We start from the raw sequence: 57,671 nt of genomic DNA on the forward strand, positions 1-57,671 counted from the left end.
GCTATCAGCAAGTAACTGATGGGCAGAGCCTTGTCAACAATACTAAACAATAGCATGGTGATTATAAAGCTCACAAACATGGCCACTCCTCCCAGGCGTGGTATGCCGTGATCATGTTGTTTACGAAAATGGCCCACATCATCATATAAATGACGTGCCCGTGCCACATGTAATATGGACGGAATAGTTAACCAGGTTATAAGAGCGGATATGACAAGTATTAAAACCTGATACCCAAAGTTGTAAGAATGCAAAAAATCAATCATGTAAATGCTTTTATAATGTTAGCGGGGGCTATCTTATAAAAACAGGTTATTAAGTATTACTCCTTATACGAGTGCAAAAAATTTAAGTTGAAGTTGAAATCAAAGAAATTGAAGAATTTTTCTGAGTGGTTTTAAAACCAGGGTAAGTATGGGGAAAGGAAGTTTATTTTGCCGCATAGCCAACAGATCATACTGCCATGCTTTCAGCCTGTTTTTCCAGTTTTTGCTGCTGATGCCCCCGGTGCGCATATTAACCATCACCTGCTTTAGATGATAGCTTCTGACCCCATGCCGGTACATCAGCCGGAGCATTAGTTCATAATCAGCTGCCGATCCGTGGTCAATACGGTAATAGCCAAACTGATCAAATAAGTTACGCCGGCAGTAAAAGGTAGGGTGTGGCGGCATAAACCCAAGTTTAAAGGCATTACGGTTATACTGTCCAGAACGCCATTTACGGATAACGCGCCGGTACTGATCCATAATATCCAGATCGCCGTATACTATTTCTGTATCCTGTTGCGTAAATACTCCGGCAACAGCCTGTAAAACATCATCACCGGCAAATTGATCGTCGGCGTTTAACATACCCACTACATCGCCGGTAGCCAGGCGGATGCCTTTGTTCATGGCATCATATATACCTTGATCTGGTTTCGAGATTAACACATGAATGTGTTCATGATATTCCTGGATGATAGCGAGCGTGTTGTCAGTCGAGCCACCGTCGATAATAATATATTCCAGATTGGGGTAGTTTTGGCTGATAACAGATTGGATACACTGCCTTATGGTATCCTGAGCATTGTAAACTACTGTAACCAGAGAGAGCTTCAAAACGTACAAGTTGGGGAAAGAATTACCAATATATATACCCGCAAATTATGTATTTTTGAATTCAATCCCTAATTATAGTTATTTAGTTTCTACTCGTCTGTATGCGCATTTGTACCCTTACTCTTTTATTTTTCGGGATAATTTTTGTTTTAACATCTTGTTCCAGCAAACAATACCAATTACTTTTTGAACAAAAAAACGCCGGCCCCGATAGCAGTTCGGCGCAAAAAATCACGGCAGCTGCCGCTGCTTATCGCATAAAACCACAGGATATTTTACAGATCAGGAATCTGCAAAACGTAAAATATATTGTTGATGAGGCGCCTATCAGCAATACGGCGTCAACCGGAAACACCACTACAAATACCGGGCAAACTTTCCAGGTTGATGATGATGGCACCGTGGCCCTGCCAGTTATTGGCCATGTAGCTGTGGCGGGCCTTACCCGGCCCGAGGCGGCAAAGCTTATTGAAAGCCTTTACCGCAAAAGCCTGCTCAAAGACCCCATCATCGAACTAAAAATTGTAAACCTTAAGGTTACTATGTTGGGCGAAATCAAAGGACAGGGAAATTATCCGCTAACAAAAGACCGTACCACCCTGGTAGAAATGATAGGTACAGCAGGCGGCCTTACAGAAAAAGCCAACGAAACCAACATTCAGATTATACGGGGCGATCAGGTAAACCCGCAGGTAACGGTGATCAACCTCCGAAACATCCAGGCCATTAATGACCCGCGCGCTATTCTTCAAAATGGAGATATTATTTATATTGCCCAAAACAAACGTGCGGTAAGGAACGAAAATCTGCAAAACATATCAGTGATCAGTCAGCCGGTATTGCTTTTGTTGAACACGGCCCTAATTATTTTCACGCTTTCCCATCGCTAATGGAAGAAACAGAAAAAATTCAGCGAAAACTGCCCGCCCAGGAGATCGACTATTTTAAGATAGGCAAGATATTGCTGAGCCGCTGGTATTGGATAGCCGCTTCTGTGGGCATAGTTGTATTGATATCCTATACCTATTTATGGTATACCCCAAAAACTTATTCATCATCGGGCACCTTAAAAATTGAAGAAAAAAAGTCAGAAATATCAGACCTGGTAACCGTGATGACCGTTCCAGAACGCGGGCCATCTAAAATCCAAAGCATTACCTCTGTAATACAAAGCCGCAACCTTATTCTCAGTGCTATAAAAACGCTCGATTATCGTGTCAGCTTTTATATCATGGGTCGGGTACGCACTTCCGAGATCTACCCCTCAAAACCATTGAACATTGAACTGATCAGGTTTGATAGTTTGAATTATTACCATGATCAGATAGGCTTTAAAGCACTGAACACGAAATCGTTTGAGTTGTCATACAAGATCGGGGGTAAAGAAATTCAGAGTACCTTTAACTATGATACGCCTGTAAACGTGGGGCCTACCAGTTTCACCATAAAATATCCGGGTACATTGAGCAAAAACACGGTTTACCTGTTTAAATTCAATATTCCGGAAGATTATGTTGATCGTGTCAGGGCCGGCTTATCAACTGGTGAAACCTCAAAAAACTCCAATATTATCGGCCTCCAGGAAACCGACTCCAACCCACAGTTTGCCGCCGATATTATCAATAGTATCATGAATCAGTACGTGTCTTTTGATCGTAATCAAAAAACCCAGTCTGCTTCGCAAATGATTGATTTTATTGACAGCCAGCTGGCCTTCCTGTCAACCGAAGTAAAGGGGTCCGAAAATTCCATTGAAAAGTATAAACAGCGGTCAAAGATCCTGGATGTAAGTTCGGCTTCAACAACAACAGCCTCCAAAGCAGCCGATCTGGAGTCGAACAAGTCATTATTAAAAATACAGCTATTGGCTATTGATCAGCTCAAAGATCAGATCACCCGGGAAAAGGATAACGTTAATTTAAACTTCACTACTACCGGGTCAGACAACCATTTACTACAGGCTATGGTCGAAAAACTGGATGGTCTGATACAGGAAAAGAACGCACTGTTAAAAACTTACAATACCGATTCGCAGCCCATTCGTGATATCAACCAGCAGATATTACAAATAAAACTGAACGCCCTCAATAATATCAGAACTTTACGTTCCGGCATCGAAAAGAACATCGCTTTTTTGGATAGCCAGCTTTCGCAGGTTAATCAAACCATCATGACCTTACCTGCCGCGCAGCGCGACCTGGTGAGCCTGCAACGTGATTTTGAGATCAACGATAAAGTATATTCCTTTTTATCAGAAAAAAAACTGGAGGCCCAGATAAGCAGGGCCGGTATATTACCGGGAGCAACCATTATTGAGCCAGCCCAGCCTAATTTTAACCCGGTATCGCCCGATGAGCATAATATCCACCGCTCGGCAATTATCTTCGGTTTAATTATAGGCCTGGGGCTTATTGTTGTTGTACGGATCATGAACCCGTATATTTACGATAAAGAAACCATCGAAAGTCTTACCTCTGTACCTATATTGGGTATCATCCGGAAGTTCCCGGAGCCGATTGACGAAGATAACGGGCAAATTTTAGCGCTTGTAAGGCCCAAATCCATATTCGCGGAGTCGGTGCGTTCGGTACGTACCAATTTGAGTTTCCTGGCATCTGATAAAAAAAGCAAGGTGATCTGTATCACCTCAGAAGTAGCCGGCGAAGGGAAATCATTTGTAGCGGTTAACCTGTCAAGCACGCTTTCACTGATTGATAAAAAAGTTATCCTTATCGGCGCCGATCTTCGCCGCTCAAGGGTTCACAAAATATTTAATGTATCTAATGACATTGGATTAAGCAATTACCTGGCCCACCAAAACGAGCTGGATGATATCATCTTTCATTCCGAACAGGAAAATCTTGATTTTATCATTTCCGGGCCCGTGCCACCCAACCCATCCGAACTGTTGCATAGCGAACGGATGAGCGCCTTAATTGCACAGTTAAAAACCAGGTATGATATTGTGATGATAGATACGGCGCCCATAGGCCTGGTGTCTGATGCTATCCCGCTGATCCGGATGAGCGACGTTAATGTTTTTGTGATCCGGTCCGGAAGATCGAAGTTTTACGCGGCCACCGTGCCACAGCGTGTTGCGCAGGAATATCAGTTGAATAATACCGTAATAGTGCTTAACGCCTATGAGGAAGAACCTTTACATTCCAGATACTACACTACCAAATTTACCGGTGATAATTCTGGAGTACACTATTATTATTATGCCGATTATAACGGCTACGAAGATTCCGGATATTATTTGGATGATAACAAGGCCAAATGGTGGGATGTGAGAAAATGGTTTAAATAAGCAAGCTTTTTAATACAATGAACCTGCTAACCAGTGAGGTAAAAAAGAAATGGTACCCTGTTTATACGCATGCCCGGGCCGAAAAAAAAGCATACGAAGCGCTGATCAGTAAAGGAATATCGGCTTATTTGCCCTTGCACCGGCAACTTAAACAATGGAGCGATCGTAAAAAGTGGGTCGAGGAGCCCTTTATCAAATCATACATATTTGTTAACATCGCCGAACAGGCACAGGCAGATGTATTAATGACAAAAGGAATATCCCGCTTTTTATATTTTTCGGGCAAACCAGCCACCATGCCCGACCGCCAGATTAACGAACTGAAGTTATTGATGACAAGTTCGCTCGACCTGGAAATTACAGAAGAAGATCTGCAGCCCGGGGAAAAAATTATTATAAAAGCGGGTCCTTTAAAAGGAATGACCGGAGAGGTGGTTATATACCGGTCGCAAAAGCAATTGATATTAAGATTGGAAAGCATAGGATGCTCCATTATTGTGCATGTTGCCGCCTCCTATATTGAGCGATTTTAATCGGAATTATTATTTTTAACAATAAAGAAAATACAACAAGTTAAGAGTCAAGAAATCAAGAGTCAGGAATCAAGAAAAATAGTGAAAAGCGGTACCTGATATTTCTTTTTGGGCCGGATATTATTTCATATTGAATTATTTTCCTGCTTCTTCACTCTTGATTTCTTGACCCTCATAAACAACTGTAAAATAATAAGTTACAAAATACAACTGTGACTTACGGGGCGAAGCTGTGAAGATATACCAACCATGTGCCGGATAGCAGGAATAATTAACAAAAGCCTGCACCCGGACGAGATCCATCAAAAAGTAAAGGCCATGTGCCAGATACTACAACATGGCGGCCCCGATAATGAGGGTTTATTTTTTGACGATCAGCATCATATCGGTTTAGGACATCGGCGGCTATCCATTATTGACCTGAGCAGCAACGGGCACCAGCCCATGTCAGATACCGGGCAAAAAGTATGGATAACCTTTAACGGCGAACTGTACAATTACCTGGAATTAAAAGTAGAGCTCGTAGCACTCGGCGCACAATTCAAATCGGCGACAGACACGGAGGTGATCATATTAGCGTATCTGCAATGGGGAACCGCCGCCTTCGCTAAATTCCGTGGGATGTTCGCTTTCGCTTTATATGATACCCATAACAAGCTCGTTTACCTGGTACGTGATAGCGCGGGTATCAAACCTATATATTATTACGCCCAACACGGGGCATTGAGCTTCGCATCAGAGATAAGGGCTTTTACCGCAGCAGATATCGCTATGGAAAAAGACCCCAACTGGACTGTAAGGTTTTTGGCCTTTGGTCATATTCCTGAACCATACACTACTTTAAAAAATGTCTTCAGCTTACCAAAGGGGCATTTTTTACGCTGGGATATTACTTCGTCGGCCTGTACCATCGCTCCATATCATGAAACACAGAAACAGGAACAGATCACCGATATCAATGAAGCCCGCATATTGATCAAAGACACGCTGATCAAAAGTGTAAACCGGCAGCTCATTGCCGATGCCACCATTGGTGTATTTTTAAGCGGAGGCATTGATTCCAGCTTGCTTACACTGTTAGCCAATCTTCAAAAAGACCAGCAGCTAAAAACGGTATCCATCTACTTTAATGAGCAGGATTACAACGAACAGCATTACCAACGGGTAATTTTAGATAAATTACAAGGCCAAAGCTTTTCGCACCTGGTACAGCAGCATGATTTTGATGCTTTTTTACCGAGGATAATTGCCGCTATGGATATGCCCACTACCGACGGCATCAACAGTTGGTTTATCAGTAAATATGCCCATGAGGACGGGCTGAAAGCGGTATTATCGGGTATTGGTGCTGATGAACTTTTTGGCGGATATCCCTCCTTCGGGCGGATAAAATATTTGAAATATCTCCGGAAAGCTAGTCCAGCATTATTTTCGACTGTCAGCGGCCTTTTACCCGATCAGTATAAAAAGCTCGCGTTTTTAGCCAATAACCATTATTTAGCTGATTATCTTTTACTGAGAGGCTTTTTCTCACCTACCGAGATTGCTAAATTTCTGGATACCGACAGTAAGCAGGTGAGGGGTATCCTTTTTGATACCCCCTCGGAATCCTGCCCAAACCATTATGATAAAGAACATGCCTCCTGGCTCGAAACCAATTTGTATATGCAAAACCAGTTATTGCGGGATACCGATGTGATGAGCATGAATCACGGACTGGAAGTGCGGGTGCCATTTTTAGATGAGGATTTTACCAGCGTCGTAAACCGCATTGATCCATCTATACGATTTGATAATGGCCAACCCAAAAAATTCCTGATCAATAGCTTTGATGATCTGTTGCCGCCAGAAATCTGGAACAGGCCAAAAATGGGATTTTCTTTTCCGCTGCAGCAGTGGATGGCAGCGCATCCCGAAATAAGCGATAGTGGGCATTACAAAGGGAAGGCAGCCCAAACAATGATTAAAAAATTTAAAAATAAAGGCATGCACTGGTCCAAAGCGTTTGCACTTTATCAGGTACAGGCTCATGTCTAAAAAGGTGCTATTGCTTACTTTACAAACGTTTAGTACCACCGGGGGCATCCAAAAAATGACCCGCACATTGGGTTATACTTTAAATCAGATAGCACAAAACAACAACTGGACTTTTGAATTATGGTCGGCTTATGATCACACCGCCGATCTGATGCCGGAGTATCTTCCCGCTATTAATTTTAAGGGATTTGGTATCAACAAACTGAGCTTTGCCTTAAAGCTGGCAAGTAAAAAATTCACCTCCCGGGATGTTATTATACTGAGCCATATTAACCTGGCTGCCATTGGTTTGATTATCAAGGCCCTGAACCCTAAATGCCAGGTTTGGTTAGTGGCTCATGGTATTGAGGTATGGCGACCGTTTTCATTCATCAAAAAACGGTTCATAAAAACCTGCGACAAAGTGATCTGTGTAAGCAACTATACCCGGCAGCAGATGCTCAGCCGTCACCATATTGATCAGGATATTTGTATGGTGCTGAATAATGCTATTGATCCTTTGATGCCATTACCGGCTACGTTTTCAAAGCCCCGCGGCTTGCTTAACCGCTATCAGCTTAACCATAGCCATCCGATTATATTTACCTTAACCCGCATGGCCTCCACAGAGAAATACAAAGGGCACGAATTGGTGATAGAGGCTATCGGAAAATTGAAAAATAAATACCCGGGTATTAAATATATCCTGGCTGGCAAATATGATGAGCTGGAAGATGTGCGGATCAATAAACTAATAACCGACCATGATGTGCGTGAGCATATCATTTTAACCGGCTTTATCGAAGAAGCCGAACTCACCGATCATTTTTTACTGGCCGATCTGTTTGTTTTACCCAGTAAAAAAGAAGGCTTTGGCATTGTGTTTATCGAAGCGATGGCTTGCGGCCTGCCCGTTATTTGCGGTAATGCCGATGGCAGCATCGATGCCATACGTAATGGCGAACTGGGCCGGTCTGTAAACACAGATAACACTGCCGAACTATATAACTGCATGAATGAATCACTGGCACAGCCATTAACAATAGCCAATCGTGAGCAATTACAAAAACGCAGTTTACAGCATTTTAATCAATCCGATTACGCCCGTAAACTACAGGAACTATTAACCGAATAAGCATGTTGGAAAACGAAGACTGGGACATCAAAATAACCGCGCAAAACAGCATTTTCGATTTAAAGCTCCGGGATGTATGGCACTACCGCGACCTGCTGTTGCTGCTGGTACGGCGCGATTTTGTTTCCTTTTACAAACAAACTATCCTTGGACCCATTTGGTTTTTTATACAGCCCGCTATTACTATTGTGCTTTATACCCTGGTGTTTGGCAACCTGGCAGGCATCCCCGTTGATGGCTTACCCAAGCCCTTGTTTTATCTGGCGGGGATCATCATATGGAATTATTTTTCGGAATGTTTAACCAAAACAGCCACCGTTTTCAGGGATAACTCAGCCCTGTTAGGGAAAGTTTATTTTCCACGGCTGATCATGCCCCTGAGCATTGTGTTATCCAATCTCATCAGGTTTGGAGTACAGTTTTTATTGTTCATGATCCTGTATGTGATTTACCTATTTAAAGGAACAACCATTGTCCCGAACGCTTTTCTGTTGCTATTACCCTTACTCCTCGTTATGATAGCGGCCTTGGGTTTGGGGCTCGGGATGATCATATCGGCAGTAACCACCAAATACCGCGACCTTGCTTTTATCGTGTCATTCGGTGTGCCTTTGCTCATGTACACTACAACTGTAATTTTCCCGCTTTCCGTAGCCGAAGCCAAATACCCGGCTTACAGCTGGCTGGTGAAATTCAACCCGATAACGGCCATTATCGAAACTTTCAGATACGGTTTTATGGGTCGCGGAAGTTTCAGCTGGGAGCTGATGGGGTACAGTCTGGCAAGCACCATCGTTATTCTGCTGCTGGGAACTATCATATTTAACCGGGTTGAAAAAACGTTTGTCGATACCGTATAATGAGCACCGTAATTAAAGTAGAAAACCTGTCAAAAGCCTACCAGCTGGGCGATTTTGGTACCGGCACCATATCCCGTGATATGGAACGCTATTGGGCCCGGCTACGAGGTAAAGAAGATCCCCTTTTAAAAGTAGGCGAAACCAATGACCGCACCACCAAAGGCCAAAGCGATGTGGTGTGGAGCTTACGCGATATTAATTTTGACGTTGAACAAGGTGATGCCATAGGTATTATAGGCCGCAACGGCGCGGGCAAAAGTACCTTGCTTAAAATATTAAGCCGGGTTACTTCGCCAACAACGGGCTCGGTAAAAGTAAAAGGTCGTATAGCCAGCTTACTGGAAGTAGGCACCGGTTTCCATCCGGAGCTAACCGGTCGTGAAAATATTTTTTTAAACGGTGCTATCCTCGGGATGCGCAAGGCCGAGATCAAGCGGAAGTTTGATGAGATCGTAGATTTTTCGGGAGTGGAGCGCTATATCGATACGCCGGTAAAAAGATATTCATCGGGCATGTATGTGCGCCTGGCCTTCGCGGTGGCGGCCCACCTCGAATCAGAGATTATGATTGTGGATGAAGTATTGGCTGTAGGCGATGCCGAATTCCAGAAAAAATGCCTGGGTAAAATGGGAGATGTAAGCCAGGGTGAAGGGCGAACCGTTTTATTCGTAAGCCACAATATGGGCGCAGTGCAGAAACTTTGCAATAAGGGAATCTTATTGAATAACGGGCAAATTGCATTTAACGGCTCCTGTAAAGACACGGTTTATCATTACGCTCAAAATGGCGTTAAAACAGACGCCGATTTCCTGAACAGGATCAGTTACTCTTCTGATAAAGTTAAAATAAACAATATTTTGTTTAACAATGGCCCAATCAACAGCCTTGTTCTGAATCCAGAAAATAATTTTTCGTTCGAAATAAAAATTGACCTGTCCTTAAAAACCGATACTCCGATAGATATAGAATGCCGCTTTTTAGACAGGGATTCCAACCCGGTTGCTTTTTTTAGTCCGGGGCACCATGATGGGGTCAAAATTCAAAACAAGGGCGAGGCGTCACTGACTTATAAAATAACTTTCCCCGGCAATTTGAACAAGGTAGATCTGGATATGAACCTGTATCTCACCTACCCGGGTGTTGAAATATACGCGTTCTGCGAGAAAGCTTTAACTATAGAATATACCGGGTACAGCATGACCAGCGGTCATGTTTTTGAATATGAAAAAGGGGCCGGACTAATTTTCCTTCCACCCAACTAATTACCTGCAGGTTGCCGAACTCGAAGACAAAATATATAGCATATTCCTTATGGGGCGATAATCCGCTGTATACAACCGGCATGATCAGGAATGTGGAACAAGCCGCCATATTATATCCCGAATGGCAAATCGTGGTATATTTTGATGATACTGTTCCGCCGGAGATCATCCATACCATCCAGGAAAAAGGAGCCATCACCATCAACAAAACCGGAGATATTTACGGGATGTTCTGGCGTTTTTACGCTGCCGATCTGGATGGCTGCACCCATGTCATTTTCAGGGATTCCGATTCGCGCTTAACCATGCGGGAAAAACTGGCGGTTGATGAATGGCTTAAAAATGATGATATGATCCATATCATGCGCGATCATCCGCATCACCATTCCACAGATGAAAGCCATGCTTTTTATATTCTGGGTGGCCTGTGGGGCATCAAGGGTGGTGCAGTGCCCATGCAATCCATGATCAGCAGCTTTGCCGAAAAAAACGACCTGGAATACGGCAGCGACCAGTTCTTTTTAAATGAAATTTATTCCAGGTTCAAAAGCTCCTGCACGGTACATGATGAGTTTTTTGATAAAAAACCCTTCCCCATCAAAAGAAAGGGTTTTGAGTTTATTGGGGAACGCATTGATATCAATGAGCAACCTTACAACGATGATCGGCAGGCCATAAAAGATTTTTATCGCCAAAAAGACCTGATCTTTAGGATCAAGAAAAGGCTCGCCTCCTTTTTCCGGTCACCTAATTCATAAAGCGTTTTGAACCTAAACACATTAAGATCCGTCAAACATTATCTAACCGCAAAAACAAGGGTTCTGATGTTAGGTATCGCCAAACTAACGCCACGAAGCCACAGATCAGGCTTCTGGTCGCGGGTAAGTTACAGCGCCTGGAAATTAACAGGGATCAAAGTTGATCATCCTGTTTTTATTGACAAGGGTTTTAAATGTATCAACCCCACCAATATTACTTTAGGCAATTATGTTTCTTTGGGCCACGATAACCACATCTGGGCCTTTGATGCCGTAAGCATTGGCGATTATACCCAAACGGCGAAAGATCTGCTCATCATATCCGGGTCGCATGAGGTAAACTCTTTGCGCCCCAAAAACAATCAACAGGTGGTAATCGACGCGGGTTGCTGGATCGGGGCCCGGGTAACTATCCTGGGCGGCGTGAGCATTGGCAAAGGCGTTGTTATAGGGGCATGCTCGGTGGTCAATAAAGACATTCCCGATTTTGCGGTTGTTGCCGGTAATCCAGCCAAAATATTACGGTACCGGGAGCCCGATGACGAACAATGGAATCCATTTATCAAGTATCAGATTTGACATATCATAAAATATCCGTAATCACACCCTCCTATAACCAGGGCAGGTTTATTGAACAAACTATCCTCTCGGTTATCGGTCAGCAATATCCCAATCTGGAATATATCATCATCGATGGCGGGAGTACCGACGAAACCCTGGATATTATCCGGAAATACGAAAAGCATATCACTTATTGGGTAAGCGAAACAGATAAAGGCCAGAGCAACGCCATCAATAAAGGTTTTGAACGGGCTACCGGCGATATTTTATGCTGGCTAAATTCCGATGATTATTATTTGCCCGGCACCTTGCTGGAAGTGAATCAAACATTATCAAATGAGCGACCGGAATTGTTGTTTGGCAATTGCATCCATTTAAATGAAGATGCCCATCTGGTATATGGCACCTCTTACGACCCTTTGAAAAACTGGGCTATTACTCACGGAGATTACATTGTACAACCCAGCAGCTTTTGGACCAGGCAGGCGTTTGAACAAACCGGGCAACTCCGGGAGGATCTGCACTTTGGTTTCGATTGGGAATGGTTTGCCCGTGCGCAGGCCAACGGCGTAAACTTTATTCCCTCAGAAAAATACTTTTCTGTTTACCGGCTGCATAACGATCAAAAATCAAACGAGAATAACGCCGACCGGTCCAAAGAATTGATATCGATCGAAAAGCAATTAAACCCCTCCCGGTTTGAGTATATCGATAATTACCTTGATAAACATCTCAACAACATAAACCGGATATATAGCCTCAGTTCAAAACGGCTGTTCAAACACTGGGAATACCGCCTGCTGAAAGCTTTTCATCCGGACTTAATAAAAATGATAGACAGGGTTAGCCTAAAAAAATACATTAAATACGGCTATCCACATCAAAAATAATACAGTAAATGTTGCTGCCTAACCTACTTCATTATCGTGCCAAATTAGAAAAAAACGGAGTTCCATTTCCTTTACATACGGTACCATTTACCAAACATGGATTACGAGAAACTTTGCCCCAACCCCAAAGTGATAAAACCGGCTGGCCCTGGACCGAGGAGACCTCGCCAAGCGTATACGATGAAAGGATCACCTGGCCAAAGCTTACTATTGTAACCCCATCCTATAACCAGGGGCATTTTCTGGAAGAAACCATTCGGTCCGTACTTTTACAAAACTACCCCAATCTGGAGTATATTGTAATTGATGGGGGCAGCACAGATGGCAGCCAGGAAATACTGGAAAAATATTCGCCCTGGATAAGTTACTGGCAAAGCAAAAAAGACGAGGGGCAATCAAACGCCATTAATTTAGGTTTCAGCCTGGCAAGCGGCAACTACTATGCCTGGATAAATAGTGATGATTATTATCTGAAAAATACATTCCACTTGGTTGCCGGTACCTTTTTAAAAAGCCAGACAGATTTTATTTATGGGTACACCTTTAATAAAAAGGATGACCAATTTGAACTGGTGACCGTTCCGCCTTTATATGATTACTTTTTAAAGATACCATCATTACCGCAGCCTGCCTGCTTTTGGAAAGCGAGCATCAATCAGCCGGTTTGGGAAGAAATGCAATGCGCACTTGATTATGAGCTGTGGTTACGACTGGTGAAAGGCCATAAACGCAAACGCATAAAACAGCCCCTGGCTGTTGCCAATATGCATGCTGATGCCAAAACCCATAACGATACCATGAAGATTAAATGGCACGAGGATCATCTAAAAATGTGGTCGGCAGATGGGCATGGGCCAGTACCGGAATGGAAACGCATCGTTTTCCTGAACCGCATCAGGCTAAAATTATACAGATTATTGAAGATAGTTTGATTTTGGTATCAAGTAGCTAGTATCAAGTATCACGATTTTGAATGCTTTTTCTTATTATCAAATAACAAGGGTGTCTTGATACTTGATACTAAAGCTTCCTCCCCCTAATGTTATTTAACTCCCTCCTGTTCCTGATCTTTTTCCTGGTAGTAACCAGCGCGTATTATCTGCTTACGCCAAAGCTACGCTGGGTATGGCTTTTACTGGCCAGTTGTTACTTCTACATGTATTTTAAACCGGTATATATTTTAATTATACTGTTCACCATTATAGTTGATTACATAGCAGGCTTGTTAATTGAAAAGGCAGAGGGCAGCAACAAAAAGTTTTTTTTACTGGCAAGTATCATAGCCAACGTTGGTGTACTGGCTGTATTTAAATATTTCGATTTTTTTGCTGATAATTTTAATTTTTTAAGCCATCATTTTAGCGGCCCGCAGATGCCTTTGCTGCACATTTTATTACCTATAGGGCTGTCGTTCCACACCTTTCAGGCCATGAGCTATACCATTGAGGTTTACCGCGGTAACCAAAAGGCCGAAAAACATTTTGGTATTTACGCCCTGTATGTTCTTTTTTATCCGCAGATGGTAGCCGGGCCAATTGAACGACCTCAGCATATTTTACCGCAACTGCACCGCGTAAACAAATTCAATACTACAGGTTTTATCACCGGTATATTTTTAATCATGATAGGCCTGTTTAAAAAAATGGTGATCGCCGATCGTTTGGGCCTGTTTGTTGATCCGGTGTTTAACAACCCCCATAGTCATTCTGCACTTGATCTGCTGGTGGCCGTCTATTTTTTCGCGTTCCAGATCTATTGCGATTTTAGCGGCTACTCAGACATAGCCGTTGGCGCTGCCCTAACCCTGGGTATCGAGCTGATGCGCAACTTTAACATGCCTTATCTCTCCAAAAACATTGCGGAGTTTTGGCAGCGCTGGCATATCTCCCTGTCTACCTGGTTTCGCGATTATGTTTATATCCCGCTTGGCGGCAGCCGGGTAACTTTCATGGTCACCTGCATCAATATACTTATTGTATTTATCATCAGCGGGCTATGGCATGGCGCCAACTGGAAATATCTGGTATGGGGTTTGGTGCATGGCCTGCTGTTGATCGGCTATCAATTATCAAAAAAACTCAAAATCAACATCAAAGGCTTTAGCTATCTCAAATGGATACTCACCTTTAATCTGGTTTGCCTGGCATGGATATTTTTCAGGGCCAATACCATTGCCGAAGGGTTTTTCATCCTGAATAAGATCTTCACCTTAACACCCTTGCATTATACCGCCGCCGCTATTATGCCCCGCAACGAGATCTTCTATTGTATATTCATTATACTGGCCCTCTTAGCGGGCGAATGGTATATGCAACGCAAGACCCAATGGTCAAAAAGAGGCATGTTATTAACAACGCTTATCTTATTTATTGCCTGTTACTTCCTGGGCATATTTAATGAGGCGCAGTTTATCTATTTTCAATTCTGATGAAGAAGGTCGCCGGTATATTGGTTTTAGTTTTTAGCACGCTGATACTGCTAACCGCTATGAACCAGTCGTTCATCAACCGTATTAAAAACGACCGGTATTTTGATCATTTGGATGACAACCATGGCCCCAGGTCATTGTATCAGCGCATTTTTGTACAGTCGGACCGCTGGGCTTATGGCGACCTTTACGGTCTATGCTATTTGCCTCAATACCGATTTAGGCTGGAGACATTTAAAAAATACCATTCCGTAAACAGGGCGAATCCTCAAAAACGGGTGCTCTATATTATCGGCGATAGTTTTTTGGCCGATAAAACCTTAACCAGCGCGTTTGATAGTTTTGATAATGTTATCTTCTTAGACAGAAGATTCCCATTCGGACCAATTCGGTTAGACAGCACCAAACAAAATTTTCTGATCATGGAGTTTGCCGAGCGTAACCTCAACGGCTACGACATCAACAAAACCGATGAAATACGATGGGCGAAAAATGACATCAAAGCCAAACACTATACACCTGTTGAACAAAAAGTAAATACGCCCGCCTCGCTTTCTGTTTTTAACAGGTTAGGAAAAATCATTTTCAACAAGGACCTGAGCCGGAACCTGGAGCTTGTACTATTTGATGACAGATTATTTACCCCGATAAAAGAATTAAAAGCTTCACTCAATTACCATTTATTTGGCCGGGTTGCCAAGGAGGTAGCGGTGAGTACCGACAAAAAAAGATTACTATTAAACATCACAGTGGATACCGGAGATATCCATTCGGCATTCCGGTATAAAAGCAACCGGCAAATTGATAGCATCACCACAAACCTTACAAAAGCCCAAAACTATTACCAGGCAATCGGGTTTAAAAAAGTATTTCTAAGTATTGTACCCAATCCGGTATCTGTTTATGATGAAAACCGGATGCCCTACAATCATCTGCTGGAACGGGTAGAGCAACAAACAGACTTACCCATCATTAGTATCTATAAAATATTTAAAATAGATAGACACAATCTATACTTTTTAAGCGATGCCCACTGGAACCCGCTGGGTTTTGATATCTGGGTACAGGAGGTAAATAAAACATTTAAAAGTGATCATGAAAAAATCACTAAATAACCATTACACTAATTCAGTCATTATTTCTGGATGAACATTGGCTTAGTTACACCTTACTATCCGGATAAACAAACGCTGAATAGTGGGATAGCCAATCACTTCGGCATTTTGGCCCATGCCCTGGCAAAGCAAGGTCATCATGTGGTTATTTTGCATATCCGGCCATCCTATAGCAAAGGCGATCAGATACAGCAACAGCAGATAAGTCCCTTGATCACCTTACTAACTTATCCAATAGCTTTACCGGCTTATGCTCACAAGCTCTTGAAAAACAAATGGACCGTTTTGGATTTCCTGCTTAAGTTACGATGCATGCGCACTGTTTTTAAGATCCTGAACAAAGTGATTAAAGAGTATGGGCTTGATGTTATTGAAACAACCAATTATTACGCGTTGTGCTATTTTAATCTTTTGGCAAAAAAAACGCGGATACCCATTGTGGTACGCGTGAGTACAACCTTTTTACAGATCATGGATGATTACTATCCCTTTAAATCACGGCTTCAGCAAAGACTGGGAAATATGGAGATAGCCATGCTAAAAAAAAGCGATTACCTGGTTACCCATACGCATCTACATGCCGTTGAAATGGAACGTTTGTATGGCATTAGCGCCGGTAACTTTCAGATCGTTCCGCATGGTATTCCTCTGCCGGTTTTGCCGACGGTTCAAGCTCAAAACAGTGATCAGATCGAAATATTGTTTGTTGGGCGTTTGGAGTATAGAAAAGGTATCGATCTGTTGTTGGCAGCAATTCCCATGGTATTGAAAAAATATGAAAATGTAATTTTTAAGCTGATAGGAAATGATGAGGATAAATCTTATGAAAAAACTTTCCGCGATCAATACCCAGCGAATACTACCAGTAAAGTGATATTTTGCGGCCTGATGAATACGGAAGATATTCAAGATGCTTACGCCAGCTGCGATATTTTTGTGGCTCCTTCACGATATGAATCCTTTGGGTTGATATACATCGAAGCAATGGGCTATGGAAAACCCGTTGTAGCACTAAAAGCAGGCGGGGCAATGGATATTATAGTCGATAACCATAATGGTTTATTAGTAGAGCCGGAGGATGTATCAGGTCTTGTCCATCAGCTTTCCATGCTCATAGAAAATCCTGCTCTAAGAGAAGAATTAGGTACAAATGCCCGGCAAACGGTTGAGGATAAATTTTCGGATAAACAGCTGGCTTCCAATTCCATCGCCTACTACCAGGAGGTGATCAATCAATTTAATTAATGGATATTTCGGTCATAATCTGTACTTATAACCCCAATTTAACCCGGCTTGATCAAACACTTCTGGCCCTGCAAAAACAATCCATGGATCCACGATTATGGGAATTGATCATTGTGGATAATAATTCGTCCAACAGCTTTGACACTTATCTTGATCTTAACTTTTTCCCAAATTCCAGCATCATCAAACAACCAAAGCAAGGCCTTACTTATGCACGGCTTAAAGGGTTCCAGGAAGCCAAGGGAGCTGTTATTGTTATGGTTGATGATGACAATATCCTTCAACATGATTATCTGCAAAAAACCATTGATCTGTTTAAAGATCGCCCTCAACTAGGAGCTGCAGGCGGCAAATCGCTACCCGAATTTGAAGATGAAGCGCCAGCCTGGCTAAACGATTTTTACGGCAACCTGGCCTTGCGCGATCTTGGAGAGGATACCATCATTACCAGATGGGAAAACACCTATCCCAATTCGGCCCCTATTGGCGCAGGTATGGCCATCAGAAAAATCGCGCTGCAAGCATATGTGGACGCCATGGCCGATGATCAAAATGTGATAACCGACCGCACCGATACTTCCTTATCATCGGGTGGGGATAATGAGATCAATATTCAAATATTACGATCGGGCTGGACATTGGGGTATTTCCCTGAACTGGCGCTTAAACATATTATCCCTAAAGAAAGGATGCAAGTTGAGTACCTGGCCAGGCTGCTTCGGGATACCAACAGATCATGGGTACAATTGCTGGAAAAATACCAGATCAGCCCATGGAAAAAGATCAATAAACAAACGCTCCGCCTTAGAAAACTAAAAGCCTACCTAACCTACAAAGCCTGGAAAACCGAAGTTCATTTGATTAAATGGCATGGAGCCTGTGGCATGCTGGAAGGCCTGGTTAAAAAGAGTTTATGATAAACACGATAAAAAACTCGCTCGCCTACCGCTTACCAACGCTTTACCGGAAGCTGCTCCGTCATAAAAAGATAGTTGTTTCATCATCGAAACCCCAGGCCGATTTAACCGTGATCACCATGACCGGCAAAAAGATCATGGATATGACCCGTCTTTCCATATTATCCATAGCCAGGTACTGGGACAACCTTCCCAAACTGATCGTCGCTTCTGACGGTACCATATCGACAGAAGAGATCTGCAAAAATTTAAGTTTTTGGCCGGGAGAGCTTGTAGCTACCAATTGGGAGCAAACGGAGGCATACCATCTGGCAAAAAACAGAACAGCCCTTGTCAATTATGCTCATGGGCATGTGCTCGGGAAAAAGATGGCGGTAATATTGCATTATGCAGAAATTGAACCCGTAGTATGGATTGATAGCGATATCCTGTTCTATGGTGATTTCCTCAAACACATTCCACCACACGGGGATTTTATATGCGGAGGAAGCGAGGAAGGTTATTCTGTCTATGATGACAGGGCATTAAATTTCTTCAACAATAATTTATACGATGTATATAAATTCAGCTCGGGTCTGTTATTGATTTATGGGCAGCATATTTATGAACAGTTTAACCTCGAAGAATTACTGACCCAATTACCCAACCATGATCATTACTTTACCGAACAAACCATATTTGCACACATGGCAAGCACATCTGCAGGAATACTATGGTCGATGGATGCGATCAAAAATTTCAACCATGATAATCAGCAAATAAAACCCATGTCAAAAAACAATGTACTGGGTCGACATTATACCGTTAACGTAAGGCATTTATTTTGGCGCGACGCCTTTTTTAATCTGTAACCGCTTGTTTCAAAAGATCATCAATATTTTATACCGTAACCCACGATCGCAATTAAAAACATACCGTCGGTTCGGTGGGTATTGGAGTTACCGGGCCATGATGCGCGGCCGCCGGCAAATGATGGAGACATCTTTACAATTACCGCCGGTTCAATGCTATGCTCATGGCTTACCCGTTTATTTTTTAACCGGCAAAAATTATCTCTATCAAACTTTATTTTGTATCCGGTCGCTTGTTAAGTTTTCGACTGAGCAATTTCAATTTATATTGGTTGACGACCGAAGTTTTGACAACAAGCTGGTAACACAAATTCAAAAACAACTTCCCGGCTGTATAATCATTATGCAGGATGAAATAGATAAAAACCTGCGACAGCATTTACCAACGCAGCAGTATCCCCACCTATATCAAAAACGGAAAGTATATCCCCATTTAAAAAAACTAACAGATATCCACGCTCTCCCTGGCGCCGATTGGAAACTGGTACTGGATTCTGACATGCTGTTTTGGGATAACCCGGCTGAGATTATCCGATGGCTAAAAAATCCCCAACAGCCAATCCACATGGTGGATTGTGTAGAAAGTTATGGTTATTCAAAACAGCTTATGGAGCAGCTGAGCGGCCATGCCATACCACCTTTACTTAATGTAGGCGCTATCGGGCTAAACAGTACTATGATCGATTGGGCGGCCATAGATACCTGGATACATAAATTGGAAGAAAAAGAAGGTTCCAGTTATTACCTGGAGCAGGCCTTAACCGCCATGCTTATCGGCAATCAACGGTCAAGTATTTTGGATAAGGATACCTATAAAGTGAACCCTACCCCTGGTGATGCTAAACCGTCTGTTCTGCACCATTATGTAGATCTTTCCAAAAAATATTACTACACACAGGCATGGAGAAAACTAATCAATTAAATGGGTATCGGGCGATTGATCTATAAGATATTTTTCAAACCAACTTTACAGATCAGGTATCATATACATCATTTTGGTTTATCAGGCTGGTACAAATTGTATAAGGGTGAGCAGCAAATGAAAAAAGCTGCCATGAACATTACTCCCATTTCACTAGCAAAAGATCATTTGCTTGAGGTTAATTATTTAACGGGCGCCAACTACTGGCATCAAACTATTTTTTGCGCTCAATCGCTTGCCAGGGTTCTGCAAGGCAGGCTCAGGATCAATATCTATTCCGACGGAACATTAGATCAAACTCATGAAGCTTTGATGGCACGTGCTATTCCCGGCGTCACTTTTATTTCAGCCAAAAGTGTTGATGCGCATCTTGATCAGTTTCTGCCACCGGCTCAATTTCCTACCCTCCATTATTTAAGAACATGGCACCCTTTTTTCAGGCGCCTGATTGATATCCATTGCATTAAATCATGGGCCATTCACTTGGATAGTGACATGCTTTTTTTTGATCGTCCGCAACAGATCATCGATGCGTATCAAAATAAAACAGCCATTTATATGGAAGAGCATCTGCACAATTCCTATTTTGTTGATGATGAAAGGATTCTAAAAGATAAATACAACATCAGCTGCATCAGCAATGTGAATGGCGGTATTATAGCCTACAACGGCGACGTAGATTATACCGATCTGGAACAAAAAGCAAAAACTTTGCTTGATCATTATCCCCATGCGGGCGCGGCACAGGTAGAACAAACCTTAATGAGCTATTTGTTATTTAAGCAGGATGCCAAACCATTGAACAAATATCAGTACCCTATATTTTATGATAGTAAAATTGAGGTAGATAACTCACCAATTGTGCGCCACTATATTTTCAAGGCCAAGCTGCCCTACTTTACCTCCGAATGGAAAAGGATACTCCATTAGTTTCTGTTTGCATGCCAGCCTATAACGCGGGTAAGTATATCACTGATACGGTAAGCTCAATTACCAGTCAGTCTTACACCAATTGGGAGCTCATCATCGTGAACGATGGATCGACAGATAATACAGCCGGTATCCTTAAGCAATTAACAGATCCCCGCATCAAAGTATTTCACCAGGAAAATAAAGGACAGTGCGCAGCAGCCAACCAGGCTTTTCAATTGTCAAAAGGTACGCTGATTAAGTTTATGGATGCTGACGACCTGATATCGCCTCATTTTATAGCGGAGCAGGTACATCGTTTGGGCTCCCGTAAGGACGCCATTGCTTCGGCATCATGGGGGCGTTTTTATGATGATGACCTGCAAACCTTCAAGCTGTCTGACGACATGATCACGCATGATTGTAAACCTATCGACTGGCTGGCAAATTCCATGTACAACAGGCAATCCATGATGCAATGCGCACTATGGCTCATTCCAAGGGAGCTGTTAGATCAATCGGGGCTCTGGAACGAAGAACTCAGCCTGATCAATGATTTTGAGTTTTTCATCAGGGTATTATTATGTGCCCGGCAAGTATTGTTTACCCCCAAATCCATTTTGTATTACCGGAGTGGCGTGGCAAACTCCTTGTCCTCATTACAATCAAGAGCGGGTGCCGTTTCAGCTTATAAATCTATTGATCAGGGCGTGTCGCACCTGCTCAGTTTTGAAGGTAGCCCCCGTATTAAAAAGATCGGGGCCGATTGCTTTCAAACTTATATATACATGTTTTATCCATACCACAAAGACCTGATCCATAACGCAGAGCTCAGGGTAAGGGAACTGGGCGGATCAAACAGCCCCTTCCCTGCCGGGGGTATTACCCGGATCATGGCAAAGACCTTCGGCTGGAAACTGACTAAAAGAATAAAAGCCCTATATACACATGGAAGATAATTTAAGCTCCTATATCAACGCGTACACCAATAGTGCAGCGCACAACAATTATCTTTTTGAACATTTTACGCAAAAAACCAATGAGATCTCCTTCCTGAAAAATCACAGAGATCATATCGAGGCCGAAAGCCTGGGCTTTGGCGAAAGGGCATTCGCGTACATGTGGTATTTAATAACCCAACACGTTTGCGCCATCAACACCGATCCGCAGTTTTTAGAGATCGGGGTATTTAAAGGCCAGGTTATTTCTCTTTGGGCACTGATCGCTAAAGAGCTGCATTTGGAACTCCGGGTTACAGGCGTTTCTCCCTTAGCGGGCAATTCCGCGCAAAAATCATCATGGACCCAATACCTCCGCAGCAAAATTTCAAAAAAATACCGGGATGATATGCGAAGCGGAAACAATTATGACGACATTGATTATTTGAGTATCATTAAAAACCTGTTTACTCATTTTGATTTAAACTTTAATGATATCAACTTATTAAAAGGATATTCAACCGAGCCGGAGATCATTGATCAGCTATCGAAACAGGAATATGCTGTTATTTACATCGATGGCGATCATACTTTTGCCGGGGTGGTAAGCGATATAAAAAACTATGCCCCACTTGTAAAAAAGGGTGGCCTGTTAATTATGGATGATGCCTCCTGCGATTTGCCCGGCACTAAGTTTTGGAAAGGCCATCAATCCGTATCAAATGCCTGCCGGTTAATTGACGATATGCCTTTTAAAAATATCCTGAACATCGGCCACAACCGCGTATATCAAAAACAATAATGGTTAGCTGTAGGGTTTACCTGTTCACCTATAAAAGAAATCATCTGCTGCCCAGGGCTGTTGAAAGTCTCCTCAAGCAAACTTTCCAAAACTGGGTTTGCGAACTGCACAATGATTGCCCGGACGATCCTTATCCGGCAGCTTATGTTGAATCATTAAATGATCCTCGTTTCATCATTAAAACTCATGATGTAAACATAGGAGCCACCGCCAGTTTTAATCTTGCCTTTGCGGGTTGCACAGAAGACTTTGCCAGTATCCTGGAAGATGATAACTGGTGGGAACCTACTTTCCTGGAAGAAATGATCACGCTGATGGAAAACAATCCTACCCTGAATATCTCCTGGAGCAACATGAACCTATGGCAAGAAAAACCGGGCAACGAATGGCAAAATACAGGCAACATCATCTGGCCTGCCGATACCGGTAAAACTACCTTTTCGTGGCCTGCAGAAAAACAGGTGTTGGGAGCAATAAGCTCCAACGGCGCTATGCTGTATCGCGGTAAATATGCGCCTCATTATCTAATACCCAATGAAACCATATTTGATGTGATGGAGCTGGTAAGGGAGCGAAGCTTTGAACATCCCATCATTTTAAATCACAAGCCCCTGGCCAATTTCGCCATCACTATAAATACCAGCCGTTCCAATGATCCCTACCCCTGGATAGCCTCACAAACCATGTTGCTGGCCAGTTATGTAGAGGCATCCGGCAATAATGCAACAACCATTCGGGAAGCGCTGGCCAGCCATCGCAAACTGCAACCCAGCCCCATCGCCAATTTCTTTTTGGCCAATCTTTTCTTGATAAAGCAGAGGTCGCTTTACAGGTATTTCAGCCTGGCCGATTGGATCATCATTGGCAAATGGCTTATCAGGAACGGGCATAAATTAAACTACATGAAAACTTTCCTGGCATCGCAAAAAGAAACCTACAGTTTTTTACTCAAGCAAACACGCCTGCGCTTTCAGGAATTAAAACAAAAAAACCGGTGAAGATAGCCCTCATTGTAAATCCGTTGATACCCGTGCCTCCCGAACAATATGGTGGTATAGAACGCGTGGTGTATGTACTGATCAGGGAACTGATAAAAATGGGGCACCATGTAACGCTGTATGCCCATCCGGATTCGCAACCGGGCTGCGAGCTCAAAGGCTACCGGGAATCTGAAAATTACGGACTAAAAGACCTGCTAAAGATCAACCTGCTAACATCTTCCCTGCTTTTTCAAAACTTTGATATTGTACACACCTTTGGCCGGATGAACAACATCGCCTCACTGATGCCTTTTCAACAGCCTAAAATAGTTTCATACCAGCTACCTCCTACAGTATCACAGGTAAAAAAAGCCGTAAAAATCGCAGCTAAAAACTCGCTTTATTTCACGGCCTGTAGCAATTTCATCGCGCAGCAAATTAATCAAATGGGAAACGTAACCACCATTTACAACAGCGTGGACATGGACGGTTATCAATTTAACCCCAAAGTTGATGCTGATGCGTCACTGGTGTTTTTAGGCAGGATACAACAGGAAAAAGGAACGGCCATAGCTATTGAAATTGCGCTTAAAACAAACAAAAAACTAATCATCGCGGGCAATATTCCCGACGAGCAAATCCATCAGCAATACTTTAATGAACAGGTAAGGCCCTTTATCGATCAGGAACAGATCAGGTACATCGGTCCGGTTAATAACATGCAAAAAAATGACTTATTACAAAACGCCAGCGCTATGCTGATGCCCGTAACCTGGGACGAGCCCTTTGGCATTGTAATGACCGAAGCCCTGGCCTGCGGCACGCCCGTGATAGGTTTTAACAGGGGTGCGGTACCCGAAGTAGTAAACAACGGCTCAACCGGCTTTGTATGCAGCAACACCAGCGAAATGATTGAAGGCGTAAACAACATCCCCTCCTTAAGCAGACCCAATTGCCGCCAGGCAGCCGAAGAAAAATTCAGCTCCGCGGTGATGGCTAAGCAATATGAGCAATTGTACAAGTTGGTATCAAGTAGCTAGTATCAAGTATCACGACCATAAAATATAAATCCGAAATCGAACATCCGAAATCCGAAATCAAAAATATCACCTTCATTACTACCGGGCAGCCAAGTACCAATCCCAGGCTGGTTAAGGAGGCCGAGACATTAATAAAACTTGGTTACCACGTTAAGGTGATCTGCTGCTTTTACCAGGAGTGGGCGCGGGAGTTTGATCAGGATATCATCAACAGAAACAAAGGAGTGTATATCTATTGCGGTGGCGATCCCGTACATGAAAAACTAAGCTATTACCAAACACGTTTGCGGCAAAAAACAAGCCTGCATCTTTTTAATTATACCAAAACTTTGGACATCCCGGAAAATGCCATATCCCGAACACATGCGGAGGCACTGTCTGTCGCCAGATCTATCAAAACTAATCTGTACATAGCGCACAATCTCGGGGCATTGCCGGCGGCCGTTTTGGCAGCAAAATATAACGGTGCAAAAGTTGGGTATGACGCCGAGGATATGCACTCTGGCCAGTTTAAAACCAGGGAAGAAAAAGGCTATCTGCTGAATAAATTTATTGAAGAAAAATATTTCCCGCAGACAGACTATTTTACCGCGGCAAGTCCGCTTATTGCGCAGTATTACAAACAAACTTACCCTTATCTGGATCCCGTGGTGATCAATAATGTTTTCCCCAGGACCGATCTTCCGGCGAGGCCAAGCACTGATGCGACACTGCCTTTGAAACTTTTCTGGTTTTCACAAACTGTAGGGCCCGAGCGAGGGATAGAAAATATCATTGAGGCGATGGCGCTAACCGCCCAACCAACCGAATTACATTTACTGGGCAATTGTTCTGATAACGATAAGATAATGATCGCGGAGCTGGCAAAATACAATCGCCTTGATACCGGTCGGATCCATTTTCATCAGCCTATTGCGCCGGATGAGCTTTTTAAATTCACGGCGCAGTTTGATATCGGCATGGCCACCGAAACAGCACCGAACCTGAACAGGGATATTTGCCTTACCAATAAAATTTTTACCTATATACATGCAGGTTTGGCCATTATTGCCAGCGATACCCAGGCCCAGCGCCTTTTTATGGAGCAGTACCCAAGCACAGGATGCCTTTATCAAAAAAACGATGCCGCCTCCCTGGCCAACTGTCTGTTGGGCTATGCCGAAAACCCGGAAAGCTTAACGGAAACAAAGAAAATGAACTATCAATTGGGGCAAACGGAGTTGAACTGGGAAAATGAAAGTGTGATATTTCAAAACGTAGTAGAATTAGTATCAAGTAGCTAGTATCAAGTATCACGACTTTTAGAAAATGACTGTTACATATCACAAAACATCTTGATACTTGATACTAGCTACTTGATACTAAATTGAAAAACCTCCTCATCATATCACCCTATTTTCCACCGGTAAACGCAGCGGATATGCAGCGGGTGCGGATGAGTTTGCCTTATTTTGCCGCTCATGGATGGAACGTAGAACTGGTGATGGTGGATGAGCAATATGTTGATATGGCTATCGATCCTTTGCTGCTGCAAAGTATCCCCGGCAATATCAAGATCCACAAAGTGAAAGCGTTTCATAAACGGTGGACATCCAAATTGGGGTTAGGGAGCATCGCTTTACGGTCGCTTTGGTTTTATCGCCGTAAAGTTAACCGGCTTTTAAGGGATAGGAAATTTGACCTTATCTATTTTTCAACCACGCAGTTCCCGGTTTGCATTTTAGGCGCTTATTGGAAAAAAAGATTTGGTATCCCCTACGTTATCGATATGCAGGATCCCTGGCATTCTGATTATTACCGGGATAAACCCCGGGCGGAGCAGCCACCCAAATACTGGTTCTCGTACCGTTTAAATAAATATCTGGAACCCATCGCCATTAAAAACGCCGATGGTTTGATCAGTGTTTCAGAAGGCTATATCGATGATCTGAAAAATAGGTATCCGGTAATAAAAAACAGACCATTGGCAGTGATGACCTTTGGTGCTTTTGAACCGGATATGTACATCGCTCGTGAAAATCAAGCAAAATTTACAAGCCTGTTAGATGATCGCTTTATTAATGTTGTTTATGTTGGTCGTGGCGGCACAGATATGCACAGAGCCATTGCACCCGTATTTGAGGCGCTACAAAAAGGGTTAGGCAATCTCGAAAACGACTTTTTTACCCGGTTGAAGTTTTATTTTATAGGTACCAGCTATGCCCCTGTAGGGCAGGGCAAACCAACCATACTGCCTCTTGCCCAACAATATGGAACAGCCGATCATGTGGTTGAAATAACCGATCGGATCAGTTATTATCATACGTTGCTTACCTTGCAACAGGCAAACGCGGTTTTTATTCCGGGTTCGGATGATTCGCAATACACGGCTTCAAAAATTTACCCGTACCTGCTTACGCAAAAACCCTTGCTGGCAGTTTTCAATAAAAAAAGTTCAGCAATATCAATACTCAGGGAGTATGGCGTAAAGCACGTTTATGATTATGAAAGTGTAACAGCAGCAGCTATCAATAGCTTTTTTTCACAGTTAGCGCATGGCGATCCAGAACCGCCTGTCTACAACCAGGAAGCCATCAGCAAATATTCGGCACAACAGATGACGGTGAATCAGTGCCGACTTTTTAATCAGGTTTTAAACAGAGAGTCAGGAATTGAGAATCAGGAATCAAGACAGAAAAAAAATTGACTCATGATAGAAGCTCTCTTGGTTCTTAATTCTCAACTCTTGCCTCTTAACAAACTATGCGCTTAGCCATTATAACTACCCACCCGGTACAATATTACGCCCCGGTTTTTAAATTGCTGGCCGAAAGCCCGGGTATGGAGGTCAGGGTGTTTTATACCTGGGGCGAAAAAGCTATGGAAAAGTTTGATCCCGGGTTCGGCCAAAAAGTCGATTGGGATATCCCGTTATTACAGGGGTATGATTTTGAATGGGTAAGCAACACGGCATCAGATCCGGGCTCGCATCACCGCAATGGTATTGTCAATCCGGGATTGATCGATCAGATCAATCAATGGCAGCCCGATGCCTTACTGGTATATGGCTGGGCTTATCACAGTCACTTAAAAGCTATTCGTTATTACCATCATAAACTACCCATATATTTCAGGGGCGACTCTACCCTGCTCGATATAAAACCCGGCATCCGTGCGTTTCTAAGATCCATTTTCTTAAAATGGGTTTATCGCTATATCGATCATGCTTTTTATGTGGGCGCCAATAATAAAACCTATTTTAAAAAATACGGATTGACAGACCAACAGCTAACCTTTGCCCCGCACTCGATAGATAACGGAAGATTTGGCATCGACAGGCATAAAGAAGCTTTAAGCCTACGGCAAAAGTTGGGCATCCCAGAATATGATACCCTGGTACTTTTCGCGGGTAAATTTGAAGACAAAAAGTCACCACAATTATTGATCGATGCTTTTCTGGCATTAAATAAACCAACCGTACACTTATTATTGGTAGGGGGTGGTATTTTGGAAATACCTTTAAAAACAAGGGCCAGCATCAACAGGCGTATCCACTTTATGGATTTTCAAAATCAATCCTATATGCCTGCAATTTATCAGGCTGCCGATCTTTTTTGCCTGCCATCCAAAGGTCCGGGTGAAACCTGGGGCCTCGCCGTTAATGAAGCCATGGCTGCCGGAGTGCCCGTGTTAGTATCTAACAAAGTGGGGTGCGCGGCCGATCTGATCACTCCGGAAATTACTGGTGATATTTTTGATCCGGAAAATTTATCTGATATTACCCAAAAACTCGGCGCACTTTTGAAAGACAAATCCCGGTTGAAAACTTTAGGAGCCAATGCCCAAATTAAAATAGGCGACTGGAATTTCGACAAACAAGTAGCCGCCATTGTAAATACACTAAAGCACAACCATGCGAACTAATCAGGCTCCGTTGGAGCGGTTTATCGTATTATTTTTACCCTGGGGACTCTCCTTTTTATTAAAAGGCGATCCGGTGCTTTCCTATCTTATCGCCTGGCTGGGTTCGTTCCTGATATTCTGGCTCACATTAAGCGGTTGGGTAAAACCCCTCCCAGCCGACAGAAGCATAGCAGGCCAGTTAATGCGCCCCATCTTTTTAGTGCAGATCATTTTTGCCGGATACATGGCCTGTACTTCCATTTTTTATTTTATGGATGTAATGGGTTATGAGAACTTTGTAAAACCAGGCTATATTCTGGTTGATCATGAAAAGCTGCTGCTCACCGCGCAATGCCAGCGCTATTATTGCCTGGGCCATGCCGCTATGGTTTTAGGTATACTGGTATTTATGCAGTATCCTGTTAAAAAAATTTACCAGGTAGATACGCAAAAGCTGGCCAATTTGCTCATGTTATTTGCTGTTGTCAGTTTCCCGGTATCTATTTTGTTTTTAAAAGTGCCGGGCTTGTCGCAATTCTATAATCAGTTTAACTCGCTTAGCTTTATCGCGGGCACGCTGGCGCTGGCATTTGCCATTCCGCTAAAAAAAGTAGGCAACACCCTTATTTGTCTTGGTTTTTATTGTTTTAACTTTTATCAATCGCTCCTATCTGGGTTTAAAGAACCGATTATTATAAGCGTAATGGTGCTAGGAATATTTTTGTACCCAAGTTATAAAAAAGCAGTCACCTTTACTTTTATCCCTTTACTGCTGTTGCTATTTATTCTTTTACCTACTTATAACCGTGTTTTCAGGCAAAATGCATGGTCGGGTAACAGCAACGCCACCGAAGCCAGTCAGCTGGCATTGGATGCTACCCTAAACAGCGATCCAGATGATGATGACTCCAACTGGTCGTTTTTGGTAAACCGCTTAAGCGAAATAGATATGTTTACACATTTTGTACAATCAACCCCTAAACAGGTTGATTATTATGGTTTAACGCTGCTTAAACAATCGGGAACCGCCATCATCCCCCGTATATTCTGGCCTACAAAACCCATTACCGAAGAAATGATCATGGAACGCGTTTACAACGCCGGGGTTATTAACCGTTTCTCCAATGTATCGGCAAAACCCGCGTTTATAGTCGACGCTTATCTTTCGGGCGGAGCTTTGGGTATCATTTTATGTTTGTTTGTCTACGGGGCCGTTGCTCAGCTCATCGCTTTACAGGCCGAAAAGCTTTTTGGAGGCTATATCCTGGGTACCGCGCTTATTTTCAGCGGCCTATTCCAGATCATGTGGCGCGGGCTTAGTTTTGAGTTTTTGATCAACAGCGTTTTCTGGAGTTATATTACCATGCTCATCATTCATAAAATACTTACGGCAACCCATATCCTGCAAAAGGCTTGAAAATTTTACAGATCTCTGCTTCATACAAACCCGCGCTTATTTACGGCGGCCCCATCATGTCGGTATCCATGTTATGCCAACAACTGGTTACAGCAGGCTTCGACATCATGGTATATACCACAACCGCTAACGGAACCCTTGAGTTGCCGGTAGCGCCCAATAAAGCGGTAACTGTAGATGGTGTTACAGTTATCTATTTTAAGCGGATCACTAAAGATCATACCCATTTTTCACCGGCCTTGTTAAAATCCGTTTGGCAAAATGTTAAACAATATGATGTGGTGCACATCCAGGCCTGGTGGAATTTGGTTTCGGTTTTGTCCTGTCTCATAGCTGTGTGGCGCAGGGTGCCCGTTGTGATCTCGGCCAGGGGAACATTAAGCCCTTATTCCTTTCAAAACAAAAACAAGGGCATTAAAAAAACCATTCATCATCTGTTTACCAAACCACTGTTCAAACGCTCGTACTGTCATGTAACTACCCAGAGAGAACAGGAAGCGATGCTGAGCCTGGTTCGGCCCAAAAGTATTTTTAATATTGCCAACCTGGTTAAGCTACCTTTGATCAATCGTGCTACTGATAGCAACCATCAGGGATCCGTATTCAAATTAATTTTCCTTTCGCGGATAGAAGAAAAAAAAGGATTGGATATATTGATCAACGCCTTACCTTATTTAACCTTCCCCTTTACATTAACCATAGCCGGTGATGGCGACAGCAGATATATAGCTGAATTGAAAAAATTGGCCAAAAGCAATGGTCACGAGCAAAGCATAAACTGGCTGGGCTTTCAAAACGAAAACAAGTTTGAGCTTTTAAAAGGAAACAATTTGCTGGTATTACCCTCTTACGATGAAAATTTTGGAAACGTGGTTATTGAGAGCTTAAGCCAGGGAACAGCCGTTTTGTTAAGCGAATTTGTAGGGCTATCAACATATGTAGTTGAAAAAAGCCTGGGCTGGCAATGTGAACCTAACAGCCGCGCGTTTGCCAGGCAGTTGAATCTGATCAACAGGCAACGGGCTGAGTTAACCCGTATCCGGGCAGCGGCCCCATCAATAATTGCAGCCGATTTTGATAAAAACAACCTGATCAACCAATACCTGAACATGTATACCAACATCATTAACCATGGCCGATTATAACGACTATGGCTATCATCACGACCAACCAACGCATAACTTAAGCTATCAGATCCACGACCTGCTTGGCATGCTCGATCAATCGCGGCATCGTAACATACTTGATCTGGGATGCGGTAATGGTTACCTGGTGAACTATTTAATTGAGCAAGGCTATAATGCTTACGGAACCGATGCCTCTGCACAAGGTATAGACATTGCCAGACAAAAAAATCCGGATCGCTTTTTTGTGCAAGACCTGTCCTCGGATAATTTACCAGAGCCATTACAAAACATACCTTTTGATATCATTATCACTACCGAGGTTATTGAACATTTGTACAATCCCGAGGCGTTTATCCTGTTCTGCAAAAAACAGCTTAAAGAAGGCGGAGAGTTAGTGGTATCAACCCCATATCATGGTTATTTAAAAAACCTGGTGCTCAGTATTTTTAACAAATGGGACAGCCACATGGATCCGCTCTGGCTGGGCGGGCATATTAAATTATGGTCAAAAAAAACACTGAGCCAGGCATTGTCAAATGCCGGTTTTACCGTTACTTCGTTTAAAGGTAACGGACGCTGGCCTTATTTATGGAAATCAATGTTGATAAAAGCTAAATTGAATTGATGGTTCCGTATTCGATCATCATACTTACTTATAACGAGGACCTGCATTTACCCCGTTTACTGGAGTCGATAACTCCACTGAGCGCGCCTGTTTTTATACTGGACTCGGGCAGTACCGATCAAACCATCCAAATAGCGCAACAAGCCGGGGCGGTTATACAACAGCACCCCTTTGAAAACCATCCCAAACAATGGGACCATGCGTTAAAGAGCTTTGATATACAAACCCCCTGGGTTATTTGCTTTGATGCCGACCAGATAGTTACCCCGGAGCTAAAAGAGCTGCTCCTGAATTTTAATGATGCAGAATACCGGGATATTGACGGCATCTACTTTAACCGGAAAAATTTTTTCAAGGGCCGCTGGATAAAACATGGAGGATACTACCCTATCTATCTGCTCAAAATGTTCAGGTATAAGGTTGGGTACTCCGACCTGAATGAGGGGATGGACCACCGTTTCATCGTTCCGGGCAAAACCACAGTTTGGAAAAGCGGCCATATTTTAGAGGAAAATCTGAAAGAAAACAATATCAGCTTTTGGATAGATAAACATAACCGTTACAGCGACCTGGCGGCGCGCGAAGAGGTAGAACGCATGCAAAACCTCAGGCATCAAACCATTAAACCAAACCTGTTGGGCTCGCCCGATGAACGTACCGCCTGGCTTAAGCGCTTATGGTGGCAATTACCAAGATATTTACGCCCATGGTTGTACTTTGGTTACCGCATGACTTTTCAGTTGGGGGTACTGGACGGGCGTACGGGTATCATATTTCATTTTTTACAGGGATTCTGGTTCCGGCTTATTATTGATGTAAAAATTGATGAAATACTTAGCTCCAATAAAAAAAGGTCTGCCGGTGATCAGATCTCCCCTATAAAATTCGCTTTAAAGTTTATCATCCTATTTCTGTTATTTTATTATTTCAATATCCTGTTCCTGGGTTTAACCAGTCATGGCAATCATTATAATGCTTTTTTAGCCACATATTTAAATTACATACAGGCTTTGCGCTCCCTTTTACTATCGGGCAGTGCCTTTGTACTTAGGGTAATGGGGTTTGATGTGATTCATAATCAACTTGATCTGTTAGTAGCAGGCAAAGGCTCTATCCGCTTAGCCTATGATTGCCTGGGGCTGGGGGTAATGAGCTTTTTTTCGGCCTTTGTGATCGCTTATCCCAAACAGTTAAAATCCAAACTCCTGTTTTTGATCCTGGGATTATTTGGTATCCAGTTTTTAAACATTATCAGGTTTGTGCTGTTAGCCTTGTTTTGGAGTAAAAAAACAAACGGGATATTTGATCATCATACTATTTTTAATATTGTTATCTATTTATTGATTTTGATCAGTCTTTACTTTTGGGTAAAAAGAGAGCCAAGAGTTAAGAATCAAGAGTCAAGAACCAGGAGTTAAGGGTCAAGATAAAGGCGAAACAAATGATCTAAAAAAACTTATTCCTTTATTGAAATTATAAACAAGTGCGAGGTACTTTTTCTTGACTCTTGATTCTTAACTCTCTTATCAAAACGTATGCATAAAACCGACCTGTCTACTTATAACAATTCGCCTTTTCATCCGGGTGGCAATGCTGTAAAAAGGTTATTATGGTTTTATGTGAATGCACTGTTCTTTAAAACCAGCCTGGTGCCCATCAATGGGTTCAAGGTGTTTCTGCTACGGCTATTTGGCGCGAAGGTGGGCAAAAATGTAACCATTAAACCATGTGTTAATATCAAATATCCCTGGCACCTGCGTGTTGGTGATCAAAGCTGGATAGGCGAAAAGGTATGGATAGATAATCTTGTCGGCGTCAGCATCGGCAGCCACGCATGCCTTTCGCAGGGGGTGGTGTTGCTCACCGGCAGTCACGATTATAAAAAAACAAGTTTTAACCTGATAACCAAACCACTTATTATAGAAGATGGAGCCTGGATAGGTGCCGGCGCCATAGTAAACCTGGGGATAACCGTTGCCAGCCATGCCGTACTAACCAGCGGCTCCGTAGCTACCCAAAACCTCGATGCCTACAGCGTTTACCAGGGTAATCCAGCCGTCAAGATCCGCGACCGTATTATTACACATCAAACCTAAGCTCATTTATGTCAGTGCAAAAGTCTCACATCCACCAAATTATTTTAGCTGCCCTGGGTATCCTGGTACTTATCCTGGGTATCATGATATACCTGTATCCCACGTCTATTTTTCCGGATTCCTGTTGGGGTTTCCAGGTGCTGCGCGCCATGCAAATGGGTGGCGGCTTTAACATGGTCATAAAACCCGATCCGGCCGATGTAGCTAAAAACTCCGCTGAGTTTTTGGCTTGGTGGTCACCGGGTCAATATCTTTTTCCTTACGTTTTTAAATTGCTTTTAGGCATCAATACCGGTAAGGCTGCCGCGGTTACTGTTATCTTGTTCAGCCTGTCGGGTTTGGCTGGCTTTTACCTGCTTTTCAAAAAAGTGGGATTTACACCGCTTGTGGCGGCTGTAAGTGTATTGGTTATTGCTTGCCAGCAAGCCTTTATAGTACCCTATATTTTTTATAATGGCGGCGAGATCCTGCTTTTCGGCTTCGCCGGATGGTTTCTGTATGGTTGCGCGGCTATTGATAAACCAGGATGGAAAATAGTTGTATTCCTGATACTTTCGGGCTGGATTGGCTTTTGCTGCAAATCATCGTTTTTATGGGTATACGGAGCAGGCTGCGTTTATTTATGGATCAACTTATCCTCCGGTCAAACCAGTTTTTGGGGGTGGGTAAAAAAAGGGTTCTGGATAGGTATACCAGCTGTGCTGTCATTGGTTACAATATACAAGTTTTACCTATCCAAAGGCGGTACACCCGCCTCGGGTGCCGGTGGCATCAAACTGGCCTGGGAAACCTTCAGCTTCCCACTAGCCTCACCTATATTGGCCGGTTTTTCTGTTGATGATATCGTGGGCGGCTTGATATATCATGATGATGCTCCTTTGCTAAGCCATTTTTGGTCGGTATTCACCGTGGTATTGACCGCGATATTAAGTGTTTTGTTGGTTATACGGATAGTGCGTAAAGTGCCGAATAAAAAATACGCCTTAATGCTTATGGTTTTTTATGCCGTTGCCACATTGTTTTTTGGCTATAACTTTTTAAAACAAGCGTACATATCTTACGAAGCCAGGCACCTGCGCTTAATTGGCCTGTTAATTATACCGGGTGTGGTTTATTTAGTAGGCCAGAGCAGTATATTTTACAAGGCTGCATTTGGTTTTCTTTGTATGATGATCGCCTTTTTTAGCTTTACCTATTTTGTACCGGGCTACCTGCAAAACAAAAACGTAAATGCCAGGGGTACATCGGGGTTGGCCCAAATGTTTATTGATCAGCCATCACTGAACTACATTACGGATCTCGACAAAAAGAACAACAACGCCATTTTTGTATTTACCAGTCCTGATCTGGGGTTGGAGATCAACCATAACCGTTTTATTACTTTAAATCCTCTTGACACAGACAGCGATATTGAGGACGAGAGCTACGTGCATCGCGGCCACGCCGGACCACTATTTATCCTGCTCCCCGCAAGCTATGCAGGCAAAAGATCAGACATCATGCTCAAATGTTTCCCGGATTATACAGACTTTAAAATGGATATGTTGAGTAAGGATTATGTGCTGTATTCAGCGAAGTAAAAAGAGAAGCAAGAGATAAGAGAGTCAAGAACCAAGAAATAAGAATCAGGATAAAGCGCAACTTGTGTTACACAGTAGAAAACATTTCTGATCTTGATTCTTGACTCTTAATTTCTTGGTTCTTATCTCTAAGCGCCCTTATTGATCTCTGCCCAAAGCAGGTCTTTCAGTTCGGTGAGGTTCTTTTGCGCTACAGAGGATATAAATAAAGAAGGAACGCCCTCTGGGAGTTCTTTTTTCATTTCGGCCTGCAGCTCATCATCGAGCATGTCCATTTTGGTAACGGCTAAAACACGGGGTTTATGCATCAGCTCGGCGTTGTATTGCTGCAGCTCATTCAGCAATATTTCGTATTCTTCTTTAATGGTGCGGTTAGTATCGGCAGGTACCATAAACAACAGCACCGAGTTACGTTCGATATGCCTCAGGAACCTAAAACCTAAACCTTTGCCTTGTGATGCCCCTTCGATAATTCCTGGGATATCGGCCATTACAAAGGAGCGGTTATTACGGTACGATACGATGCCCAGGTTGGGCACCAGGGTAGTAAAGGCATAGTCGGCAATTTCGGGCTTGGCGGCAGACACTACCGAAAGCAGGGTTGATTTACCTGCATTAGGGAAACCTACTAAACCTACATCGGCCAGTATTTTCAGTTCCAGGATATTCCACTCTTCCCTGCCATCTTCACCGGGTTGGGCAAAGCGGGGGGTTTGCTGAGTAGCGGTTTTAAAGTGCCAGTTGCCTAAACCACCGCGACCACCGGGTGTTAATATTTTTGTTTCGCCATCCTGGGTTATCTCAAAGATGACCTCACCCGTTTCGGCATTTTTTACGGTTGTGCCCAGGGGTACTTCCAGTATCTCGTCGCGCCCGGTTTTGCCGGTACGTAGGGAGCTGCCGCCCGAATCGCCGTCGCCGGCTATGACGTGTTTACGATATTTGAGGTGCAGCATTGTCCACAACTGGGCATTGCCTTTGATGATCACGTGACCACCACGACCGCCATCGCCACCATCCGGGCCCCCTTTGGATGTTAATATATCACGGTGTAAATGAGCAGAGCCCGCCCCTCCGTGGCCAGAGCGGCAACAGATTTTCACATAATCAACAAAATTGGAACCCTGCGACATTGTATTTTAATTTTTAGCCGGGAAGTCTGAAAGTCAGTAAAGTCCGAAAGGTTAAGAATTTTGACTTTCTCAACTTCCGGACTTTACTGACTTACCCGACTTGCGGACTGTCTTTTTACTTAATATTGTTCGATAACGGCATCAATCGCGCCATATATCTGGTCAATTGAACCTATACCGTTTATGCTGGTAAACTTGTGCTGGTTTTTATAAAAATTAGCAACCGGCGCTGTTTTATCGTTATACTCTTTGATGCGTTTACGGATAACTTCGGGGTTGGCGTCATCAGCACGACCTGAATCTTTACCACGCAATAAAAGGCGGTGCTCCAGCTCGTCGTCATTTACTTCAAGTGCTATCATGCCAGATATGGCAGATTCTTTTGAACTTAGCAACTCATCTAATGCTTCGGCCTGCGCTACGGTACGCGGAAAGCCATCAAATATAAATCCCTCGGCATCCTTATTGGCATCCAGCTTATTGCTGATCATGCCTATAACTACCTCGTCCGGAACCAGCATCCCCTCATCCATCAGTTTCTTTGCCTCTAAACCAAGCTTTGTTCCTTGTGCAATTTCGCCGCGTAGAAGGTCGCCTGTTGAAAGGTGTATCAAACCGTGTTTTTCAATAAGCTTTTGCGACTGAGTCCCTTTCCCTGCTCCGGGAGGACCAAACAATACCAGATTTAGCATGCTCTATATAAATTAAAAGCCTTTCGGTACAACACAGAAAGGCTTAACGTTTAGTGCACTCGAAGGGAGTCGAACCCCTAACCTTCTGATCCGTAGTCAGATGCTCTATCCAATTGAGCTACGAGTGCCTTTTGAAACGGACTGCAAAAATAGAACTTTTAGCTATCCGTTGCAAACTTTTTTAAAATATCTTTCTGATTTATTTTTTTTGACCCGCCAAATAGCTGATCTGCTGCCTGCTACCTACTTTACTATTTCGGCAATAGCTGCAAAATTGGGCAGCTGACCAGCATCTTCCAACACTTCGGCATAGATAATATTCTGATCTTCGTCGATTACAAAGGCCGAGCGTTTGGATACGCCTTTCAGGCCCAGTGCAAATTCTTCGTACAAAGCGCCATAAGCGGATGATACCTCTTTATTAAAGTCAGACAAAAGATCAAACTGGTAATTGTTCTCAGCCTTGAATTTACCCAGGGTAAAAGGCGAATCGACAGATATGCCCAATACCACGGCGTTCAATCCGTCGTAATAGCCAAAATTATCGCGCATGGTACACAGCTGAGTGGTACATACTCCGGTAAAAGCTAAAGGAAAGAAATGAAGGACTACTTTTTTGCCTTTAAAATCAGATAATGATACCGCGTCTACATTGGTTGAAAACAGGGTAAATTGAGGTGCCGCCTGGCCTGCTTGTAATGTCATAGTTAATTGTTTTACTACAAATAAATAAAAAATACCCGCTTTATTCGTAATCGGATAGTAATTAATTCGTTTAATATAATTTTGAGCTATGAAATATACATTGTTTGCATTATTCCTGCTTTTATCCGGTTTAGTCAAAGCGCAAACCAGGCCTTTCCACATCAGTACGCGACACTTAACAGGCAATGTATATGTATATATTTCCTATGGTTTGCCCGATGACAAGACACCATTCCCGGCCAACGGTTTGTATATAGTAACACCAGCAGGCATCGTATTGATTGATACCCCATGGGACGAAGACCAGACCCGGCAGCTGATAGATACCATCCAACAACGCTATCATCAAAAAATAGCGCTTTGCATATCCACTCATTTCCACACCGACCGTACCGCTGGCCTCGATGTATTAAGAAAGAGTGGCACCAAAACCTACACCAACGTATTAACTAAACAGCTGGCCAAACAACACAATGACAAGCAGCCTGAGTTTACCTTTACTAAAGACACCGTTTTTACTATTGGAGGCGTAAAAGTGCAAACCTATTTCCCGGGCGAGGGTCATACCAAAGACAACATTGTAATATGGCTACCCCAAACCAAAGTACTATTTGGTGGCTGCCTCATCAAAAGCATGGATACCAACGAAAAGGGCTACACCGCCGATGGTAATATTGCTGAATGGCCTTTATCAGTAGCCCGTTTAAAAAATAAATTCAGAGGTGTTAAATATGTTATCCCTGGTCACCAGGGCTGGCAAGGTGGTATGCAGATGCTCGATCATACTATTGACATAGCGAAGCAAAAGTAGGCTTGGTTTTTATAGCTATCTAATAGTTTTTTAAAATATTTCTTGATTAACTAAACATTTAGTTATATCTTTAGGATATCAAAATCCTACACGCTATGATCAGGAATTATTTAAAAATTGCGGTACGTACCCTTTTAAAAAACAAAGGTTTTACATTTATTAATATCCTTGGTCTGGCCTTGGGTTTGGCTATTTGCCTGCTTATTATATTTTTTGTGGTTGATGAATTAAGTTACGACCGGTACAATACCAAATGTGAAAACATATACCGGGTAAATACCGATCTTAGGTATAACGGAACTGTATCATATTTTGCAGGAAGCCCTATCCCGCTTGCCGACGCGCTGATGAGGGAGTTTCCGGAAGTTGAAAAGGCCGTGCGGATAACCCCCGCTGTAAACATCCGTTTCAAGAAAGGAAATGAAACTGTGAGGGAAGACGGAGCTACTTTTTATTGCGAGAACGGCATTTTTGATATTTTCACCTTCCCCATGCTTTCCGGGAATCCTAAAACAGCATTAACAGAACCGAATGCCGTTGTCATTACCGAATCGATGGCTAAAAAATATTTTAACCGTACCAATGTGGTAGGCGAAACGCTTTTCCTGATTACCGATAGCAGTAACCATAAAGTAACCGGTGTAATGCGCGATATGCCCCAGCAATCACATTTTAAAATTAATTTCCTATTGGCTTCATTTCCTGTTGGAAAAGGCAATTGGAACAGCATCAGTCCGTTCAAAACTTATATATTGCTCAAACCCGGAACCGATCAGAAACGCTTTGAAGCAAAACTTAATCCCTTAATGGATCGAAACCTGGTTCATACCGATTTTGATTATAAAAAGTTTAAATCGAGCAGCAATTATTTCAAGCTTAGTTTAATACCACTAAAGGATATCCACCTGCAATCGAACCGGCAGGGAGAGCTTGGCATTAACGGCAACATACAACACATCTACATATTTTCGGCGGTAGCGATATTTATTTTACTGCTGGCCTGTATCAATTTCATGAACCTTTCTACAGCCCGCTCCGCTAATCGGGCACGCGAGGTTGGGGTGCGCAAGGTGTTGGGTTCATCGCGCAGGCACCTGGTTTTCCAGTTTTTAGCTGAGTCATTAATAGTAACTTTTGCGGGAGCTTTGATAGCTGTGCTGGCAGCCTGGGCTTTGCTCCCTCTTTTCAATCATTTTTCAAATAAGGAATTAAGCATAACACCTCAAACGTTAAGTTGGTTACTGCCCGCTTTACTCATCATTGTACTATTCGTTGGTATTTTGGCAGGTTCATACCCGGCATTTTTCCTGTCGGCTTTTCAACCGGTTGATGTTTTAAAGGGGAAACTATCCGCCGGTTTTAAAGGCGGCACACTCCGGAGTACCTTGGTTGTTTTCCAGTTTTCTATATCCATTTTTCTCATCATCGGCACGCTGGTTATTTATAATCAGCTGCATTATATTCAAAACAAGGATCTTGGCTTTAAGCGCAGCCAGGTATTAACCATTAACAGTGTAAATACCCTCAATAATACCAAGCTGTTTAAACAGCAAATTAAACAATTGCCGGGTGTTGTGAATGCCACGTTAACCAGCTATTTACCTGTTGGAGGTTACCGTTCGATTGGTTTTATATCTACCGATCAAAACAACGGACAATCTACCCAACTCTGGAAAGTGGATGAGGATTATTTAAACACAATGGGTATCGAGCTAAAAAGCGGGCGTGGATTTTCTGCCCAGTTTAAAACAGACTCCACAGCGGTAGTTATTAATGAGACAGCAGCCAAAATATTAGGCTATCACGGCGACCCTGTCAACCAATCACTTTATACAGGTGTAGGAAATGATGTTAAGAAAAAATATATCGTTATAGGCGTGGTAAAAGATTTCAATTTCAGTTCGCTGCGCGATAACGTAGAACCATTGGTAATGGTAATGGAAAACGATTGGCTGGCCCGCTTAAGCGTACGCGTAAACACGCATAACCTACCGGCGATGTTAGCGCAGATAGAAGCTACATGGAAAACAACAGCCCCGCATGAGCATTTTGAATATTCATTTATGGATGCCGATTTTGACGCCCTTTACCGAACCGAGCAGCGCATGGGAAACCTTTTTGTGACATTTACTACCCTGGCTGTTTTTATAGCCTGCTTAGGTTTATTTAGCCTGGCAGCCTACGCAGCAGAGCAGCGTAATAAGGAAATTGGCATACGCAAAATATTGGGTGCCGGCGTTTCCACCATAATAACTATGCTTTCTAAAGATTTCATCAAGCTGGTTTTCATCTCTATTATCATAGCTACGCCGCTGGCCTGGCCCATCATGAACAAATGGCTGCAGGGATATGCTTACCGACAAAATATCCAGTGGTGGATGTTGCTTTCGGCAGCCGCGGGCGCGTTGGTTATTGCCTTTGTTACTATCAGTTCACAATCATTTAAAGCCGCACGCAGTAACCCGGTTGATAGTTTAAGGAGCGAGTAAGCATACAATCGTCAGAGGCACCTTTCCAGTCTCCTCCTGATCCCTTTCAGGAGACCCTGAGGAGACAAAAATATTAAAAGCACTTAGCCTAACCCCTTGCAACATATCATCCAAAAGTGATTTTCTTACAGCAATACAACCAACTTTCATATTTTCCTTACTTTTGATAGTTATATGCACACCGGATTTGAAATTTACTTGAAGGAGAATATGCAACTGTCTGATGATGAGATCAGACTAATCTACTCCTTTGCCGATGAAAGAAAAGTGCGCCGCAAACAAGTGTTGTTGCAGGAGGGTGGAGTATGCCGTTTTAAAATATTCGTTTGCAAGGGCCTGTTACGCACCTACCGTACCCGCGAAGACGGCACCGAACATATCGTTCAGTTTTCGCCCGAAAATTTTTGGGTTACCGAGCCGGATAGTTTGCATAATGATACCCCCTCCCGTTATTATATTGATGTGGTAGAAGACAGCGAGATCATGTTCTGGACTAAAAATGATTTTAATCTCCTGTTTGCGCAGATCCCCCGCTTAAAATATTTTACCGAACGGCTCATTTCCCGCAACGTAACTTTAGGCCGCGATCGCATCTTTAGCGCCATCAGCGCCACACCCGAAGAAAAATACGATGAGTTTGTACAAACCTACCCTACTGTATTCGCACGTGTGCCGCTGCACATGATCGCCTCGTACCTCGGGCTTTCGCTCAAAACCCTTAGCCGTGTGCGGCACGCCCAGCTTAAACGATAATAATTTCTAAAAAAGCATACTACCCCGGCACCCCAGGTCTTCTATTATAGATCTTCTGTAATCGCCTTCCTATGTTTTATCCCCCAATCCGCAAGGTCATCAATGATAGTTTGCAAGGTTTTGCCGTATTCGGTTAAATTATACTGAACCGTAACAGGCTGAGTATCTAAAACAGTCCGTTTTATCAGTTTATTCATTTCCAGTTCCTTTAATTCCTTGCTCAGCATTTTGTTTGATATACCGTGAACATCTTTCAATATATCAGAAAACCTTCTTTCGTTATAATAACAAATGGATGAGATGATGGAGATTTTCCATTTTCCGCTCAATACATCCATGGCATCGTGCACAGCCATGATTTCCTTTTTGTGTCCTACAAGACATACGTTGTCAGCCATAAGTTACTTAGTTACCCTAATGTTACTGTTACTTTTTGTTACAAAGTAACCAAAATAAACTTCAGTATCCTATGTTTGCATGGTAAACAATAAAAAAATTTAATCATGAATTTCAATAATAAAAACGTAGTTATAACAGGCGGAACCACAGGGATTGGATTAGCCACCGCAAAAGCATTTATTAACGCCGGGGCAAACGTTTGGATTACAGGCAGGAATGCCGAAAATTTACAAAAGGCAGCCACAGAGATCAGCAGTGCAAAGTTGAAAACAATAGTTTCGGATACTTCAAATTTGGCAGATATCTCAATCTTAGAAAAAGCGATCGCGGAAAACGGAGAAAAAGTAGATGTTCTTTTCCTTAACGCTGGTATAGCGGTATTTACGCCGATTGAATACGCAACAGAAGTAGATTTTGACGCGCAATTTAACACCAATGTGAAAGGTCATTTCTTCACGTTACAAAAGCTCATTCCGCATTTGGCAAACGGATCGGCCGTTGTGTTCACTTCATCAACGGTAGCAACCGCTTCAAATTCAGGAACCAGTGTTTATTCGGCAACCAAGGGCGCGTTAAACAAAATTGCCAATATCGCGGCAAACGAATTGGCCGAAAGAAATATCCGCGTAAATATTATTAGTCCGGGCCCGGTTCAAACACCAGGGTTAGAGTACGCGGTACCCGCGGAAGCGAAGCCGCATTTAGCTGCCGCTACAGCGATGCAAAGATTGGGTGATCCCGATGAAATTGCAAAAACAGTATTGTTCCTGGCTTCTGACGATGCCAGTTTTATTACCGGTACGGAACTGGTAGCTGATGGCGGCTATCTTACTTACGGACTAAAATAATTCAACAATAAGCTAAACACAGAGAACGGCAATTGCGATATTTTACTGCAATTGCTGTTTTTGTATCTGTCCTCTTCAGCTACCGCGAAATTAACGCAGCTTATCTCGTGGGATGCATGTTTGAAGCTTCCAGCTTTCACCGATTGTTCGGCTGAAAGCTAAAGCCAAGTACCCACGAGTTGGAAATTCGCAGAAGCGGCAAATCACCTAAATAAAAACAGCGTCAAATGTCCTCTTTTCCCGGAGCGGTATTGGCCAATTTTGAATCGTTAAAAACGATTTAATTTTTATTTATCTAATTCAAAAAAACATGCGTGTATTTGTAACAGGCGCTACGGGCTTTGTAGGCTCGGCCGTTGTTCAGGAATTATTAAGCGCGGGGCACCAGGTACTTGGCCTCACGCGTTCAGATGCGGGCGAAAAAGCCCTTATCGCTGCTGGTGCCGAAGCGCACCGCGGTGATCTCACCGATCTCGAAAGTATACGGTCTGGGACAGCCATGGCCGATGGCGTGATCCATACCGGTTTTATTCATGATTTCACCCAATTTAAAGCCAGCTGTGAAACAGACAGGCAAGTGATACAGGCGATAGGCTCAGTGCTTAGCGGATCCGATCGTCCGTTTATTATTACCTCTGGTACCGGACTGCTTAGGGGCAACCCAAAGGCTACGGAAGATATTATACCCAATTTCGATGCCTCATCTTTTCCCCGCGTAGCTACAGAAGAAGCCGCAATGGCTGTAGCGGCCCAGGGTGTACATACCATAGTATTACGCCTGCCACCTACCGTACATGGCGATGGCGACCACGGCTTTGTACCTGTGCTAATTGGTATTGCCCGCGAAAAAGGGGTTGCGGCTTATGTGGGTGAAGGCCATAATCGCTGGGCAGCTGTACACCGCCTGGATGCAGCCCGCTTATACCGGCTCGCTCTGGAAAAAGGAGCTGCAGGTGCCAGGTATCATGCAGTTGCTGAAGAAGGTGTACCCTTCCGCGACATAGCCGGAGTGATCGGCAGGCAACTGAATGTACCTGTTGTGAGCAAAACACATGAAGAAGCCAATGAGCATTTTGGCTGGTTCGGCCATTTTGCAGGTATGGACAACTTGGTTTCCAGCGTCCAAACCCGCGAACAACTGGGCTGGCAACCAAACGGCATTAGCCTTATTTCCGATCTGGAACAGGGAACTTATTTTGGGTAGGGAAAAGGGACAGATTAAGCTTTTATCCCATCCAAAAAAATCGGTATATTTGTACAAAAGGCAGCCCGTTTCTCATCAACAAAAAGAGAAACGGGCTGTTTAGTTAAGAGAAAAAGGAACCCCCAAACCGACCGTTTGGTATCATGTACCTTTTCTCAAAATCAATAATTCAATAATTGAAAAATGAAGGCAGTTGTTATCACCCATCCCGGCGCTCCGTCCGTTTTGCAAATTGCCGAGAGGCCCAAACCCGGTTGCGGAACCAATGAGGTATTGGTGAAAGTGATGGCCGCCGGGGTTAACCGCCCCGATGTAAAACAACGCGAGGGTAAATACCCTCCTCCGGCTGGCGTGGTAAAGGATATCCCCGGTTTAGAAATAGCGGGCACTGTGGTAGAAATCGGCACGGAAGTTACCCAATGGAAAATTGGGGATAGTGTTTGCGCCCTGGTAACCGGAGGCGGCTATGCCGAATACTGCAGCGCACCGGAAGGTCAATGTCTGCCTGTACCAGAGGGGCTTTCCTTTATAGAAGCAGCCTCGCTGCCCGAAACGTTCTTTACTGTTTGGAGTAATGTATTTGACCGTGGGAATTTAAAGGGCAATGAAACCTTGCTGGTTCACGGTGGCTCAAGCGGCATAGGAGTTACAGCTATACAAATGACAAAAGCGCTGGGTCACCAGGTATATGTTACCGCCGGCTCCGATGAAAAATGCCGCTTTTGCGAGCAATTGGGCGCTGCCAAAGCCATCAACTACAAAACTGAAAGCTTTGCCGATGTCATCAAACAACTCACTAATGGTAAAGGCGTTGATGTAATACTGGATATGATAGGCGGCGATTATACCCCAGGCAATATCCAATCGCTGGCTGTGGAGGGCCGCCTGATGATGATCAATACCATGAAAGGCAAAGACGCCCAGGTTGATCTGGCCCAGGTGATGATGAAACGGCTGGTGATCACCGGCTCTACCCTACGGGCACGGGAGGTAACATTTAAAGCTGCCATCGCTCAAAACCTGCAAAAAAATATCTGGCCCTTGCTGGCATCGGGCCAAATAAAACCGGTTATCTACAAAGTTTTCAGAGCCGAAGAGGCAGCACAAGCTCATGAGCTGATGGAAAGCAGCAAACACACAGGGAAAATTGTGTTGAGTTTTGCGGATTAAAAACCTGAAAACAGGTGTGCAGAAAATATATGCAAAAATGTTGACGTTGCTATTTAAATATTTGGATAGAAATCTTAACTTTGCGCCTCTGAAATAGCATCTTATATTTTAACAGTAACAACTATTTCGCAGAAAAATTCTTTAAAACACCAGGTTATATATGCCAAACATTGGAAAAATATCACGGATCATTGGTCCGGTAGTTGACGTAAGTTTCGCTGATGATGCTCATCTTCCTAAGATTTATGACGCGTTAGAAATCACGAAAGAAAATGGCCAAAAAGTAATTTTAGAAGTTCAACAGCATTTGGGTGAAGATCGTGTACGTGCGATCGCGATGGATTCAACAGACGGATTGCTACGTGGCATGAAAGTGTTGGATACCGAAGCCGCTATTAAAATGCCGGTTGGCGAAAACATTAAAGGCCGCGTATTCAACGTAGTTGGTGATGCCATTGACGGTATTGCTAACTTAGATAAATCTAATGGTCGCCCTATCCACAATACCCCTCCTCGTTTCGAGGATCTATCTACCGAAACTGAAGTATTGTTCACAGGTATCAAAGTTATTGACCTGTTAGAGCCTTACGCTAAAGGTGGTAAAATTGGCTTGTTTGGCGGTGCCGGTGTAGGTAAAACCGTATTAATTCAGGAATTGATCAACAATATTGCCAAGGCTTATTCTGGTTTATCAGTATTTGCCGGTGTAGGTGAGCGTACCCGTGAAGGTAATGACCTTTTACGCGAGATGCTTGAATCGGGCATTATTAAATATGGCGATGGCTTTATGCACTCGATGGAAGAAGGCGGTTGGGATTTAACCAAGGTTGATACCGAAGCACTGAAAGAGTCAAAAGCAACATTCGTTTTCGGACAAATGAACGAGCCTCCAGGTGCACGTGCACGTGTGGCTTTATCAGGCTTAACCATTGCCGAGTATTTCCGTGATGGCGAAGAAGATGGCAAAGGCCGTGATATCCTGTTCTTTATCGATAACATCTTCCGCTTTACACAAGCAGGTTCTGAAGTATCGGCGCTGTTAGGCCGTATGCCGTCAGCGGTAGGTTACCAGCCAACACTGGCTACCGAGATGGGTACCATGCAAGAGCGTATCACCTCAACTAAAAGAGGTTCAATCACATCAGTACAAGCAGTTTATGTACCTGCGGATGACTTGACCGACCCTGCGCCGGCAACAACCTTCGCTCACTTAGATGCTACTACTGTACTTTCACGTAAAATTGCCGAGTTAGGTATCTACCCTGCTGTGGATCCATTGGACTCTACATCACGTATCCTTAGCCCAGCTGTTTTAGGCGACGAGCACTACAACACTGCTCAACGTGTTAAAGAAACTTTACAACGTTACAAAGAGTTACAAGATATTATCGCGATCCTGGGGATGGACGAGTTATCTGAGGAAGATAAACTGGTTGTATCACGTGCGCGTCGTGTTCAGCGTTTCCTGTCACAACCATTCCACGTGGCCGAGCAATTTACCGGCTTAAAAGGTGTATTGGTTGATATCAAAGAAACTATCAAAGGTTTCAACATGATCATGGACGGCGAAGTGGATGAATATCCTGAGGCAGCTTTCAACTTAGTAGGCAGCATCGAAGACGCCATTGAAAAAGGTAAAAAACTATTAGCAGAAGCTAATAACTAGTAGCAAGTAATTAGTATCAAGTAGCAAGATCAAAACAGCCTTGCTACTTGGTTTAACTTTATTTACTTGATACTTGATACTCAATACTTGATACTAAAAACATGACATTAGAAATTCTTACTCCCGACAAAAAAGTATACGAGGGCGAAGCCACATCGGTAACCGTTCCTGGTACTTTGGGATTATTTGAAATATTAAACCACCACGCGCCTATCATCTCTACTTTACAGGATGGTAAATTAACTGTGCGCGGTGGCAGCGCTGCTAAAGAAGAAGTTTTCTTTATTAAAGGCGGTGTGGTTGAAGTATTAAACAATAAGGTCATTATTCTTGCTGAAGGCATTCAGCACAAATAGTCCTTATACCTACATTTACAAAAAACGTCCGGGTATAATACCCCGGACGTTTTTTTTTGACATTTTTTTTTGACAGGGGATTTTGCAAACTATGTCAACCAACAATTGGCGTAGAACCATGAGCTGGAGATTAGCTCAATAAGCAAAAAGTGGGTTTACATGGTTTACACTTTTCATGGTTAACATGGGCATAAAATATTGATAATTAACCATATATATTTTATTTCCTCAAAAAAGTGTAAACCATGTTTTTGGGATAATATTATGGGCTAAACATTAATTCATAAGTTATATGACATTAACCGGCACTGAACAAACTGAATCCTTTTTTTATCAGCCCCTGCTTAAAAGTTGTTTAAATTAACGGAGGTAAATTTTAAGGCAAATTATATATAGCATAAAGCAACATCATTAAGCAACAATTACACCATGCAAAGCGAGCCAATTTTTATAACTTCTACAGCGGGTTTAGCCATTTCGGGCAGAAAATCGACAACTTGCTATGCATGCATAAAAAATGTACCGAATACCGTTTTGAACTTTGGTATATTTTACAACATATATTATTGCTATATTTTTATTTAAAACAGAATTAAATTTCATATTTACAATAAAAACAACATAAAATACTTTTTTCGAAAAAATATTTGTAGGTATTGCTATTCTTTATTGCTATATCTACCTTACAAATACAGATTCGTACTGTACGAATAAACCAGGATCAAGAGACAGAATTATTTACAAATTAGGCTATCATACCAAATAAAATGAGTTCATCATCAGATACTACAGCGGCTATAGAATTGAATAAGTACAGCAAAACTTTTACACAGGACGAAACACAACCTGCTGCAAAGGCCATGTTATACGGCATAGGTTTAACCGACGACGATATGGAAAAAGCCCAGGTCGGCGTAGCCAGCATGGGTTACGATGGTAACACCTGCAATATGCACCTGAACGATCTGGCCAAACTGGTTAAACAAGGTATCTGGGATCAGGATCTGGTAGGCTTAATATTTCATACCATTGGCGTAAGCGACGGCATGAGCAATGGTACCGAAGGCATGCGCTACTCTTTAATGAGCCGCGATATCATTGCCGATTCTATTGAAGCCGTTACCGGCGCGCAGTATTATGATGGTTTAATTACTTTGCCGGGTTGTGATAAAAACATGCCGGGCTCTATCATGGCTATGGGCCGCTTAAATCGTCCATCAATCATGGTGTACGGTGGTACTATTAAACCTGGTCACTGGAAAGGTGAAGATCTGAACATTGTATCGGCATTTGAGGCTTTGGGCAAAAAAATTGCCGGCCAGATAGATGATGTTGATTTTATGGGTGTAATTAAAAACGCCTGTCCAAGCGCGGGTGCTTGTGGTGGTATTTATACCGCTAATACCATGGCTGCAGCTATCGAAGCCTTGGGTATGAGCTTGCCCTATTCATCATCAAACCCTGCATTAAGCGAAGATAAAAAAGCAGAGTGCCTTGCCGCTGGTAAAGCGATCAAGGTATTGCTTGAAAAAGATATTAAACCGTCAGACATCATGACCCGCAAAGCATTTGAAAATGCGATGGTAGTGATCATGGTACTGGGCGGCTCAACCAACGCAGTATTGCACTTGATAGCCATGGCCAAAAGCGTTGACGTTAAAGTAACTCAGGACGATTTCCAGGAGGTAAGTAACCGCATCCCTGTACTGGCCGATATGAAACCAAGCGGTAAATACATGATGGAAGACCTGCACAATATTGGCGGTGTGCCAGCTGTAATGAAATATTGCCTGAGCCAGGGATGGTTACATGGCGATTGCTTGACCGTTACCGGTAAAACCATCGCCGAGAATCTGGCCGATGTTCCGGAGCTCAGCTTCGAAACACAAAAAATAATTTTCCCGGCTACCAACCCTATTAAAGCTACCGGTCACTTACAAATATTATACGGAAACCTTGCCGAAGGTGGCAGCGTAGCCAAGATCACCGGTAAAGAGGGTACCAGCTTTGAAGGCCCTGCCCGTGTATTTGATGGCGAGTTTGAGTTGATACATGGTATACAAAGCGGTCGTGTTAAAGCCGGCGATGTGGTAGTTATCCGCAACGTGGGTCCTAAAGGTGCTCCGGGTATGCCGGAGATGCTGAAACCAACTTCGGCCATATTTGGTGCGGGCCTGGGTAGCTCGGTAGCATTAATTACCGATGGACGTTTTTCGGGCGGTACACACGGTTTTGTAGTGGGCCACATTACACCAGAAGCTTATGATGGCGGCGGTATCGCTTTTGTAAAAGACGAGGACCGGATATTTATTGATGCCGTTAACCGCACCATCAACGTAATCATCAGCGACGAAGAATTTGCTGCCCGTAAAGCAGCCTGGAAACAACCTGCTTTAAAAGTAAGCAAAGGTTTATTATACAGATATGCTAAAACAGTAAGTACCGCGGCCGAAGGTTGCGTAACTGACGAAATGCCATAGCCCTCCCACCCCCTGAAGGGGTAATAAATGGGCTAATAATAAAGAACTAAAAACAATAAACATACAACATAATACCCAACACTATGGAAGTTGCACAGGAAACACTAACTACACCCGCACCAACAACAGCGGTAGAAGTTTCAGGATCAGTAGCATTATTGGAGGCATTAATTGTTGAAGGTGTTGATACCATCTTTGGCTACCCGGGTGGCGCTATCATGCCCATCTATGATGCTTTATTTGACTATAATGATAAACTGAACCACATCCTGGTCCGTCATGAGCAGGGCGGCATTCACGCCGGCCAAGGCTATGCCCGTACTTCGGGTAAAGTGGGTGTTGTATTCGCAACCAGCGGTCCTGGTGCAACCAACCTGGTAACCGGTTTGGCCGATGCACAGATAGATAGTACCCCATTGGTATGTATCACCGGGCAGGTATTCGCCCATTTGTTGGGTACCGATGCTTTCCAGGAAACCGACGTGATCAACATCACCACCCCGGTAACCAAATGGAACTACCAGGTAACTGATGCCAATGAAATTCCGGAGGTTATTGCCAAGGCATTCTACATCGCCAAAAGCGGTCGCCCGGGGCCTGTATTAATTGATATTACTAAAAACGCGCAGATACAAAAATTCAGCTATCAGGGTTATACGCAATGCAACCATATCCGCAGTTATCGCCCAAAACCCATTGTTCGTTCTGAATACGTACAAGAAGCTGCCGAACTGATCAATCAGGCCAAAAAGCCGTTTGTAATTTGGGGCCAAGGCGTTATTCTGGGTGGTGCAGAGCAGGAATTTAAAGCCTTTGTTGAAAAAAGCGGTATTCCTGCAGCATGGACCGTTTTAGGCGCTGGCGCTATCCCTACAGAGCATCCTTTAAACGTGGGTATGCTGGGCATGCACGGCAATTACGGCCCTAACGTATTAACTAACGAATGTGATGTACTGATTGCTATCGGTATGCGCTTTGACGACCGCGTAACCGGCAGGTTAGATAAATATGCCAAGCAAGCCAAGGTGGTGCACCTGGATATTGACCCGGCTGAGATCGACAAAAACGTAAAATCAACTGTACCGGTATGGGGCGATTGTAAAGAGACCCTGCCTATGCTGACCAAGTTGATAGAAGAAAAGAAACATACCGAATGGCTGAATACTTTTAACGAATACACGCAGAAAGAAGTTGAAGCCGTAATTCATGACGAACTGAACCCTACCACCCCGGAAATGACCATGGGTGAGGTGATCAAACAATTGAATGAAATTACAAAAGGCGAGGCTGTTATTGTAACCGACGTAGGTCAGCACCAGATGGTGGCCTGCCGTTATGCCAAATTCAATAAAACACGCAGCAATGTTACCAGTGGTGGTTTAGGCACTATGGGTTTTGCACTCCCCGCTGCTATCGGTGCTAAATTTGGCGCCCAGGATCGCACCGTTGTCGCTATTATTGGCGATGGGGGTTTCCAGATGACCTTGCAGGAATTAGGTACTATTATGCAAACCGGCATCGATGTTAAGATCATCATCCTGAACAACCGTTTCCTGGGCATGGTTAGGCAATGGCAGGAACTATTTAATGAGCGCCGTTATTCGTTTGTAGATATCCAAAGTCCTGATTTTGTTGCACTGGCAGCAGCATATAAGATCCCTGGAAAACGAATTGACGACCGGGCAGAACTTCCGGCAGTATTAAATGAAATGCTGAACACCAAAGGATCATTCCTTTTAGAAGTAATGGTAACTAAAGAGAACAACGTGTTCCCGATGGTGCCGCAAGGATGCAGTGTAGCCGAGATCAGGTTGAAATAATTACAGCCTATAACCTTTAAAATAGCAATCATGAGCAATCAAGATACAGAGAAACAAGAATTTAACATCACGGTTTATACCGAAAACCAGATAGGCCTGCTAACGCGTATAGCCATTATATTTTCGCGCCGTAAGATCAATATCGAAAGCCTGAACACTTCTCCTTCAGAGATCGACAAGATTCACCGCTTTAACATCGTGATAACCGAATCGGAAGAAGTGGTGCGTAAGCTGGTTCGCCAGATAGAAAAACAGGTAGAGGTATTAAAAGCATATTATCATACCAATGCCGATGTGATATGGCAGGAATTAGCGTTATATAAGGTATCAACAGATGTTATTGCCGAAAAAGTAAGCGTTGAACGCTTGCTGCGCGAAAACGGCGCACGTGTGGTTGTATTGCGTAAAGATTATACCGTATTTGAAACCACCGGCCACCGTGAGGAAACTGACAATTTGATCAGTATATTGCAGCCTTATGGCCTGATTGAATTTGTACGTAGCGCCCGTGTAGCTATTATTAAAGACAGCGATGGCTTTAACCGTAAACTACGCGAATTTGAACGACTGGAACCAGGTGAGGATGTGATAGAAAACGAATATCTTAACCAGGGCGAAAAAGTATTTACAATGTAATCTGTCTGAATCAGAATTCACAGAATTTAAGGATGAACAGAATTCTGAAAATTCTTAAATTCTGTGAATTCTGATTCAGACAACAAATAACAGAAAATTAAACTTTAAACAAATCGGTGAAATCACCCTCAATCGGTGAAATCATCAAAATCAACAAAATAAACAAAACAATGGCAAAATTAAATTTCGGCGGTACTGAAGAAAACGTAGTAACCCGCGAAGAGTTTCCTTTATCAAAAGCGCAGGAAGTATTGAAAGACGAAGTTGTAGCGGTAATTGGCTACGGCGTTCAAGGTCCTGGTCAGGCATTAAACCAAAAAGACAATGGCATCAATGTAATTGTTGGTCAGCGTAAAGGCACTAAAACATGGGATAAAGCAGTAAGCGATGGCTTTGTACCCGGCGAAACACTTTTTGAAATTGAAGAAGCTCTGGAAAGAGGAACTGTAATTTGCTATTTATTAAGTGATGCAGCTCAGATCGCCCTTTGGCCAACCGTTAAAAAACACTTAACTCCTGGTAAAGCATTATACTTTTCTCATGGTTTTGGTATTACTTTTAACGAGCAAACCGGCATAGTTCCTCCAGCTGATGTTGACGTATTTTTAGTTGCTCCTAAAGGTTCAGGTACTTCATTGCGTCGTATGTTCCTGCAAGGCCGTGGCTTAAACTCAAGCTACGCTATTTTCCAGGATGCAACTGGTAAAGCATTTGAGCGTGTTATTTCATTAGGTATCGCGGTAGGTAGCGGTTACCTGTTTGAAACCAACTTCAAAAAAGAAGTATATAGCGATTTAACCGGCGAGCGTGGTACACTGATGGGTTGTATCCAGGGTATCTTCGCTGCTCAGTACGATGTATTACGCAGCAAAGGCCACTCACCATCTGAGGCATTTAACGAAACTGTTGAAGAGTTAACCCAATCATTAATGCCATTAGTTGCAGAAAATGGTATGGATTGGATGTATGCCAACTGCTCAACTACTGCACAACGTGGTGCTTTGGATTGGTGGAAAAAATTCCGTGATGCTACTAAACCAGTATTTGAAGAATTATACGAAAGCGTAGCTACCGGCAAAGAGTCACAACGTTCTATCGACTCAAACAGCCAGCCAGACTACCGCGAGAAACTGGATGCCGAATTAAAAGAATTACGCGAAAGCGAATTATGGCAGGCAGGTAAAACTGTACGCAGCTTACGCCCTGAAAACCAGGTTGTAGAAGCGTAATCCAAGTATCAGGTAGTTAGTATCAAGTATCAAGACCTTTTGATTTGCTGATACTAACTACTTGTTATTATAATGATATACCTGTACCATGTATCAGGCTCGCGCAAATTACTTGATACTTGATACTCACTACTTGATACTTTAAAAAACATGGGACAAACATTATTTGATAAGATTTGGGATGCACACGTCGTCAGTAGCAACGAGGGTTTTCCCGACATTTTATACATCGACACACATTTCATACACGAAGTAACCAGTCCGCAGGCATTTGACGGTTTGCGCGCCAGAGGGTTACCGGTTTTCAGGCCAAAACAAACTGTGGCCACCGCCGATCATAACGTTCCTACAATTGATCAGCACCTCCCCATAAAAGAAGAACTTTCCCGCTACCAGGTTGATATGCTCACCAAAAACACCAAAGAGTTTGGTGTAGAGCTATATGGTCTTGGTCACCCTTACCAGGGTATAGTACACGTAATAGGGCCCGAGCTGGGCATTACCCGCCCCGGTGGCACTTATGTTTGCGGCGATAGCCATACCTCAACACACGGCGCCTTTGGTGCCATAGCGTTTGGTATCGGCACTTCACAGGTAGAGCAGGTGTTGGCAACCCAGTGTTTGCTGCAATCTCGTCCTAAGCGCATGAAGATTGAAGTGAACGGCAAATTGCACAAAGGTGTTGGCGCTAAAGATATCATCCTGTATATCATTGCCAAGATCTCGGCCGCAGGCGGTACGGGTTATGCAGTGGAATATGCTGGTGATACCATCCGTTCTTTAAGCATGGAAGGCCGCATGACCATCTGTAACATGAGCATCGAAATGGGGGCCCGCTGCGGATTGATAGCTCCCGACGAAACAACTATTGAATACGTAAAAGGCCGCGAATTTGCCCCTAAAGGTGAAGAGTGGGACAAAGCAGTTGCTTACTGGAAAACTTTATACTCTGACGCTGATGCTCAGTTTGATGAAGTATTATCCTTTAAAGCCGAAGACATTGAGCCAATGATCACCTACGGTACAAACCCGGGTATGGGCATTGGCGTAACACAACACGTTCCCGAAACCGCTTCGTTTGAAGCCAAAGAGCAGGGATCATACAAAAAAGCCCTGGAATATATGGGCCTGCATGATGATGAACAGTTATTGGGTAAACCCATTGACTATGTATTCATCGGCAGTTGCACCAACTCGCGCATTGAGGACCTTCGCCAGGTAGCCGAATTTGTAAAAGGCAAGCACAAGGCAGACAACGTTACCGTATGGGTAGTTCCCGGATCAAAACAGGTACAGGAACAAGCCATCCGTGAGGGACTGGATAAAATATTTGATGCGGCAGGTTTCCCGCTTCGCGAACCGGGATGCAGCGCATGCCTGGGCATGAACGAGGATAAAATACCGGCAGGCAAATATTGCGTATCCACCTCCAACCGTAATTTCGAAGGCAGACAGGGGCCAAATTCCCGCACCTTCCTGGCCAGTCCGCTCACCGCGGCAGCATCGGCTATTACGGGTAAGGTAACGGATATACGGGAGTTTTTGAAAGAAGAAGAATTGGTAGGTTAATTATAAAAACCATGTCATTGCGAGGAGGAACGACGAAGCAATCTCATCGCATTCAATATACAAACGACGAGATTGCCACGCTATCGCTCGCAATGACATGAAAAGAAATAAATGATACTTGAAGTAGCCATTTTAAATATAATACCCGGCCAGGAAGATGAGTTTATAAACGCATTTTCAAAAGCTCAAGGTATCATCTCAAAGATGGCAGGCTATATCTCACATCAATTAAAAAGATGTATGGAGAATACAAGTCAATTCATCTTATTGGTGGAGTGGGAAAAACTCACCGACCATACAGAGGGCTTCAGGCAATCAAAAGAATACCAGGAATGGAAAAGGTTATTACATCATTTTTATGATCCTTTTCCGGTTGTTGAACATTATACAGATATTAAGTTATAGACAAAATAGTCTCATATCTCACATCTAACATCTCATATCTAAAAGTATGGCAACTAAAATATTTAAACATATACAAACCAGCGTAGTGCCTCTGCCTATCGAGAATATCGATACGGATCAGATCATCCCTGCCCGTTTCTTAAAAGCTACCACCCGCGAAGGCTTTGGTAACAATCTTTTCCGCGACTGGCGTTTTGATGAGAATGATAGCCCTAAAGAGGACTTCGTGCTCAACAACCCTACCTTTAGTGGTAAGGTACTGGTTGCCGGCAAAAACTTTGGCTGCGGCAGCAGTCGCGAGCACGCTGCATGGGCAATATCTGATTATGGCTTTGATGCCGTAGTAAGCAGCTTTTTTGCCGATATATTTAAAGGCAATGCCTTAAACAATGGTCTGTTACCGGTACAGGTAAGCGACGATTTCCTGAAAAAGATATTCGACGCCGTTTATGCCGATCATAACGCGGAGATCGAGATCGACCTGGAACGACAACTGATCATCATCTCGGCCACTGGCGAACAGGAAAGCTTTGAGATCAATCCATACAAAAAAGCCTGTCTGATAAACGGCTATGACGATATTGATTACATCCTGAGCAAAAAAGAGCTGATAGCAGAGTTTGAAGAATCTAAATAATTAACACAATCAAAAAATTCCCCCTTTAGGGGGTTAGGGGGCTTATGGCACTTAAAAAACATATATTAGTAATACCCGGTGATGGCATCGGTACCGAAGTAACAACCTGGGGTAAGGCTGTACTGGAAGCCATTGGTCAAAAATTTGGTCATGAATTTACCTTTGACGAGGCTCTGATGGGCCACGCAGGTATCGAAGCAACTGGTAATCCGCTACCTGATGAAACTTTAGCCAAAGCAAAAGCCAGTGACGCTATTCTTTTTGGCGCTATTGGTCACATCAAATACGATAATGATCCATCAGCCAAAGTACGTCCCGAACAAGGATTATTAAAAATACGTAAAGAGCTTGGGCTGTATGCCAATCTGCGCCCCATCATGCTGTTTGATGAGCTGCTGGATGCATCGAGCCTAAAACCCGAAATACTGAAAGGAACCGATATCCTGTTCTTCCGCGAACTAACCGGCGATGTTTACTTCGGCGAAAAGAAACGCAGTGAGGACAGGAATACCGCATCAGATCTAATGATATATTCCCGTTACGAGGTTGAACGTATCGCTATAAAGGCATACGAAGCAGCCCGTGTTCGTGGCAAAAGATTATGCTCTGTTGATAAGGCTAATGTACTGGAAGCATCACGCTTATGGCGTGAGGTTGTTCAGGAAATAGCTAAACAATACCCGGATGTGGAAACCGAGCATATGTTTATTGACAATGCAGCTATGCAGCTGGTTAAAAACCCTAAAAAGTTTGATGTGGTGTTAACTGCCAATCTTTTTGGTGATATTTTAACCGACGAGGCTTCACAAATTGCAGGCTCCATGGGTATGCTGGCATCGGCATCTGTGGGTGATGGTACAGGTTTCTTTGAGCCTATCCATGGTTCGGCACATGATATTGCCGGACAGGACAAAGCCAACCCGCTGGCTTCTATCCTATCGGTAGCTTTAATGCTGGAGATCAGCTTTGGCTTGAAAGAAGAAGCAAAGCTGGTAACATCAGCCGTTGATAAAGCGTTAAAAGATGGTTACCGCACCGGTGATATCGCTGACGCGAATACCGACAAAAGCAAAATTTTAGGCACTAAGGCCATGGGCCAAAAAGTGTTGGAATACTTACAATAAGTCAAAATTAAAAAGTCAAAAGTCAAAAATGTAATGACATAATGACCAATGACACAATGACTACAACGATGAAATGGAACGCTGATTTATACGACCAAAAGCATGCCTTTGTATTTCAATACGGCGAGGATGTGCTGGAATTACTGGATGTAAAACCCGGTGAATATATATTGGATTTGGGTTGCGGTACGGGCCATTTAACACAACAAATAAAAGATAAAGGCGCCCGTGTAAAAGGCACCG

Annotated in this window: 53 protein-coding genes, 1 tRNA gene and 1 pseudogene (1 of these 55 running past the window's edge); 48 read left to right on the forward strand and 7 right to left on the reverse strand. The window is 43.3% G+C overall.

Features of this window, described 5'->3' with window-relative positions:
• Positions 1-266: pseudogene (locus FHW89_RS26310) on the reverse strand (undecaprenyl/decaprenyl-phosphate alpha-N-acetylglucosaminyl 1-phosphate transferase); the annotation flags it as partial.
• A gap of 99 nt (positions 267-365) precedes the next feature.
• Positions 366-1,103 (reverse strand): glycosyltransferase family 2 protein, encoded by a 738-nt coding sequence (locus FHW89_RS26315; protein ID WP_172338028.1) that lies wholly within the window; start codon positions 1,101-1,103, stop codon positions 366-368.
• Between the two features lie 101 nt (positions 1,104-1,204).
• Between FHW89_RS26315 and FHW89_RS26320 the strand changes: the two genes are divergently transcribed.
• From FHW89_RS26320 to FHW89_RS26470, 31 genes are all read left to right on the forward strand, one after another.
• Positions 1,205-1,993, forward strand: a complete 789-nt coding sequence (locus FHW89_RS26320; RefSeq protein WP_172338029.1) for a polysaccharide biosynthesis/export family protein — start codon at positions 1,205-1,207, stop codon at positions 1,991-1,993.
• Positions 1,993-4,413, forward strand: coding sequence for a tyrosine-protein kinase family protein (locus FHW89_RS26325; protein ID WP_172338030.1), 2,421 nt, complete (start codon positions 1,993-1,995; stop codon positions 4,411-4,413). Before FHW89_RS26320 ends, FHW89_RS26325 begins: the two co-directional genes overlap by 1 nt.
• Before the next feature lie 17 nt (positions 4,414-4,430).
• Positions 4,431-4,946 (forward strand): UpxY family transcription antiterminator, encoded by a 516-nt coding sequence (locus FHW89_RS26330; protein WP_172338031.1) that lies wholly within the window; start codon positions 4,431-4,433, stop codon positions 4,944-4,946.
• A gap of 249 nt (positions 4,947-5,195) precedes the next feature.
• A complete protein-coding gene (gene asnB, locus FHW89_RS26335) occupies positions 5,196-6,983 on the forward strand; it encodes an asparagine synthase (glutamine-hydrolyzing) (protein WP_172338032.1) in 1,788 nt (595 codons plus the stop codon).
• Positions 6,976-8,097: a glycosyltransferase family 4 protein gene (locus FHW89_RS26340; RefSeq protein WP_172338033.1), complete on the forward strand. Its 1,122-nt coding sequence runs from the start codon at positions 6,976-6,978 to the stop codon at positions 8,095-8,097. Before asnB ends, FHW89_RS26340 begins: the two co-directional genes overlap by 8 nt.
• A 2-nt stretch (positions 8,098-8,099) precedes the next feature.
• The gene (locus tag FHW89_RS26345) at positions 8,100-8,957 is read left to right on the forward strand and encodes an ABC transporter permease (protein ID WP_172338034.1); all 858 of its coding nucleotides are present in this window, start codon (positions 8,100-8,102) and stop codon (positions 8,955-8,957) included.
• Positions 8,957-10,219 carry an ABC transporter ATP-binding protein gene (locus FHW89_RS28905; RefSeq protein WP_172338035.1) on the forward strand — a complete coding sequence of 421 codons (1,263 nt, stop codon included), beginning with the start codon at positions 8,957-8,959 and terminating at the stop codon, positions 10,217-10,219. Before FHW89_RS26345 ends, FHW89_RS28905 begins: the two co-directional genes overlap by 1 nt.
• 11 nt (positions 10,220-10,230) lie before the next feature.
• Positions 10,231-10,977, forward strand: a complete 747-nt coding sequence (locus tag FHW89_RS26355; protein ID WP_172338036.1) for a hypothetical protein — start codon at positions 10,231-10,233, stop codon at positions 10,975-10,977.
• A 66-nt stretch (positions 10,978-11,043) separates the two neighbouring features.
• A complete protein-coding gene (locus FHW89_RS26360) occupies positions 11,044-11,556 on the forward strand; it encodes an acyltransferase (RefSeq protein ID WP_172338037.1) in 513 nt (170 codons plus the stop codon).
• On the forward strand, positions 11,553-12,428 hold the full coding sequence (locus tag FHW89_RS26365; protein ID WP_253952327.1) for a glycosyltransferase family 2 protein: 876 nt from the start codon (positions 11,553-11,555) through the stop codon (positions 12,426-12,428). Before FHW89_RS26360 ends, FHW89_RS26365 begins: the two co-directional genes overlap by 4 nt.
• A gap of 8 nt (positions 12,429-12,436) precedes the next feature.
• Positions 12,437-13,360, forward strand: coding sequence for a glycosyltransferase family 2 protein (locus FHW89_RS26370; protein ID WP_172338039.1), 924 nt, complete (start codon positions 12,437-12,439; stop codon positions 13,358-13,360).
• 107 nt (positions 13,361-13,467) lie between these two features.
• Positions 13,468-14,856, forward strand: coding sequence for an MBOAT family protein (locus tag FHW89_RS26375; RefSeq protein ID WP_172338040.1), 1,389 nt, complete (start codon positions 13,468-13,470; stop codon positions 14,854-14,856).
• Positions 14,856-15,971 (forward strand): hypothetical protein, encoded by a 1,116-nt coding sequence (locus FHW89_RS26380; RefSeq protein WP_172338041.1) that lies wholly within the window; start codon positions 14,856-14,858, stop codon positions 15,969-15,971. Before FHW89_RS26375 ends, FHW89_RS26380 begins: the two co-directional genes overlap by 1 nt.
• 30 nt (positions 15,972-16,001) lie before the next feature.
• Positions 16,002-17,216: a glycosyltransferase family 4 protein gene (locus tag FHW89_RS26385; RefSeq protein WP_172338042.1), complete on the forward strand. Its 1,215-nt coding sequence runs from the start codon at positions 16,002-16,004 to the stop codon at positions 17,214-17,216.
• On the forward strand, positions 17,216-18,133 hold the full coding sequence (locus tag FHW89_RS26390; RefSeq protein ID WP_172338043.1) for a glycosyltransferase: 918 nt from the start codon (positions 17,216-17,218) through the stop codon (positions 18,131-18,133). The genes FHW89_RS26385 and FHW89_RS26390 overlap by 1 nt, the downstream gene beginning before the upstream one ends.
• Positions 18,130-18,984, forward strand: coding sequence for a hypothetical protein (locus FHW89_RS26395; protein ID WP_172338044.1), 855 nt, complete (start codon positions 18,130-18,132; stop codon positions 18,982-18,984). Before FHW89_RS26390 ends, FHW89_RS26395 begins: the two co-directional genes overlap by 4 nt.
• Positions 18,985-18,988: 4 nt before the next feature.
• Entirely contained in the window at positions 18,989-19,906 is a 918-nt protein-coding gene (locus tag FHW89_RS26400; protein ID WP_172338045.1) for a glycosyl transferase, read from the forward strand.
• Positions 19,907-20,836, forward strand: coding sequence for a hypothetical protein (locus tag FHW89_RS26405; protein ID WP_172338046.1), 930 nt, complete (start codon positions 19,907-19,909; stop codon positions 20,834-20,836). It begins immediately after the preceding gene.
• Positions 20,815-21,774: a glycosyltransferase family A protein gene (locus tag FHW89_RS26410; RefSeq protein WP_172338047.1), complete on the forward strand. Its 960-nt coding sequence runs from the start codon at positions 20,815-20,817 to the stop codon at positions 21,772-21,774. Before FHW89_RS26405 ends, FHW89_RS26410 begins: the two co-directional genes overlap by 22 nt.
• Positions 21,764-22,555 (forward strand): class I SAM-dependent methyltransferase, encoded by a 792-nt coding sequence (locus FHW89_RS26415; protein WP_172338048.1) that lies wholly within the window; start codon positions 21,764-21,766, stop codon positions 22,553-22,555. Before FHW89_RS26410 ends, FHW89_RS26415 begins: the two co-directional genes overlap by 11 nt.
• Positions 22,555-23,553 carry a glycosyltransferase gene (locus tag FHW89_RS26420; protein ID WP_172338049.1) on the forward strand — a complete coding sequence of 333 codons (999 nt, stop codon included), beginning with the start codon at positions 22,555-22,557 and terminating at the stop codon, positions 23,551-23,553. The genes FHW89_RS26415 and FHW89_RS26420 overlap by 1 nt, the downstream gene beginning before the upstream one ends.
• Positions 23,550-24,575 carry a glycosyltransferase family 4 protein gene (locus FHW89_RS26425; RefSeq protein WP_172338050.1) on the forward strand — a complete coding sequence of 342 codons (1,026 nt, stop codon included), beginning with the start codon at positions 23,550-23,552 and terminating at the stop codon, positions 24,573-24,575. Before FHW89_RS26420 ends, FHW89_RS26425 begins: the two co-directional genes overlap by 4 nt.
• A gap of 155 nt (positions 24,576-24,730) precedes the next feature.
• Positions 24,731-25,858, forward strand: coding sequence for a glycosyltransferase (locus FHW89_RS29045; RefSeq protein WP_172338051.1), 1,128 nt, complete (start codon positions 24,731-24,733; stop codon positions 25,856-25,858).
• A gap of 83 nt (positions 25,859-25,941) precedes the next feature.
• Positions 25,942-27,261, forward strand: a complete 1,320-nt coding sequence (locus FHW89_RS26435; RefSeq protein WP_253952328.1) for a glycosyltransferase — start codon at positions 25,942-25,944, stop codon at positions 27,259-27,261.
• Positions 27,262-27,317: 56 nt separating this feature from the next.
• Complete coding sequence (locus FHW89_RS26440; protein ID WP_172338052.1) at positions 27,318-28,478, forward strand: glycosyltransferase family 4 protein; 1,161 nt, start codon at positions 27,318-27,320, stop codon at positions 28,476-28,478.
• Positions 28,468-29,874: an exosortase Y-associated Wzy-like protein gene (locus tag FHW89_RS26445; protein WP_172338053.1), complete on the forward strand. Its 1,407-nt coding sequence runs from the start codon at positions 28,468-28,470 to the stop codon at positions 29,872-29,874. The genes FHW89_RS26440 and FHW89_RS26445 overlap by 11 nt, the downstream gene beginning before the upstream one ends.
• A complete protein-coding gene (locus FHW89_RS26450) occupies positions 29,871-31,019 on the forward strand; it encodes an XrtY-associated glycosyltransferase XYAG1 (RefSeq protein WP_172338054.1) in 1,149 nt (382 codons plus the stop codon). The genes FHW89_RS26445 and FHW89_RS26450 overlap by 4 nt, the downstream gene beginning before the upstream one ends.
• On the forward strand, positions 31,006-31,626 hold the full coding sequence (locus tag FHW89_RS26455; protein ID WP_172338055.1) for a bifunctional 2-polyprenyl-6-hydroxyphenol methylase/3-demethylubiquinol 3-O-methyltransferase UbiG: 621 nt from the start codon (positions 31,006-31,008) through the stop codon (positions 31,624-31,626). Before FHW89_RS26450 ends, FHW89_RS26455 begins: the two co-directional genes overlap by 14 nt.
• On the forward strand, positions 31,626-33,044 hold the full coding sequence (xrtY, locus tag FHW89_RS26460) for an exosortase Y (protein WP_253952329.1): 1,419 nt from the start codon (positions 31,626-31,628) through the stop codon (positions 33,042-33,044). The genes FHW89_RS26455 and xrtY overlap by 1 nt, the downstream gene beginning before the upstream one ends.
• Before the next feature lie 117 nt (positions 33,045-33,161).
• Positions 33,162-33,722, forward strand: a complete 561-nt coding sequence (locus FHW89_RS26465) for a putative colanic acid biosynthesis acetyltransferase (protein ID WP_172338057.1) — start codon at positions 33,162-33,164, stop codon at positions 33,720-33,722.
• An 8-nt stretch (positions 33,723-33,730) separates the two neighbouring features.
• On the forward strand, positions 33,731-35,302 hold the full coding sequence (locus tag FHW89_RS26470; protein WP_172338058.1) for a hypothetical protein: 1,572 nt from the start codon (positions 33,731-33,733) through the stop codon (positions 35,300-35,302).
• A gap of 128 nt (positions 35,303-35,430) precedes the next feature.
• Here the strand turns inward: FHW89_RS26470 and obgE are convergent, their stop codons facing one another.
• The 4 genes from obgE to FHW89_RS26490 all read right to left on the reverse strand — a co-directional run bounded on the left by obgE (position 35,431) and on the right by FHW89_RS26490 (position 37,832).
• The gene (gene obgE / locus FHW89_RS26475) at positions 35,431-36,435 is read right to left on the reverse strand and encodes a GTPase ObgE (protein ID WP_172338059.1); all 1,005 of its coding nucleotides are present in this window, start codon (positions 36,433-36,435) and stop codon (positions 35,431-35,433) included.
• Between the two features lie 119 nt (positions 36,436-36,554).
• Positions 36,555-37,127: an adenylate kinase gene (locus tag FHW89_RS26480; protein WP_172338060.1), complete on the reverse strand. Its 573-nt coding sequence runs from the start codon at positions 37,125-37,127 to the stop codon at positions 36,555-36,557.
• A gap of 54 nt (positions 37,128-37,181) precedes the next feature.
• Positions 37,182-37,255: transfer RNA gene (locus tag FHW89_RS26485), tRNA-Arg, on the reverse strand.
• A gap of 115 nt (positions 37,256-37,370) precedes the next feature.
• On the reverse strand, positions 37,371-37,832 hold the full coding sequence (locus FHW89_RS26490) for a redoxin domain-containing protein (RefSeq protein WP_172338061.1): 462 nt from the start codon (positions 37,830-37,832) through the stop codon (positions 37,371-37,373).
• An 88-nt stretch (positions 37,833-37,920) separates the two neighbouring features.
• Between FHW89_RS26490 and bla the strand changes: the two genes are divergently transcribed.
• From bla to FHW89_RS26505, 3 genes are all read left to right on the forward strand, one after another.
• Positions 37,921-38,643, forward strand: a complete 723-nt coding sequence (gene bla / locus FHW89_RS26495) for a subclass B1 metallo-beta-lactamase (protein WP_172338062.1) — start codon at positions 37,921-37,923, stop codon at positions 38,641-38,643.
• A 95-nt stretch (positions 38,644-38,738) separates the two neighbouring features.
• Positions 38,739-41,132 carry an ABC transporter permease gene (locus tag FHW89_RS26500; RefSeq protein ID WP_172338063.1) on the forward strand — a complete coding sequence of 798 codons (2,394 nt, stop codon included), beginning with the start codon at positions 38,739-38,741 and terminating at the stop codon, positions 41,130-41,132.
• A gap of 174 nt (positions 41,133-41,306) precedes the next feature.
• A complete protein-coding gene (locus FHW89_RS26505; RefSeq protein ID WP_172338064.1) occupies positions 41,307-41,885 on the forward strand; it encodes a Crp/Fnr family transcriptional regulator in 579 nt (192 codons plus the stop codon).
• Between the two features lie 44 nt (positions 41,886-41,929).
• On the opposite strand, the gene FHW89_RS26510 is transcribed toward FHW89_RS26505, so the two are convergent.
• Complete coding sequence (locus FHW89_RS26510) at positions 41,930-42,283, reverse strand: helix-turn-helix domain-containing protein (RefSeq protein ID WP_172338065.1); 354 nt, start codon at positions 42,281-42,283, stop codon at positions 41,930-41,932.
• A 105-nt stretch (positions 42,284-42,388) separates the two neighbouring features.
• On the opposite strand from FHW89_RS26510, the gene FHW89_RS26515 reads away from it, so the two are divergent.
• The 14 genes from FHW89_RS26515 to FHW89_RS26580 form a co-directional block, all read left to right on the forward strand.
• Positions 42,389-43,132 (forward strand): SDR family oxidoreductase, encoded by a 744-nt coding sequence (locus FHW89_RS26515; RefSeq protein ID WP_172338066.1) that lies wholly within the window; start codon positions 42,389-42,391, stop codon positions 43,130-43,132.
• 310 nt (positions 43,133-43,442) lie between these two features.
• Positions 43,443-44,336, forward strand: a complete 894-nt coding sequence (locus FHW89_RS26520; protein ID WP_172338067.1) for an SDR family oxidoreductase — start codon at positions 43,443-43,445, stop codon at positions 44,334-44,336.
• A 183-nt stretch (positions 44,337-44,519) separates the two neighbouring features.
• A complete protein-coding gene (locus FHW89_RS26525) occupies positions 44,520-45,506 on the forward strand; it encodes an NAD(P)H-quinone oxidoreductase (protein WP_172338068.1) in 987 nt (328 codons plus the stop codon).
• Positions 45,507-45,666: 160 nt separating this feature from the next.
• Positions 45,667-47,172 (forward strand): F0F1 ATP synthase subunit beta, encoded by a 1,506-nt coding sequence (gene atpD, locus FHW89_RS26530; RefSeq protein ID WP_172338069.1) that lies wholly within the window; start codon positions 45,667-45,669, stop codon positions 47,170-47,172.
• Positions 47,173-47,273: 101 nt separating this feature from the next.
• Positions 47,274-47,528: an ATP synthase F1 subunit epsilon gene (atpC, locus tag FHW89_RS26535; RefSeq protein WP_076374640.1), complete on the forward strand. Its 255-nt coding sequence runs from the start codon at positions 47,274-47,276 to the stop codon at positions 47,526-47,528.
• Between the two features lie 767 nt (positions 47,529-48,295).
• Positions 48,296-50,008 (forward strand): dihydroxy-acid dehydratase, encoded by a 1,713-nt coding sequence (gene ilvD / locus FHW89_RS26540; RefSeq protein ID WP_172338070.1) that lies wholly within the window; start codon positions 48,296-48,298, stop codon positions 50,006-50,008.
• A gap of 83 nt (positions 50,009-50,091) precedes the next feature.
• Positions 50,092-51,828, forward strand: coding sequence for a biosynthetic-type acetolactate synthase large subunit (gene ilvB / locus FHW89_RS26545; protein ID WP_172338071.1), 1,737 nt, complete (start codon positions 50,092-50,094; stop codon positions 51,826-51,828).
• A 30-nt stretch (positions 51,829-51,858) separates the two neighbouring features.
• Entirely contained in the window at positions 51,859-52,464 is a 606-nt protein-coding gene (gene ilvN / locus FHW89_RS26550; protein ID WP_172338072.1) for an acetolactate synthase small subunit, read from the forward strand.
• Between the two features lie 170 nt (positions 52,465-52,634).
• Positions 52,635-53,693 carry a ketol-acid reductoisomerase gene (gene ilvC / locus FHW89_RS26555; protein WP_172338073.1) on the forward strand — a complete coding sequence of 353 codons (1,059 nt, stop codon included), beginning with the start codon at positions 52,635-52,637 and terminating at the stop codon, positions 53,691-53,693.
• 150 nt (positions 53,694-53,843) lie between these two features.
• A complete protein-coding gene (gene leuC / locus FHW89_RS26560; RefSeq protein ID WP_172338074.1) occupies positions 53,844-55,262 on the forward strand; it encodes a 3-isopropylmalate dehydratase large subunit in 1,419 nt (472 codons plus the stop codon).
• A 111-nt stretch (positions 55,263-55,373) separates the two neighbouring features.
• Positions 55,374-55,667, forward strand: a complete 294-nt coding sequence (locus FHW89_RS26565) for an antibiotic biosynthesis monooxygenase (protein ID WP_172338075.1) — start codon at positions 55,374-55,376, stop codon at positions 55,665-55,667.
• A gap of 46 nt (positions 55,668-55,713) precedes the next feature.
• Entirely contained in the window at positions 55,714-56,304 is a 591-nt protein-coding gene (gene leuD, locus FHW89_RS26570) for a 3-isopropylmalate dehydratase small subunit (RefSeq protein ID WP_172338076.1), read from the forward strand.
• A 44-nt stretch (positions 56,305-56,348) separates the two neighbouring features.
• Complete coding sequence (leuB, locus tag FHW89_RS26575) at positions 56,349-57,428, forward strand: 3-isopropylmalate dehydrogenase (protein ID WP_172338077.1); 1,080 nt, start codon at positions 56,349-56,351, stop codon at positions 57,426-57,428.
• Between the two features lie 68 nt (positions 57,429-57,496).
• Positions 57,497-57,671 carry the beginning of a methyltransferase domain-containing protein gene (locus FHW89_RS26580; RefSeq protein ID WP_172338078.1) on the forward strand. Its footprint extends 581 nt past the window's final position, so only the first 175 of its 756 coding nucleotides appear in the window; its start codon is at positions 57,497-57,499; the stop codon falls past the right edge of the window.

This window comes from Mucilaginibacter sp. SG564 (assembly GCF_013149275.1).
Lineage (GTDB): Bacteria > Bacteroidota > Bacteroidia > Sphingobacteriales > Sphingobacteriaceae > Mucilaginibacter.

Excerpts from the sequence above, each read along its gene's own strand:
- FHW89_RS26320 (WP_172338029.1), top strand. The coding sequence starts at position 1,205 with ATGCGCATTTGTACCCTTACTCTTTTATTTTTCGGGATAATTTTTGTT.
- FHW89_RS26325 (WP_172338030.1), top strand. The coding sequence starts at position 1,993 with ATGGAAGAAACAGAAAAAATTCAGCGAAAACTGCCCGCCCAGGAGATC.
- FHW89_RS26330 (WP_172338031.1), top strand. The coding sequence starts at position 4,431 with ATGAACCTGCTAACCAGTGAGGTAAAAAAGAAATGGTACCCTGTTTAT.
- asnB (WP_172338032.1), top strand. The coding sequence starts at position 5,196 with ATGTGCCGGATAGCAGGAATAATTAACAAAAGCCTGCACCCGGACGAG.
- FHW89_RS26340 (WP_172338033.1), top strand. The coding sequence starts at position 6,976 with ATGTCTAAAAAGGTGCTATTGCTTACTTTACAAACGTTTAGTACCACC.
- FHW89_RS26345 (WP_172338034.1), top strand. The coding sequence starts at position 8,100 with ATGTTGGAAAACGAAGACTGGGACATCAAAATAACCGCGCAAAACAGC.
- FHW89_RS28905 (WP_172338035.1), top strand. The coding sequence starts at position 8,957 with ATGAGCACCGTAATTAAAGTAGAAAACCTGTCAAAAGCCTACCAGCTG.
- FHW89_RS26360 (WP_172338037.1), top strand. The coding sequence starts at position 11,044 with ATGTTAGGTATCGCCAAACTAACGCCACGAAGCCACAGATCAGGCTTC.
- FHW89_RS26370 (WP_172338039.1), top strand. The coding sequence starts at position 12,437 with ATGTTGCTGCCTAACCTACTTCATTATCGTGCCAAATTAGAAAAAAAC.
- FHW89_RS26375 (WP_172338040.1), top strand. The coding sequence starts at position 13,468 with ATGTTATTTAACTCCCTCCTGTTCCTGATCTTTTTCCTGGTAGTAACC.
- FHW89_RS26380 (WP_172338041.1), top strand. The coding sequence starts at position 14,856 with ATGAAGAAGGTCGCCGGTATATTGGTTTTAGTTTTTAGCACGCTGATA.
- FHW89_RS26385 (WP_172338042.1), top strand. The coding sequence starts at position 16,002 with ATGAACATTGGCTTAGTTACACCTTACTATCCGGATAAACAAACGCTG.
- FHW89_RS26390 (WP_172338043.1), top strand. The coding sequence starts at position 17,216 with ATGGATATTTCGGTCATAATCTGTACTTATAACCCCAATTTAACCCGG.
- FHW89_RS26395 (WP_172338044.1), top strand. The coding sequence starts at position 18,130 with ATGATAAACACGATAAAAAACTCGCTCGCCTACCGCTTACCAACGCTT.
- FHW89_RS26405 (WP_172338046.1), top strand. The coding sequence starts at position 19,907 with ATGGGTATCGGGCGATTGATCTATAAGATATTTTTCAAACCAACTTTA.
- FHW89_RS26410 (WP_172338047.1), top strand. The coding sequence starts at position 20,815 with ATGGAAAAGGATACTCCATTAGTTTCTGTTTGCATGCCAGCCTATAAC.
- FHW89_RS26415 (WP_172338048.1), top strand. The coding sequence starts at position 21,764 with ATGGAAGATAATTTAAGCTCCTATATCAACGCGTACACCAATAGTGCA.
- FHW89_RS26420 (WP_172338049.1), top strand. The coding sequence starts at position 22,555 with ATGGTTAGCTGTAGGGTTTACCTGTTCACCTATAAAAGAAATCATCTG.
- FHW89_RS26440 (WP_172338052.1), top strand. The coding sequence starts at position 27,318 with ATGCGCTTAGCCATTATAACTACCCACCCGGTACAATATTACGCCCCG.
- FHW89_RS26445 (WP_172338053.1), top strand. The coding sequence starts at position 28,468 with ATGCGAACTAATCAGGCTCCGTTGGAGCGGTTTATCGTATTATTTTTA.
- FHW89_RS26455 (WP_172338055.1), top strand. The coding sequence starts at position 31,006 with ATGGCCGATTATAACGACTATGGCTATCATCACGACCAACCAACGCAT.
- xrtY (WP_253952329.1), top strand. The coding sequence starts at position 31,626 with ATGGTTCCGTATTCGATCATCATACTTACTTATAACGAGGACCTGCAT.
- FHW89_RS26465 (WP_172338057.1), top strand. The coding sequence starts at position 33,162 with ATGCATAAAACCGACCTGTCTACTTATAACAATTCGCCTTTTCATCCG.
- FHW89_RS26470 (WP_172338058.1), top strand. The coding sequence starts at position 33,731 with ATGTCAGTGCAAAAGTCTCACATCCACCAAATTATTTTAGCTGCCCTG.
- obgE (WP_172338059.1), bottom strand. The coding sequence starts at position 36,435 with ATGTCGCAGGGTTCCAATTTTGTTGATTATGTGAAAATCTGTTGCCGC.
- FHW89_RS26480 (WP_172338060.1), bottom strand. The coding sequence starts at position 37,127 with ATGCTAAATCTGGTATTGTTTGGTCCTCCCGGAGCAGGGAAAGGGACT.
- FHW89_RS26490 (WP_172338061.1), bottom strand. The coding sequence starts at position 37,832 with ATGACATTACAAGCAGGCCAGGCGGCACCTCAATTTACCCTGTTTTCA.
- bla (WP_172338062.1), top strand. The coding sequence starts at position 37,921 with ATGAAATATACATTGTTTGCATTATTCCTGCTTTTATCCGGTTTAGTC.
- FHW89_RS26500 (WP_172338063.1), top strand. The coding sequence starts at position 38,739 with ATGATCAGGAATTATTTAAAAATTGCGGTACGTACCCTTTTAAAAAAC.
- FHW89_RS26505 (WP_172338064.1), top strand. The coding sequence starts at position 41,307 with ATGCACACCGGATTTGAAATTTACTTGAAGGAGAATATGCAACTGTCT.
- FHW89_RS26510 (WP_172338065.1), bottom strand. The coding sequence starts at position 42,283 with ATGGCTGACAACGTATGTCTTGTAGGACACAAAAAGGAAATCATGGCT.
- FHW89_RS26515 (WP_172338066.1), top strand. The coding sequence starts at position 42,389 with ATGAATTTCAATAATAAAAACGTAGTTATAACAGGCGGAACCACAGGG.
- FHW89_RS26520 (WP_172338067.1), top strand. The coding sequence starts at position 43,443 with ATGCGTGTATTTGTAACAGGCGCTACGGGCTTTGTAGGCTCGGCCGTT.
- FHW89_RS26525 (WP_172338068.1), top strand. The coding sequence starts at position 44,520 with ATGAAGGCAGTTGTTATCACCCATCCCGGCGCTCCGTCCGTTTTGCAA.
- atpD (WP_172338069.1), top strand. The coding sequence starts at position 45,667 with ATGCCAAACATTGGAAAAATATCACGGATCATTGGTCCGGTAGTTGAC.
- atpC (WP_076374640.1), top strand. The coding sequence starts at position 47,274 with ATGACATTAGAAATTCTTACTCCCGACAAAAAAGTATACGAGGGCGAA.
- ilvD (WP_172338070.1), top strand. The coding sequence starts at position 48,296 with ATGAGTTCATCATCAGATACTACAGCGGCTATAGAATTGAATAAGTAC.
- ilvB (WP_172338071.1), top strand. The coding sequence starts at position 50,092 with ATGGAAGTTGCACAGGAAACACTAACTACACCCGCACCAACAACAGCG.
- ilvN (WP_172338072.1), top strand. The coding sequence starts at position 51,859 with ATGAGCAATCAAGATACAGAGAAACAAGAATTTAACATCACGGTTTAT.
- ilvC (WP_172338073.1), top strand. The coding sequence starts at position 52,635 with ATGGCAAAATTAAATTTCGGCGGTACTGAAGAAAACGTAGTAACCCGC.
- leuC (WP_172338074.1), top strand. The coding sequence starts at position 53,844 with ATGGGACAAACATTATTTGATAAGATTTGGGATGCACACGTCGTCAGT.
- FHW89_RS26565 (WP_172338075.1), top strand. The coding sequence starts at position 55,374 with ATGATACTTGAAGTAGCCATTTTAAATATAATACCCGGCCAGGAAGAT.
- leuD (WP_172338076.1), top strand. The coding sequence starts at position 55,714 with ATGGCAACTAAAATATTTAAACATATACAAACCAGCGTAGTGCCTCTG.
- leuB (WP_172338077.1), top strand. The coding sequence starts at position 56,349 with ATGGCACTTAAAAAACATATATTAGTAATACCCGGTGATGGCATCGGT.